Consider the following 51,612-nt stretch of genomic DNA (forward strand, 5'->3'; position numbering starts at 1 on the left):
ACGAATGGTTCCTCGACAGCCTGCCGGTACCGGCGCACCCGCGTCAGTACGAATTCAGCCGCCTGAACCTGAACTACACCATCACCAGCAAGCGCAAGCTCAAGCAACTGGTCGATGAAAAGCACGTGCATGGCTGGGACGATCCGCGCATGTCGACCCTTTCGGGTTTCCGTCGTCGTGGCTACACCCCGGCGTCGATCCGCAATTTCTGCGACATGGTCGGCACCAACCGTTCTGACGGTGTGGTCGATTACGGCATGCTTGAGTTCAGCATCCGTCAGGATCTGGACGCGAACGCGCCGCGCGCCATGTGCGTGCTGCGTCCGTTGAAAGTCGTGATCACCAACTACCCGGAAGACAAGGTCGACCACCTCGAGCTGCCGCGTCACCCGCAGAAAGAAGAGCTGGGCGTGCGCAAGCTGCCGTTCGCTCGCGAAATCTACATCGACCGTGATGACTTCATGGAAGAGCCGCCCAAAGGCTACAAGCGCCTGGAGCCGAACGGCGAAGTGCGCCTGCGCGGCAGCTACGTGATCCGTGCCGACGAAGCCATCAAGGACGCCGATGGCAACATCGTCGAACTGCGTTGCTCCTACGACCCGGAAACACTGGGCAAGAACCCGGAAGGCCGCAAGGTCAAAGGCGTCGTGCACTGGGTGCCGGCCGCTGCGAGCATCGAATGCGAAGTGCGCCTGTACGATCGCCTGTTCCGTTCGGCCAACCCTGAGAAGGCCGAAGACAGCGCGAGTTTCCTCGACAACATCAACCCTGACTCGCTGCAAGTGCTTACAGGTTGTCGTGCCGAGCCATCGCTTGGCGACGCACAGCCGGAAGACCGTTTCCAGTTCGAGCGCGAAGGTTACTTCTGCGCGGATATCAAGGACTCGAAACCCGGTGCTCCGGTATTCAACCGTACCGTGACCTTGCGTGATTCGTGGGGCCAGTGATCAAGTCTTAAGGGATACGTCGTGCTAACGATCTACAACACACTCAGCAAAACCAAAGAAGTCTTCAAGCCGCTGGATGGCAACAAGGTGCGCATGTACGTGTGCGGCATGACCGTGTACGACTACTGCCACATCGGCCACGGCCGCAGCATGGTTGCCTTCGACCTGGTGACGCGCTGGTTGCGTTTCAGCGGCTATGACTTGACGTATGTGCGCAACATCACGGACATCGACGACAAGATCATCAACCGTGCCAACGAAAACGGCGAGTCGTTCGACGCGCTGACCGAGCGCATGATCGCTGCCATGCATGAGGACGAGGCGCGCCTCAACATCCTCAAGCCGGACATGGAACCGCGCGCCACGGACCACATCCCCGGCATGCACGCGATGATCCAGACCCTGATCGACAAGGGTTACGCCTACGCCCCGGGCAATGGCGACGTGTACTACCGCGTCGCCAAGTTCATGGGCTACGGCAAGCTGTCGCGCAAGAAAATCGAAGACCTGCGCATCGGCGCGCGCATCGAAGTCGACGAAGCCAAGCAAGACCCGCTCGACTTCGTGCTGTGGAAAGGCACCAAGCCCGGCGAGCCGAGCTGGGAGTCGCCATGGGGCGCCGGGCGTCCGGGCTGGCACATCGAATGCTCGGTGATGTCCACCTGCTGCCTGGGCGAGACCTTCGACATTCATGGCGGCGGCAGCGACCTCGAGTTCCCGCACCACGAAAACGAAATCGCCCAAAGCGAAGCGGCTACCGGCAAGACCTACGCCAACGCCTGGATGCACTGCGGCATGATCCGCATCAATGGCGAGAAGATGTCCAAGTCCTTGAACAACTTCTTCACCATTCGCGACGTGCTGGAAAAGTACTCTCCTGAGGTTGTGCGTTATTTGCTGGTGTCCAGCCACTACCGCAGCGCCATCAACTATTCGGAAGACAACCTCAAGGACGCCAAAGGTGCCCTGGAGCGTTTCTACCACGCGTTGAAAGGCCTGCCAGCCGTGGCGCCTGCCGGCGGTGAAGCATTCGTGGCACGGTTTACCGAAGTCATGAACGACGACTTCGGCACGCCGGAAGCCTGCGCGGTGTTGTTTGAGATGGTGCGGGAGATCAACCGCCTGCGCGAGACTGATCTCGACGCGGCGGCAGGGCTTGCTGCGCGCCTGAAAGAGCTGGCCAGCGTGCTGGGTGTTCTGCAGATGGAAGCCGACGACTTCCTGCAAGCCGGCGCCGAAGGGCGTGTGGATGCGGCTGAAGTGGACGCGTTGATTCAGGCGCGTTTGGCTGCTCGGGCTAATAAAGACTGGGCGGAATCCGACCGTATTCGTGACCAACTGACCGCGATGGGTGTGGTGTTGGAAGACGGCAAGGGCGGGACAACGTGGCGGTTGGCCGATCAGGCCTGATCGGTAAACGCTGAATAAAAAACGCCCCGACTGGTTCGGGGCGTTTTTTTGCCGGTGTTATTTCAGCGACCTACTCAACCCAAATGTCGGAGCGGGCTTGCTCGCGAATGCGGTGGATCAGTTAAAGATGTATCTGCTGACACTCCGTCTTCGCGAGCAAGCCCGCTCCCACATTTTACCGTGCTCGCTCTGCATGCCCGCTGTTGTTGAATTTATCCCAGCGTTGGGCTGGAGTTGAGGCTGAGTATTTTTTCTACCATCAACTGGATTCCCTCCAGCATCCGGCAAATTCCGAGCACCACGCTGCGGGGATTGCCGTCTACCTCAAACGCCAAATGGCTTGCCAGCGCTTGAACTGACGCAAGATCCTCCGAAGCATTGACCAGCAGCGTCTCGACGTCTAATCCTTCGCGCACGGTAAACACACCAGGGCTTTCAGCAGACGGCTCTGGTTTCTCGGAAGGATTCAGATAATGGTTAATTGCTCGATGAGCAGCAGCGTGAAACGCGGTTGAATCTGACGGCGGGTTTGGACTGTCTTTAATCATGGCGAAGCGCCTAGAGTATTGGCGTCACCACCCATCGCTGCGAAACGATAATCGGGTGGCAGTCGTACGCAGGTTCGCAGACCGGGACTCTAGGCACCCGGCATACCCGAAGGTATCCCGCGCACAGCCGCCATAACATCAGGCATAAAAAAGCGCCCGCTATCTTGAGGTGGACGCTGTGCGTCTAGAGTTTAACCGGGCTGTGAAACCCGGTCGCTGAATTTGCAGCGACCCCGGAAGATTAGGCAGCCATCTTCCGAGGGGTAACCCTAAAAAGCTGTCGGAAACTTCCGAGTGTTGGCATGGCGGTTAACCGCATCGCTATAGGAGCGTCAGGTTGCTTCAACGACCCGATACGTACTCTGAACAAACCCATTCTGCGACACATACGTGCCGACATGGCGCAGTTCACGCTCACTGCCGATCTGGCTGAACAGGGGAACCCCTTTGCCCAACAGAACCGGAATACGGGTGATGATCAACTCGTCGATCAGGCCTGCTTCAAGAAACGCCTGGATCGTTTGGCCCCCATCGATATACAGGTGTTTCATGCCGCGCTCGGCTAACTGTTTGACGAGGGTGGTGACGTCCGCCGACATCACCTCAACCTTGCCCTGCACATGGGCGGGTAGCGCTAATGATTGGTGCGAGAGGGCGATGACAGGCGTGCCTTTATAGGGCCACTCCGGGAAGGACACGACTTTTTCCAGGGTTTTGCGGCCCATCACCAGCGCATCGACCGTGGCGATAAAACTGTCGTAGGTCAGGCCATTCAGCTGCGCGGTTTCGTACTCTGGCCGGTGCAGCCACTCGATATCACCGTCTGCCCGAGCGATGAAACCGTCGACGCTGGCCGCGATGAAGACGGAGCATTTGATATCCATTAAAAGTAAATCTCCTTGAACACATAGTCCTCTACAGTTTTGCACCAACCGCCCGTATCCCAAAGCCCGCAATACTCGCCAACTGCTCAACCGTCGCACCGCCTTTGCTGGCGATTCATAACGCTTAGGCGGCTTTTGTCGAGGAACTTTGTGGAAATACATTTTTTGACGCCCGCCGAATCATGGTTTTATAGGGCGGCGACGACCAAACTCATGAAGAAACCGGTGGATATCCAAGATGGATTGTATTTTTTGCAGCATTGTCCGAAGGACCTCTCCCGCCCACATTCTGTGGGAGGACGAACACCATATGGCGTTCTTGTCGATTTTCCCCAACACGCCGGGTTTCAGTGTGGTGATCCCCAAGCAGCATTACGGCAGCTATGCGTTTGCGCAGTCAGATGCCGTGCTGGCTGATTTAGTCGTGGCGGCGAAGAAAACCGCGCTGCAGATTGATCGGGCGTTTCCTGACGTGGCGCGCACGGGGATGATGCTGGAAGGGTACGGCGTGGATCATCTGCACGCGAAGCTGTTCCCCATGCATGGCACGGGTCAGGACAGCGCATTCAAGCCCATCAGTTCCAAAGTGGATAAATTTTTTGAGGCCTATGAGGGCTATATCTCGTCCCACGATTTCGTGCGGGCAGATGATGCCGAATTGGCGCAGTTGGCGGCGCGCATCCGCTCGTTTGCTTAAGGATTATCTGGCGCTATCCCCCCATCCAAATGTGGGGGCAGGCCTGAGAAATATAAAGAACGGTGAGAGGGCTTCGGTTGCCTGGATTTTTTAATGGGAGGATCAGAATTCTCTTATAGAGGGGGCGGGTTTTTTTTCCTAGTTTGGCTGCAACGGTTCTTAGGACGAGGACACTTTTCAGTGGCTCTGTTGCAGAGGATTGATTATGCCAATTTCCCTTATCCCGTACGCCAATTCTCAAAATGGGCGCCCATCGCCCGCGGATAATTCACCTTTCACATTCGCTTCATCCTCCGAGTCTCCCCAACCTGCACGCCAAAGCCTGGGCGGTTTTGCGCCGCCTGCACCGGAAGGCGATCAAAAACAATTGCCCGTGTTCGCGCCCATCGAAACACGTGGAGGCCTGAGATCGCCCGGGCGATTCGGGCAACCTTCCGAGGGTACCGACCCTGTCGCTGTACGGCGCGAGAAACGCGCGCTTGTGCAGACGCCTGACAAACCTGCGCGCAACACGCTGGGCCTGTTGGCGGGTGCGCACTCTCACTCCGCCGATGCAGATGAAACCCTTCAGACGCAGTTGATTGCGCAGATGGGCAGTGTGCCGGATGCGCTGGTGACCGTGCCCGTGCGGTCGCTGATGTCTCAGCCGTTCGACATCTACAAGCGCGTGCTGAATCAGCCCGAGGTTTTAGCCTGGTTGAGGGGCAAGGGTTTTTCCCTGGACTCGGTGACGATCGGCAAAAACGCTGTATCGGGCCTTGTTACCCATAATGGCGTGACCTCTCATCAGGCATACACCCTGCAAGACACCTCCGGTTGGTGGCAGGTATCGGCGCGTGTGATGCACGCGCTTGAGGCGTTAGACCCCACGCACCAGGGTGTGCCTTATGTCTCTATCAACAGCCAGCAAATTTCGCGGAATGTGGCGAGCTTGTTTTATGGCGTCAGTCCGCCACATACCGCCGAGCAAGCGAATGCGCTTGTGACAAGCCTGGAGGCAGGCTGGCCTGCGTTGTCTGCAGCGGAAACACGCAATCACCCACTCCGGTCTGAATGGTCAAAGCGTGTTATCAATGAGCTCGATGATCGAGAAAACCTCGCCGACGCGCTGGAACGCACGGCGCTGGGCGTTGCGGACAGTAGGCCATTATCGTTATCGGGTACCGAGTTTGAGGTCTCTCGAACAAACCCGTTGAAACGTGATGGTGAGGCCCGCAGGCGCCTGGCCGAGCTGGTTGCACTGCCTGAGATGCAGGGTGTTCTGGCGGATCTGGGGCAAACCTTGTCGGACCAGACGGTTCGTATCAGCGAAGGCCACCTGCAAGTGCTGCAACCGACCCTGAATCAGTGGCTGGATGTACCTGTCAGTGATCGTTGGAGCCAGCCGTTGAAAGACGCATTAGCGGCGGTTGTCGTGTTGAGCGAGCAGACGGGTAACGCGCTCTACTCAGACGATCGCCACGATCTGCGGCAGGTCGCGAGGTCGATGGGCCTGGGTGCACTCGATACCGCAGGGCAGGCTCGCGCCGCCGCCCAATGGTTGCGTACCCACTTCCCACCGACTGCGCCTGTCGGCAATTATGCGAAATTACTGCCCCAGGCATGGGCTGCGGGCACCTTGTCGGCGAGCGACAAAACTACGTTGATTTCGCTGGCGACGGATCAGAAGTATGGCGCCAATACCATAGGGCTCGCATGGGGGCGTCAGATCGTGACGCAAGTCGACCCGCAGGAAACAGCAGCCAGGGCAGACCCGATCTGGGACGAACTACTCAACACCCCGCAGGCCCAGCAGTGGGGTCGGGAACTCGCCCAGGCGTTGGGTTGGTATAAGGGGGAGGGTGATGACGATATCGATGCCGCGCAACGCAAAAGTCTGCTGACCGCCGCCATCATGCTCAGTGTCGAGCCTAATGTTCCCGCCGCCCAGGGAAGCGCCGCCGGTTATCAATTTTACACTCCGGCCAATATGGGTCGTGAAATGCGGGCTGTACGCAAAGACTTTGAAAAACACTTAATCGAGAAAAAAGGCGTGAGCGCACGTGCTGCGCCGTTGGTGGCTCATCTGTTCCTGGCACACGCCGCCCCGGAGTTTCTGGTGAAACCTGACCAGCAGGAGTCAACAAAGCTCCCTGAGCCGCTACGTCAGTCTCCAGACAAAATACGTGTAGGCAGCCCTGCGTGGATGACGGTTAGCCTGGGCAGTGCATTGGCCGAAGTGTGGGGCGGTGCTGGAGCCAGTCGCGGCATGAGCCTGAATGAGCTTGGAGCACTGACCACCCTGGAAGCCGTCCAGCCGCAACAGCAAGCCCTGGCTATAGCGCTGGGTGCAAAGCGGGTGCTCGATGTGGGAATCATGACCGGTACTGTGCCCCGGCGTAGCGACGGTAACTATACGCCCGGCGATTATCAGTTGGCTTCTGACGGCATTACTCGTCGTTCCGAGGCGGTCGAGCAATCCATAGTCACCCTGGGGACGGCACCGCCCACCCGTAGCAGCCTGGCAATCAAGGCGCTGAAACAAGCGTTCCCGGAGTTGACTGACAGTGAGATAGAAACAATCACAGTGAGAAAGCCCGCCACTCAACGCAGCCTCTCAGGTGTCGGCATTAATACGAAGTGGCCGACGTTGGTTGAGGCATATGCAACGGGGGATCTGCATCAGCATTGGTTTTCCTTCAGCCATCCTCGGATTACACAAGCGCAATTTGACGCCCGGATAAAGACACTTCCTCCTATTGCCGATCAGGTCGGGGGTGCAGTCGATCACTATCTGAGTAATGTCAAAGGGGCGATGCCCTCACTCATGAAGATGAGTCTTGCAGACTTGCCGCTTGACGTTCGGCAGGCTATGGAATGGGGCGAGGTCCAGGTCTATAGGCTGCGTCGGGAAACCGGTGAGACGCAGCCCGAAGACGCCGGCAGGGGAAGTAAAGTCGCCGAGAATCGGGGTTGGCACGGGGTGTTGCTGGTCATCAAATACGAGGGAAAAAACCGGTTGCTTGAGTTTTTCCCCACGTCCGGGACGGTTATTGATCGCACGGCCAGTTTGGCGGGGAAAAGATTGAGCCTGAATGAGGGTGTCATCGAAGAAGAGACCGTGCCCAGATGGCGAAGTGGCACGAAGACACTTCGGTATTTGCGGGGCACTCAAGCACCTTTTGATTTCGACGCATACCTCACGGGGGAGGCGCCTCGTAACAATACCTCGTCGAAGGTGATCATTTCCAAAGTAGGGGCTTCCATGGCGGCGGCTGCGTCGAAAGGGTCGGGTGATAACCGCAATGAGTGGGTGCCTGACACCTTTGGCTCCGCCAAAAGCCAGGCGATTATCGACGTTATACTTTCGGGTAATTACATAGGCAACTATAGCGGGCATCGCCAGGCATTCATTGATCATGCGAATGCAGTGCTGCCCAGCGAAGATAACGTTCGGGGCTACGTCAATCGTCTGATGAGCAAAGAAAATGGTCGCGCGCTGGTGTCGATGATTTCGTTCATCGGCCCATTGGTTGACATCTATGAGGGCAATATCAAAGACGGCTTGAAAGGCTTGGCAATTGATACGTTGCTGTTTATTGGCGCGGGAGGATTACAGGCCACCCGCAAAGCATGGAACGCGATCAGGTTTGCATCACGGCTGAACAAGCAGGCATTTCGTGTCTCTGTACTCAAGGAAGGCACTGCATTGCTGCGTGGGATATTTAATCCGAGTGAAGGCTTCTTTGGTCTGCCGAACCAGCCGAGTCGACTGGGAGATTTTCTAAGACGTGCGCGCAAGGGCGTTCCCGTCGGGATCGGGATGGGGGTGTACGTACCTGTTGATCTTTTCGCAAAGGCTCGCTTTGCCAATGATGCTGCTCCCACCGTATCCGAGATGCTCAAGAAGGCGAACGCCAAGCCGGTGACGCCCATACAGGGTACGGTTAACCAGGTAACGCTGAAGGCCATCAGGGAGCAGGAAAAATGGTATGCGATCGATCCCGATAGCGGTGTGCCGTTCGGCTCGCCACTTCAAGGCTTTACCCCTCAAACCCCCTAGTGCCGACGGGCTGATGGAGTCGCTCGGCTATTTGGCTCGGCGACTACTCACCTCGGCAGGCACATCATCGCCGGCCATGCGCTTACGGAACAGCGCCGTCCTCGCCAATAGCAGCGTGGTCACCGGCACCGTGATCGACAACAAAATCGGAATCAACCACCCGTGCAATACCGGCCCGGACTTGAGTACCGAAAAGTAGATAATCGACGCCAACGCCACACACCACGCGCCCAGCGTCGAGGCCAGCGCGGGTGGGTGCATGCGCTGGAAAAAGTCCTTCATGCGCAGCAACCCGATTGCACCGATCAACGCAAACAGGCTGCTCAGCACCAGCAATAGCGCCACGCTCACTTCAACCCATAACGGCATCATTCAATCACCTCGCCACGCAGCAGGAATTTGGCCAGGGCGAACGACCCGACAAAGCCAAACAGCGCAATCAGCAGCGCCGCTTCAAAGTAGGTGTCACTGGCATAGCGAATGCCGAGCACCAGCATCATCAGCATCGCCAGGATGTACAGATAATCCAGCGCCAGGACCCGGTCCTGCGCGGAAGGGCCTTTGAACAGGCGTAACAGCGTCAGCACCATCGCCAGGGAAAACAGGAACAGGCTGAGCAGGATCGCATTGGAGAGCAGGGCGCTCATTCGAAGATCTCCATCAGGGGCCGCTCGTAGGCGTGTTTGAAGTGCTGGATAAACTGCGCTTCGTCATCCAGGTCGAACACGTGGATCAGCAAAATACTGCGGTCCAGCGCCAGTTCCGACCAGACGGTGCCGGGCGTGACGCTGGTGATCATCGACAGCACGGCCAGGCCGTTGGCGTCGCGCAGGTCCAGCGAGATTTTCACAAACCGTGAGCGCGGTGGCCGCGAGCCGCAGACCAACACGCCCCATGCCACATGCAGATTGGAAACGATCACGTCGCGCCCCACCCGAAAAAACAGGCGGATGATCACGCCTGGGCGGCGGATGCGGATCGGCAACGGGCGCAGCGGTGCCATCAGCAGCGGCGCGAGAAAACCCAGCAGCGCGCCCAGCAACAGGTTGCCGGGGCTGATCGACAAGTTCAGCACCAGCCACAACACCCACAACGCCAGCGACAACCACGGGGCAGGCAACAGACGCTTCATGGCTGCACCTCCAACGCCGCGGTTTTGGCTTCAGGGCTCGGTATCGGACGCGTCGCCATCACCGCCATCACATAGTGTTCCGGGTTGTTCAAGCTCTCGGCGGTGGCTTGGGTGTAGCGCATCAACGGTTCGGCCTTGAAGGTCAGAATGATGCTCAGGCCGAGCAGGAAGAAGATCGGCAAGCACTCGTAGCGACGCAGCAGGGGCGATGGACGCTCTTCCGGGGTCCAGAAGCGCTGGATGCCCAGGCGGGCGAAGGCGATCAGCGAAGCCAGGCCGGACAGGATCAGGAGCGCCACCAGGCCCCAGGCGGCCGGCCGGATCGGTTCATCCACCGCGTTACCCAGGCCCATTGGGTTGACCAGCGCACTCAACAAGCTGAGCTTGCCGATAAACCCGGACAACGGCGGCATGCCGATAATCAGCAGCGCACAGGCGACAAAGCTCAAGCCGAGGAAGGCCATGGTCCAGGGAATCACCTGGCCGACCACGGCTTTCTGCTCGTCATCAAGGTTGACGCCGGGACGCGGATGCAGAGATTCCATGGCTTTGGGCAGGGCATCGATTTCTTCATCCAACGGCAAGTCATTGGCCGAGCGCGAACGCTCGATCAACTCAGCCAGCAGGAACAGCGCGCTCAAGGCCAGGGTTGAGCTGACCAGATAGAACAACGCGCCGGCGGTCAGGCTTGGCTGGGCAAAACCCACGGCCGACAGCAGGATCCCGGCCGACACCAGAATGCTCAAACTCGCCATGCGCTCCAGCCGTTGCGCGGCCAACATCGCCAGCGCCGCGCAGATAATGGTCGCCATGCCGCCGTACACCAGCCAGTCGCCCCCAAACAGCGCCGAAGCACCGGCCTGGCCGGAGAACAGCAGGGTCCACAGGCGCAGCACGGTGTACACGCCAACTTTGGTCATGATCGCAAACATCGCCGCCACCGGTGCGCTGGCCGAGGAATAGGCGGGCGCCAACCAGAAGTTCAACGGCCACATGCCGGCTTTAGCCAGGAATGCCGTCGCCAGAATCGCCGCGCCTGCGTGCAACAGGCCGCGATCCGCCTCCGGCACCAGCGGGATTTTCAGTGCCAGGTCAGCAAAGTTCAGCGTGCCGGTCACGCCGTAGATCATCGCCGCGCCAATCAGGAACAGCGACGACGCCAGCAGGTTGATCGCGATGTAATGCAGCCCCGACGACACCCGAGCGCGGCCCGAGCCGTGCAACATCAAGCCGTAGGACGCGGCCAGCAGCACCTCGAAGAACACGAACAGGTTGAACAAATCTGCCGTGAGAAAGGCGCCGTACAGGCCCATCATCTGGATCTGGAACAGCGCATGAAAACTGGTACCGGCACGGTCCCAGCGAGCCATGGCGAACAGCAGCGCACTCACGCCGATAATGCCGGTGAGCACCAGCATCAATGCCGAGAGTTGATCCACCACCAGTACGATGCCGAACGGAACCTGCCAGTTGCCCGGCAGGTACACGCCGATTGAGCCGGGGCCGCCTTGTTGCGTCCAGTACAACAGCAGAATGGCAATGCCCAGGCCGACAATGCTGGAGAACAGGTTGATTTTTGCCTTCAGCGGGCGACGTTTTTCGCCCAGCATCAGCATCAGTGCGGCCGTCAGCAGTGGCAGCAGGATCGGCGCAACGATCATTTGGTTGACCCAATTCATTCCTTGGGCTCCCGGCCGTCCACATGGTCCGTACCGGTCAGGCCCCGGGAAGCCAGCAGCACCACCAGGAACAAGGCGGTCATGGCGAAGCTGATCACGATCGCCGTCAGCACCAGGGCTTGTGGCAGGGGATCGGTGTAGTGCAGCAGGTCTTGCGGCACGCCGTCCTTGATGATCGGCTCCTTGCCGATAAACAGGCTGCCCATGCTGAAAATGAACAGGTTGACCCCGTACGACAGCAGGCACAGGCCCATCACCACCTGGAACGTCCGTGGTCGCAGGATCAACCAGACGCCGGAGGCCGCCAGGACTCCAATGGCAATTGCGATGACTTCTTCCATCAGGCGGCTCCTTCCGTTGCGGCAACGGCTTTCGCCTGGTTGCTCGGTTTATGGGCCCGCACGGATTGGTGACCGAGGGCGGTGAGCATCAACAGCGTCGAACCGACGACCATGGCGTACACGCCGATGTCGAAGAACAGTGCGCTGGCAATATGGATATCGCCCAGCACCGGCAGGCTGAAATGCCAGGTGTGGGTCGTGAGGAAGGGGTACCCGGCAAACAATGCGCCAAGCCCGGTTAATGTTGCAGAGAGCAGGCCGAAGCCCATCCAGCGCATCGGCCGCAGGCTCATCTGTGCCTCGACCCACTGGGTGCCGGCCACCATGTATTGAAGGATAAACGCCACCGACATCACCAGGCCTGCGACGAACCCGCCACCCGGCTGGTTGTGGCCGCGCATAAACAGATAGAACGACACCACCAGCGCAATCGGCAGCAGCAGGCGCACGAGCACCGCCGGCACCATCATGAAGCCCAGGGCGGTGTCGCTGGCCTGGCGCGGGTTGACCAGGTCGGTGGCCACGTCCGGCGCCAACTGGCGCTGTTGTGCGGGCAGTTGCATGCTTTCTTTCGAGGGGCGGAACCGACGCAGCAGGGCATAGACCGTCAGCGCCACGGCGCCGAGTACGGTGATTTCGCCCAAGGTGTCGAAGCCACGGAAGTCCACCAGCATCACGTTCACCACATTGCTGCCGCCGCCTTCGGGCAGGGCGCGGCTGAGGTAGAACGAGGAGATATCGTTGGGCGTCTGGCGGGTCAGCATCGCGTAGGACAACAGCGCCATGCCGCCGCCCACCACGGTGGACAGCAGGAAGTCACGCAGGCGACGGATGCGTGCCTTGCGTAGCGAACTGGGCAATGGCGACACTTCTTCGATGCGTCGTGGCAGCCAGCGCAGGCCCAGCAGGATCAGCACGGTGGTCACCACTTCGACCACCAGTTGCGTGAGCGCCAGGTCCGGCGCCGAGAACCACACGAAGGTGATGCACGTCATCATGCCGCACACGCTGACCATGGTCAGGGCTGCCAGCCGGTGGTACTTGGCTTGCCAGGCGGCGCCCAAAGCGCAAGCGATTGCCAGCAGCCATAGGGTGACGAATACGATGGAACCCGGGATCTTCGGCCGGTCGCCCCAGCTGAGGCCACTGTTGAGCATTGGGATCAGGCCGGCCACCACCGCCGCCAGCACCAGCAGGAACAGCTGAGTTTGCAGGCGCTTGGTGCTGATGCGTTTTTCGATCTTGCGCACGCCGCGCATCATCACTACCAGGCTGCGCTCGAACATGCGCTTGCCGTTGAAGTAGCTGATGACGGGAGGGTACTTGAAGCGGCCGCGCTTGAGTTGCTTGCGCAGCAACAGGTACAGCACCACGCCGCCGGACATGGCCACCAGGCTCATGATCATCGGTGCATTCCAGCCGTGCCAGATGGCCAGGCTGTACTCGGGCAGTACACCGCCGACAACCGGCAGTGCGGCGGCGGCGAGGATCGAACCGACTACCTGGGCCGGGAAAATCCCCACCAGCAGGCACGTGAATACCAGCAACTCAACCGGTGCGCGCATCCAGCGCGGCGGTTCATGAGGCGTGTGGGGCAGGTCGGTTGCGGGCGGGCCGAAGAACACGTCGACTGTGAAGCGCAGCGCATACGCCACGCTGAAGGTGCCGGCGATGGTCGCGATCATCGGCAGGGCGATTTCCACCCAGGCGGTCGATGAAACAAACACGGTTTCGGCGAAGAACATTTCTTTGGACAGGAAGCCATTGAGCAACGGCACGCCGGCCATGGATGCGCTGGCCACCATGGCCAGGGTCGCGGTAAACGGGATCAGCCGCACCAGGCCACTGAGCTTGCGGATATCCCGCGTGCCGCTTTCATGGTCGATGATGCCCGCCGCCATGAACAGCGAGGCCTTGAAGGTAGCGTGGTTGAGGATATGGAACACCGCAGCGACGGCGGCCAGCGGGCTGTTGAGGCCCAGCAGCAGGGTGATCAGCCCGAGGTGGCTGATGGTGGAATAGGCCAGCAGGCCCTTGAGGTCATTCTGAAACATGGCGCAGTAAGCGCCGAGGAGAAGGGTGATCGCGCCGGCGCCGCCGACGATCCAGAACCATTCTTCGCTGCCGGACAGCGACGGCCACAGGCGGGCCAGCAGGAACACGCCGGCCTTCACCATCGTCGCCGAGTGCAAATAGGCAGAAACCGGAGTCGGTGCCGCCATCGCGTGGGGCAGCCAGAAGTGGAAGGGGAACTGGGCGCTTTTGCTCAAGGCGCCGATCAGCACCAGGGCCAGCATCACCGGGTACAGCGAGTGCGCACGAATCTGATCGCCCGCCGCCAGCACCTGGTCCAGGTCATAGCTGCCGACGATATGCCCCAGCAGCATCACGCCGGCCAGCAGGCACAAACCGCCCGCGCCGGTGACCATCAAGGCCATATAAGCCCCGCGCCTGGCGTCGGCGCGGTGGTGCCAGTAGCCGATCAGCAGGAACGAGAACAGGCTGGTCAGTTCCCAGAAGAACACGATCTGGATCAGGTTGCCGGAAATCACCAGGCCGAGCATGGCGCCCATAAAGGCCAGGAAAAATGCGAAGAAACGCGGCACCGGGTCGTCCGGCGACATGTAGTAGCGCGCATACAGCGACACCAGCGTGCCGATACCCAGCACCAGCATCGAGAACAGCCAGGCAAACCCGTCCATGCGCAACACGAAGTTCAGCCCAAGGCTGGGCAACCACATGAATTCTTCGCGGATCACGCCACCGTGGGCGATCTGGGGGTAGAGCAGGGCGACTTGAATAGTGCCGACCAAGGCCACAAGGCCGGCCAGCAGGGATTCGGTGTTACGTGCATTATGCGGCAGCAAGGCCGCCAGACAGCTGCCGATAAAAGGCAGCAGCAGTAGAACTATCAGGGACATAGGCTTCTAATCTGCGGGAGTTTGGGATGCATCATACGTGCCGCTTTCTCGATCACCAAACGGCAAGGTGTGGCAGGATCCTACAAGGTAGGCCGAAAACCCCGGTTTAGCATTGTTTCAAGTGAACCCATTCCAGCAAGCAACACCCTACACTGTGGGAGCCGGGCTTGCCCGCGATGGCGATCTGACAGCCACCACCAGCAGTCTGACCTTACCCTTGCTGTTCCTGTTCCCTTTCATCGCGTAGTTCGAGCGCCTTCTGCCCCTTCGTCTTCAACTCACTCACAATCACGGCCGCCACAATCAACGCCGCCCCGACCATCGCAATCGGCGGGAAGCGCTCACCGGCAATTCGCCCGATCACGCCTGCCCACACCGGTTCACCGGCATAGATCAGGGTGGCGCGTGTCGGCGATACACTTTGCTGCGCCCAGTTCATCGCGACCTGGATCACTGCACTGGTCAAGCCCAGGCCCACGGCGCTGAACAGCAGCAGCCAGGAGAACCCCGGCAATGCCTCACCCATCGGCACCACCATCAAAAACGACAACAGCGATGCCGTGGCCAATTGCACGACGGTCACGCGACGCACATCCACCTGCCCGGCAAACGCGCTGATCAGAATGATTTCGGCCGCCACCGCCACTGCGCAGATCAACGTGGCAATTTCGCCAGGGCTGAAGTTCAGCGAGGCGCCGGCCGGGCCGGTGAGCAGCATCAACCCGGTAAACGCCAGCATGATGCCGATGGCCGGCATCAGCCCCGGCCGGCGCCCCAGCACCAGCCACTGCAGCAGCGGGACAAACGGCACATACAGCGCAGTAATGAACGCCGATTGGCTGCTCGGAATGGTCTGTAGCCCGATGGTTTGCATGCCGTAGCCGAACATGATCGACGTGCCAATGAAGGCGCCGGCTTTCAATTCAAACAGGGTCAGGCCGCGCAGGGTGCGCAATGAAAAGAAGCCCACCACGATGGCCGCCGCTGCAAACCGCAGGCCGACAAAAAACATCGGGCCGCTGACGGTCATGGCGTGTTGCACGAGCAAAAACGTGCCGCCCCAAATCATGGTGATGACCACCAGGATGCATTCGGCTTTGCTGAGACGGTTGAAACGTGTGGAAGCGTTCGGGGCGGTCATGGCGGCTCGGTCTTGCAAGGGAAAGGCACGGACCGCACAATGCGCCGCATGCTGGGCAGTATACTGCGCACACCTACCTATTGAGCAATATAGTGCACAAAGAAAATCCACAACGGGCCTCGGTCCTGCAACACGTCAGCCAGAACGTTCGTCGTCTGCGGCATGCTGCCGACTTGAGCCAAACCGCGCTATCGGAGAAGTCCGGGGTCAGCCGACGCATGCTGGTGGCTATCGAGGCGGGCGAGAAAAACGTCAGCCTGTCCACTCTGGACCGTGTGGCCGAAGCGTTGGACGTGGCCTTCAGCGACCTGATCCAGGCCCCGGATGCGGGTGACCATAGCCGTATCAACGAGCTGGCCTGGGCCGGCGATATTCCCGGCAGTAAAGCCGTATTGCTGGCCAAAGCCACCGCGCGCCGCGAAGTGGAATTGTGGGAGATGCGCCTGGAACCAGGTGATCGTTACAACCCCGAGCCAGACCCGGAAGGCTGGAGCGTGCAGCTGTTCGTCTTCGAAGGCTGCCTGACGCTGATTCTGGATGGCGAAGAACAGCACGTCGCCGCCGGCGAGTTCTACATGTTCGCCAGCCGTCAGGCCCACGGTTATCGCAATGACGGTGAGGTGGCCGTGCGCTTTGTGCGCAACGTGGTGATCTAACTGTTTACCAGGCAACAGTAGATGCACAGTTTGCTGGTTTGACGCGTGGTCAATCGCCGTGTTTTACCAGCAACTCACTGATTTTATTGCTGATTAAATTCAGGCACGACTCCTGCAATCACCCAGGTATCTCATCGGAGCCTGGAGTCGGCCCATGTCAGCCCATCCTCAACACCCTGCCCATATCATCCGCTCGGACGCCGAAGCCATTGAGGTCGCCACTCGGTTGGCCGCCCGCTTTGCCGTCGACGCCAGCGTGCGCGACCGCGAGCGGCGCCTGCCCGTCGACGAGCTTGACGAATTTTCTGCCAGCGGCCTGTGGGGTATCACCATTCCCAAGGCCTACGGCGGCGCCGAGGTGTCCTATGTAACCGTGGCCGAGGTGATCAAGTTGATCTCCGCCGCCGACCCGTCCCTGGGGCAAATCCCGCAAAATCACCTGGGCGTGGTGGACATCCTGCTGCAAACCGCCAGCGCGGAACAAAAGCGTCACTACTTCGGCAAGGTCCTGGCGGGCTACCGATTCGGCAACGCCTTCTCTGAGGCCAAGAGCAAAAACGCCGGCACGTTTGACACCCAGATCCGTTTCGAGGGCGACACCGCGCAAATCAACGGCGAAAAGTTTTACTGCACCGGCGCGTTGTTCGCCCATCTCGTGCCCACCGTCGGCAACAACGAAAACGGCCAGGCCTTCATCGCGTTCGTCGAACGCGATGCGCCGGGCCTCACGGTCGTCGACAGCTGGGACGGCTTCGGCCAGCGCACCACTGCCAGTGGCGGCGTGACGCTGGATGGCGTCAGTGTGCCGCTGAGTGCGGTCATCCCCGCACACCTGACCTTCGACCAACCCACCGCCAACGGCCCGATCTCGCAGATTATCCAGGCAGCCGTCGATACCGGTATCGCCCTGGGCGCTCTGGAACAGGCGAAATCGTATGCGCGCCAGGCACGCCCGTGGATCGACAGCCAGCAGGATCACGGCTGGCAAGACCCGTTCACGATTGCGGCCATTGGCGACCTGGAGTGGCGCGTGCACGGCACCGAAGCCATCCTCGCCAAAGCCGGCAAGGCGGTTGACCTGGCCCTGGCCGAGCCGAATGCAGACACCGTGGCCAACGCTTCGCTGGTGGTCGCCCAGGCCAAAGTCCTGTCGGCTGAAACCGCTTTGCTCGCCAGCAGCAAACTCTTCGAACTGGCCGGCACCCGCTCGGTCACGGGCAAGCACAACCTCGATCGCTTCTGGCGCAACGCGCGCACCCACACCCTGCACGACCCGGCTCGCTGGAAATACCACCTGATCGGCAACTTCGTGCTCAACGGCGTGAAGCCCGCGCGCCACGCCTGGAACTGAGGAGCCTGCCCCATGACCGCACTCAACGAAGCACTGAGCCACACACTGAACCACCCACTGCATCAGGCGCGCCAACTGTTGGAGAACAGTCGGCGCTTTGTCCAGGCCAGCGATGACCCCTATGTGATCAGCCGCTTCGGCGATGTGCAGATTCGCATCGACGTGGCCGCCGCGCTGCTGGAACGCGCCGAAACCCATCCCAGCCCCGTGGCCTTGATCGAAGCACAAATCGCCGCCGCCGAAGCCCTCATTGCTGCCAGCAATGCTGAATTCGAACTGACCGGCCAACGCACCGCGCTGCCGTCGACCCTCGACGACCCGCTGCGCGGCAAATACCAGGCTGTCGGCAACTATCACCTCAACGGAGTGCTTTGATGTCCCGTGAAATCCGTTTGAATGCCTTCGACATGAACTGTGTCGGCCACCAATCCCCCGGCTTGTGGGCGCATCCGCGTGACCGCTCGTGGCAGTACAAGGACCTGGAATATTGGACCGATCTGGCGAAAATCCTTGAACGCGGCAAATTCGACGGGCTGTTTATCGCCGACGTGCTGGGTATCTACGATGTGTACAACGGCAACGGTGACGCGGCGATTCGCCAGGCCGCGCAAGTGCCGGTCAACGATCCCTTGTCGCTGATTGCGCCGATGGCCCTGGTCACCGAACACCTGGGCTTTGGCCTCACCGCATCGTTGTCCTTCGAGCATCCGTACCCGTTTGCCCGCAGGCTTTCCACGCTTGATCACCTGACCAAGGGCCGCGTTGGCTGGAACATTGTCACGTCGTACCTGGAAAGCGGCGCCAAGAACCTCGGCCAGAAAGCCCAGACCGAACACGACGCGCGCTATGACTATGCCGAGGAATACCTGGAAGTTTGCTACAAACTCTGGGAAGGCAGTTGGGAAGAGGGCGCCGTGCTGCGTGACCGCGAACGGCGGATTTTCAGCGACCCGAGCAAGATCCACGAGATCCGCCACGTTGGCAAACACTTCCAGGTGCCCGGTATTCACCTGTGCGAGCCATCGCCGCAGCGCACGCCGGTGCTCTACCAGGCCGGTGCGTCCAGCCGTGGCAAGCAGTTCGCCGCCGAACAGGCCGAGTGCGTGTTCGTCGCCGCGCCATCCAAGGTGCTGCTGAAAAAGACCGTCGCCGACATCCGCCGCCGCGCCGCTGAGGCGGGGCGTGATCCTAAGAAAATCCTGATCTTCAACTTGCAGACGGTGATCGTCGGCGAGACCGACGCCAAGGCGAAAGCCAAGTTCGAGGAGTACAAATCCTACGTCAGTTACGAAGGTGCAATGGCGCTGATCTCCGGCTGGACCGGCATTGATTTCAGCCAGTTCAAACCGGATGAGCCGCTCAAGCATGTGCACACCAATGCCATTCAATCGGCCGTGGAAGCCTTCTCCACGGCGGACCCGAACAAGGTCTGGACACCCAACGAGCTGGCCGATTGGGTCGGCATTGGCGGCTTTGGCCCGCTGTTTGTCGGTGGCCCCGAGACCGTGGCTGACCTGTTGCAGGAGTGGGTCGAAGAGACCGATGTGGACGGCTTCAACCTGGCCTACGCGCTGACCCACGAAACCTTTATCGACGCCGTGGACTTGCTGGTGCCGGAGTTGCAAAAACGCGGCGTGTACAAGACCGAATACGCCCAGGGGACCTTGCGTGAAAAGCTGTTCGGCGAGGGCGCGCGGCTGGCGTCGAACCATCCGGGTGCCGGCTATCGCGACCTCAAAGCGACCACCCTCTAACTGAACAAACTCAATGCATGTGGGAGCTGGCTTGCCTGCGATGGCGGTGGGGCAGCTGGAAAATTGCCAACTGACACGCCGCCATCGCAGGCAAGCCAGCTCCCACAGTTAATCGTTGTCGATCCAAATAATTCAGCCAGCGGACCACCGCACGCTTAACCACCCAATAGGAGTATTACCCCTATGAGCGTGCACGAACTCAAACGTCCGCAGGTGCTGGAATGGCCCGCTGAACGGCTCGACCATTTACCCAGAGCCCAGGCGCAATTGCACCACTGGGCGCAGATTACCCCGCTGCACATCGCCTTGCGGCACAAGCGCCAGGGCCAGTGGTATGCGTGGCGCTGGATCGATGCCTTGCGCGATGTGGAGCGCCTGGCCGACGGCCTGCGCCAGCAGGGTTTCGGTGAGCAATCGCGGCTGGCCCTCAGCGGTGCTTTCGAGCCCAACCTGTTGCTGTTGGCGCTGGCCGCACAGTCCATCGGCGGGCAAGTATTGACCCTGGCCGATGACCTGGAGCCCGAAGCCCTGTACCAGCAGCTGTGGCGCATTCATCCCACTCATTCTTATGCGCAGGGGCGTCAGCAGGTGCGGCATTGGCAGTCCGCCAACCTGTTGGATTTTAACCAACTGCTCGGCCCGGTAGACCCGGCGCAACATCTGCATCGCTGGTGGCAATCAAGCGGTGAAACCGTGTTGTGGAGTGAGGAGGGCACTCACTGGCAAGGCGGCCTGAAGGAGGTCCTGAAGCAATGGCTGAACAGCGGCCACGGCCTGGCATTTCCGGAAAGCCTCGCCTCGGCCCGGCGCGATTGCAGCGAGGTCGCGCCGACCGGCCTGCTGCTGTCGCCCGAGCGCTTGCAGCACGTGGCTGACGCTATCGAGCGTCGCCTCGCGCCCCCCGGCACCTGGCGTCGACGCCTGTGCGATTGGGCCATTGCGCACCCGCAAAGTGGCTTGCGGCGCCTGATCAAAAACCGCGTGCGCAAACTGCTGGGCTTCCAGCGCCTGGCTTACATCTGGCAGCCACCCAGCACGCAAAAGCCCCACAACGACCCAGCATGGCTGGCTGAATTCAAACGGGATATCGCATGAGCCAGGCCATTCTCCAAGTGCGGGATATCTCGCTGTCGTTCAAAGGGGTCAAGGCGATCAATGCCTTGTCCTTCCAGGTGCAGCGCGGCGAGATCTGTGCGCTGATCGGCCCCAATGGCGCCGGCAAAAGTTCGTTGCTCAACGTGCTTAACGGCGTGTATCGCTTTGACGCTGGTGAAATCGTTTTTGAGCAACACCACTTCCACCGCATCGACCCGTTGGGCGCCGCGCGTCGCGGCATCGGCCGCACGTTCCAGAACAACGCGCTGTTCAAGAAGATGAGCGTGCTCGACAACATCCTCACCGGCCTGTCGCGGCATATGCGCACCACCTTTATTGAACAAGCCCTCGACTTGCCGCGCGCGCGTCGAGAGGCCGAAGCGTTTCGCCTGCGTGCTCAAGGCATTCTCGAATTCCTCGAACTGCAAGCCCATCGCGATGTGCTGGTGGGCAACCTGTCCTATGGCCTGCAAAAGCGCGTAGAGCTTGGCCGCGCGTTAATCGCGGGCCCCAGCCTGTTGCTGCTGGATGAGCCCATGGCCGGGATGAATGCCGAGGAAAAACAGGAAATGGCCCGCTTCGTCGCCGATGTGAACCGCGACCTGGGCACCACCGTGGTGTTGATCGAACACGACATGGGCGTGGTCATGGGCTTGTCCGACCATGTGGTGGTGCTCGACTACGGACGCAAGGTTGGCGACGGCACGCCCGCCCAAGTACAGGCCAACCCGGATGTGATCGCGGCTTATCTGGGAGTTACGCACTGATGACGTTCTTCTTCGAAACCCTGCTCGGCGGCCTGCTCGCCGGCACCCTGTATTCGCTGGTCGCCATCGGCTTCGTGCTGATCTACAAGGCCAGCGGCGTGTTCAACTTCGCCCAGGGCTCGATGCTGCTGTTTGCCGCGCTGACCTTTGTCAGCCTGCATGACCAGGGCGTGCCGTTTGCCCTGGCGTTGTTGCTGACGGTGATTGTGATGATCGTTGGCGCCTTGCTCATCGAGCGTCTGGTATTGCGGCCGCTGGTCAATCGCTCGCAGATCACCCTGTTCATGGCCACCTTGGGCCTGTCGTTCATTATCGAAGGCCTCGCCCAAGGCGTGATGGGCTCGCAGGTGCGCGCGCTGGATTTGGGCATCGACGATGTGCCGCTGTTTGTCGGGCCGCTGATGCTCAGCCAGTTCGACCTGATCGCCGCGGCAGCCGCCGTGGTGCTGGTGACCGTGCTGGCGCTGCTGTTCAACAAGACGCGCATCGGTGTGTCGCTGCGTGCGGTGGCGGATGACACCACGGCGGCGTTGTCCATCGGCATCAACCTCAACCGCATCTGGCAGATCGTCTGGGCGGTGGCCGGCATCGTCGGCCTGGTGGCGGGCTTGTTGTGGGGCGCGCGCCAGGGCGTGCAGTTTTCCCTGTCGCTGGTGGTGCTCAAGGCTCTGCCGGTATTGATCATCGGTGGCTTTACCTCGATCGGCGGGGCGATCGTCGGCGGGCTGATTGTCGGCGCTGCGGAGAACCTCGCCGAGGTGTATATCGGCCCGCTGATCGGCGGCGGCATCACGCCATGGTTCGCCTATGTATTGGCCCTGGCCTTCCTGTATATCCGTCCCGCCGGCCTGTTCGGCGAGCGCGCCATCGAGCGAGTCTGAAACCATGTCGATTCCCGTTGCTCAACAAACTGCGCCGTTGCTGTTGATTCAGCGGCGTGTGCCCTGGGGTCTTATCGGCCTGTTGGTGCTGGCCTTTATCGTGGTGCCGCTGTGGGGCAATGATTATTGGCTGAATGCGATCCTGATTCCATTTTTGGTGCTGTCACTGGCCGGGCTGGGCTTGAACCTATTGACCGGCTACACCGGGCAAACCTCGGTGGGCGCGGCCGGGTTCATGGCCGTCGGTGCGTTTGCTACCTACGGCTTTCTGCTGCGCCTGCCGGAGCTGGGCTTGCCGGTGGCGCTGCTCGGTGGCGGGATCATCAGTGCATTGGTGGGGTTGGTATTTGGGCTGCCCAGCTCGCGGATCAAGGGCTTCTACTTGATGGTCACGACGCTGACGGCGCAATTCTTCCTGGAATGGCTGTTCGTCAAATTCCCCTGGTTCTACAACTACGGTTCCTCCGGCACCATTTCCGCGCCAAAACTCGCACTGTTCGGCCATGACCTCAATACGCCACTGGGCCGCTACCTGCTGACCCTGGTCACGGTGCTGCTGCTGACCTGGACCGCCGTCAACCTGGTCCGCAGCCAGGTCGGCCGCAACTGGATGGCGATTCGCGACATGGACACCGCCGCCGCCGTGGTCGGCATCCCGGTAGTGCGCTACAAGCGCCTGGCCTTCGCCGTCAGTTCGTTCTATCTCGGCATTGCCGGCGCGCTGTGGGCTTTCGCCTACCTGGGCACCGCCAGCGCGAGCAGCTTCGACATCAACCGTTCGTTCCAGATCCTGTTCATCATCATTATCGGTGGCATGGGCAGCATCGCCGGCAACTTTGTGGGCGCGGCCTTTATCAGTCTGCTGCCGATCTTTCTCAGCCATGCCGGGCAGGCGTTGTTCGGTGGTTCGGTGGACGCGGGGCAGTTGCAGAACCTGCAGAAAATCATCTTTGGCGTGTTGATCATCGTGTTCCTGATCAAGGAACCCGAGGGGTTGATCCGCCTGCTGCACAACCTGCGTGACCGTCTGCGGCAGTGGCCGCTGCGCTTCTAACATTCCCTCAAGAGCATCCAATATGCGTGCAACCTTCAAACGTTCTCTGGTCGGCGCGGCCTTCGCACTGGCTGCCCTGGCCGGTGCGGTACCCCAGGCAGTGGCGTCGCCCGACCAGCAATTTATCCCGTTGGCTACCTATCGTGTGGGCGCCTACGCGTCCAGTGGCGTGCAGGTGTGGGCCGGGATGATCGATTACCTGCGCTATATCAATGAGGTCGAAGGCGGCATCAACGGCGTCAAATTGGTGTGGCAGGAATGCGAGACCGAATGGACGGCGGAGAAGGGCATCGAGTGCTACGAGCGCTTCAAGAATGGCCTGGATGGCGCGCCGGTTGCGGTCTATCAGCCCAATGGTGCACCGGCCGCTTATGCCCTGAGCGAGCGGGCGGAGGTGGACAAGATCCCGCTGATTACCCTTGGCTACGGACGCACCGAAGCCACCGACGGCACGGTGTTCCCGTATAACTTTCCGGTGATGCTGACCTTCTACAGCGAAGCGTCGACCCTGGTGAACTACATCGCCCAACGCGAGGGTGGCTTCGACAAACTCAAGGGCAAGAAGATCGCCACGGTGTATCACGACTCGGCCTACGGGCGTGAAACCCTCGGCCCGTTGAAACTGTTGGCTGAGAAATATGGCTTTGAAAATATCCAGATCCCGGTGGCCGACCCCGGCAACGAACAGTCGGCGCAGTGGCGTCAGGTACGCCAGGCCAACCCGGACTGGGTGTTCCTGCGCACCTGGGGTGTGTCGACCCCGGTGGCGGTGAAAACCGCTGCGCGTTTCGGCTTCCCGGTGGACCACATCATCGGCGATATCTGGGCCAGTTCCAGCGAAGACGTGTTGCCCGCAGGCGCCGCTGCCAAAGGTTACCTGGCGCTCACGCCATACCCGGCCGGTGCCGATTTCGAGATCCACAAACGCCTCAAGCAGTCCGTCCTCGACAAGGGGCACAGCGACCTCAAAGACCTGAAAAACTTCGGCAGCGTCTACTACAACTCGGGTCTGGTAAACGCCGCCGTGGCCGTGGAAGCGATTCGCACCGCCCAGGCCAGGTTCGGCAAGCGCCCATTGAATGGTGAAGAAGGTCGCTGGGGCCTGGAGCACTTGAACATCGATGACGCGCGTCTCAAAGCCATGGGCTACCTGGGCCTGATGCAGAACCTCAAACTGTCGTGCCGCGACCACGAAGGTGGCGGCTCGGCGCGGGTGCAACAGTGGGACGGTGCCAACTGGACGCTGATCAGCGACTGGATCGCCGCCGACCGTGCATTGCTGCGCCCATTGATCGATGAAAAATCCGCCGCGTTCGCCAAGGAAAAAGGCCTGACGCCGCGCACCTGCACGGGGGACGAATAAGCCATGCGTCAGCCCGCCGCTGAACCCGCGCACTCGTCGCTGCTGACGGTCAACGACATCGAAGTGATCTACGACGGCGCGATCCTGGCGGTCGCCGGGGTCTCATTGACGGTGCCCAAGGGCGCCATCGTTGCCTTGCTCGGCGCCAATGGCGCCGGCAAGAGCACCACGCTCAAGGCGATTTCAGGGCTGGTGCGTGCCGAGCGTGCCGAAGTCAGCCGCGGCATGATCGAGTATGCCGGCCGCGATCTGGCCGGCATCGACCCCAGCCAGCGCGTGCGCCAGGGCATGGTCCACGTGTTGGAAGGCCGGCATGTGTTCGGCCAATTGACCGTGGAAGACAACCTGCGCAGCGGCGGCTTTGTGCGGCGCCTGAGCCGCAAAGACATGGAACACGACCTGGAACGCCTCTACGCCTGGTTCCCCCGGCTCAAGACCAAGCGCCATACCCGCGCCGGGCTGACCTCTGGCGGTGAGCAGCAGATGGTTGCCATCGGCAGGGCATTGATGACACGCCCCACGTTGGTGCTGCTCGACGAGCCGTCCATGGGGTTGGCGCCGATGATCGTGCAGGAGATTTTCGAGATCATCGCGCAGCTCAACCGCGAGCAGCAGGTGAGCTTTCTGATCGCCGAGCAAAACATCAACGTCGCGCTTAACTATGCGTCCCAGGGCTACGTGCTGGATACTGGGCGGGTGGCCTTGAGTGGCAGCGCCACAGAGTTGCTGGCGCGGGGCGATTTGCATGATATTTATCTGGGTAAACAGTAAGGGCGAATGTGCATGACTGAATCCATCCGCAACGCTGATGTGCTGATCATCGGTGGCGGTCTGAGCGGCACGATGTTGGCGGTGCAACTGCTGCGCTTGCCCGGGCAGCGGCATATCCTGGTAATCGAACCGCGTGCCGAGCTTGGCCGTGGCGAGGCCTACAGCGCCGTCGAATTGGGCCACACCCTCAATGGTAACGCCGCGCGCATGAGTGTCGACCCGGATAACGCGGATGACCTGACGCAATGGCTCACCGGCTACCTTGACGCCGGTGGTTGGCCGCAGGCGCACCAGCAGCCTGTGCCGATCAGTGAGCTGTTCCCGCCACGCGGGATTTTTGGTGTGTACGCGCAGCAGAGGTTGGCGGAGGCTAAGGCGCTGTCAGCGTCCACGGTCGAGCACATTCGTGCCGAGGTGGTCGACCTGATCGTGGACGAAACCTCCACACGCTTGACCCTCGATAACGGCCAGCAACTGCGCGGCGCCTACGCGGTGTTGGCCACCGGTATGTTCCCGGCGGCGCGCACACCACAGACCGAGTCCAGCGGCTTGAACGCAGCGGCGGTGGACCCGTGGGACGTCCAGGCCATGACCCGGATCGACCCGCAATCGACGGTGCTGATCATTGGTTCCGGGCTGACCATGGTGGATGCCGTGGTATCCCTGGAGCAGGCCGGTCATCGTGGGCCGATCGAGATTTTCTCGCGCCACGGTTTGTTGCCCCATGTGCGCCGACAGCCGCCGAGCTGGGAGGATTTCCTCGCCGCTGACCCCAGCCTGCGCAGCCCTCGGCAATTGCTGCGCGAGGTGCGGCGCCAATGCCGCATCGCGCAGGCCCAGGGCACCGACTGGCAGGCGCCGCTGGACACGGTTCGCGCGCACATAGGTCGCCTGTGGAGCCAGGCTGGCGAGCGCGAGAAACGCCAGTTCGTGCGCCATGTACGGCCCTGGTGGGAAAGCCATCACCATCGCTCGCCGCCGTTGAGTGCGCAGTTGGTGGCGCGGTTGCAGGAGGAAGGGCGACTACGCATTCAGGCGGCGTCGTTCAAGGACCTGGTCGCTTCCGATGACGCAGTGACGATCAACGTGCGTCGTCGCGGCGAGCAGGTGGTCAGTCAGGTAACGGGTGCGGCACTGATCAATTCCAGCGGCATTGAATACGATTGGCGCCGCGTGGCCCGGCCGTTACCGCAGCAGTTGCTCAAGCGCGGGTTGATCCAGCCCGGGCCGCTCGCGCTGGGGATTGCGGCGGATGTGTCGGGCGCGGTTGTCGATGCCGAAGGCAAGGTCAGCCAGCGTCTGTTCGCCATGGGCCCGCCGTTACGCGGGATGTGGTGGGAAAGCACGGCGGTGACTGATGTGGCGATTCAGGCCAAGGCGCTGGCGGCAAGGTTGACGCAACGCTAATTGTGGGAGCTGGCTTGCCTGCGATAGCGGTGGGTCAGCTAGAAATGTGTCAACTGATACACCGCCATCGCAGGCAAGCCAGCTCCCCCATTCTTGATCTCCACTGATCTTGAGGAGGTGTTCAACTTCCTGCTTTTACGAACCCAGGCTTGAGCCCAAACACTTCAACGCCTTGGGCGGTCGACTGCCCGGTCGTCACTTTCACCCGCTCCACCGGCTTATCCATCGCCGCGCGATACTCCACTGTCATGTCATCGCGGTTAATGGCCTGGCTCGGCACCACGATCGCCTGCTCATTGTTGTAAGTCACAATGGTCAAGCGTGCGCTCATCCCCAGCCGCACCCGTTGCAACTGCTGGGCGGTGAGCTTGGGAATCGACAATGTCACCGGAAACTGCGCGCTGCCCTGGCTATCGCTGGCAATCGCCAGGCCGCTGACCACACTGACGGACCCGGTCAGCCGCTCACCGTCGAACCCATCGCCCATCACCTCTACCGCCTGGCCCTGGTGCAATTGGTTGATGTCCAACTCCGACACCCTGGCGACAATTTTCAGCCGCTCGATGTTGGCCAGGCCGAACAGCACCTGCCCCTGGCTCACCTTGCTGCCGGCCTGGACCGGCGCGTTGTTATTACCGCCACTTTGAGGTGAATTATTATTGCCGGGGGCGGGCACCACGATGCCGGAGAAAGGCGCCTTGACCTCCTTGCCATCGAGCAACGTGTGCAGCGCGTCGTACTTCACCGTGGCGTTGGTCAGTTCCATATCAGCGATTTGCCTGTATTCGCCCTGGCCCTGAGCCTGTGCCTGCTGCAAATCGCTGCGTGCAGAGGCGAGGTCCAGTTGCTGCTGTTGGGTCTGTTGCTTGAGGTCATCCAGTTCGTTGCGCGGGATGATGCCGCGCTTGAACAGGTTTTCACTCTCGGTGAGTTTGCGCTGGGTGTTACCGGCGGTCATTTCGGCGGTGCGCAGGCTGCGACGCGCGCGGCTGACGGCGGGGCTGCTGTCCCAGTCCTGCATCTCTTGCACGGTGCGCCGGGCCTTTAGCTGGGCGGACAAGGCATCGCGCAGCTGCACTTCAAGGGTGGCCGGGTCCATGCGCAGCAGCACTTGGCCGGCTTCGACCCGTTGGCCCTGTTCTATCAGGTTGGCCAGCACGTTGCCGTCGAACGGCGCGGTAAGGGTGAGGGTGGTGTCGGGTTCGATCTTGCCCACCAGACCAATCTGATGCACCAGCGAGTCAGGCTTCACGGCCAGCCATTGTTCGGCTGTGTTCGTCTGCCCGGCATCGCTGCGGTGGCTGAGCGCGGTCACGCCGGCGCCTGTCAGCAGCACGATCAACGCAGCGCCCAGCAGGCGTGTTTTATTAGTAGTCATTGAGGGCGATTTCCCAACTTTCCAGGGTCATGCCCAGTGTCAGGTCGAACTGGGTCTGGGCGTTCAAATAAGCGATCAGCGCGTTGAGCTGCGCGTTCTCGGCATTGCGCAGGTCGGCCTCGAAACTCAGCACCTGGAAGTTGGTTGAGCGCCCGGCGCTGAGTTTCTCCCGCTCGATCTCGATCTTGCGTCGTGACAATTCCACGGCACGCTGGGAGATTTCATATTGGCGCCAGCGGGTGCCAAGGTCACGCACCACGTCGTTGACGTTGCGCTCCAGTTCCTGGCGCGCATCGGTGATGCGGATCTCCTGATCCTCCACATTCACCCGTGCTCGCACCTCGGCCTGGCGCGTGCTGATGTCGCCGATCGGGATCTGCACCTGAACACCGGCGTAGCTGTTCCATGTGCGGTTATTGCTGTTGCCATTGTCGATGTTGCTGTTGCTGTAGGCATCGCGTACCTGGTTGGCCCCGGCCACCAGGTCCACTTGCCAGCGTCCGGAATCCTTGGCGATGACCAGGTTGAGGTCGGCCTGCTGGCTACCGAGCAGGGCGGCGAGGTATTCCGGCTGCTGGGTTTGCGCGAGGTTGAAGGCCTGGCGCTTGTCGATGATCATTGGCTTGGCTTCCAGGGCCTCACTGGCGCGGATCGGCGTCGACAGGTCCAGGGCCAGCAGGCGCAATAAGGCCAGGCGGCTGGTGTCCAGCTGGTTGCGGGCTTCTTCCACACCGAGTTGCTGAGTCGCGATATCGGCTTCGGTCTGCACGATTTCGAACTCGGCCATGCGCCCCGTGCTGATCAGCGCCTTGTTCACTTCCAGCAGGGTGTTGGAACGTTTCAGGGCATCCTGGACGATGCTCAACTGCTCCTGGGCGCGCAGCAATTCACGGTAAGTGGCGATGATCTGGCTGATGGTCTGCGCCACGGTGGCCTTGAGGTTCAGACGGTTGGCCTGCTCCGACAGGCGCGACAGGCGCAGCGGCGCGGTGGTGGCGTCCCAACCTGCGCCGCGCATCAGCGGCTGGATGAGCGCCAGGTCCAGGCCATCGCTGCGGTAGCGGCCAGCGCGGTCGGCGGTGTTCAGTTGTTGGGTCCAGGCCATGCTCAGCCGGGTGCCGTACTCGCCGAGCAAGGTTGCATTCGGGGCCAGGTTGGCGTTGCGCGAATTATCGATGGAGCCGCGACTTTGGCGGTAATAACTGTTGAGGGTGAGCTTGGGGTTGAACGTATCTTCGGCCACCCGCAGGTCGAACTTCTGCGCCACCCGTTGCAGGTAGGCACTGCGGATCGCCGGGTTGTTGCGCAAGCCCAGGTACACCGCATCGCCCAGGGTCATCGTGGTGACCTGCGCGTTCAGCGACACGCTTCGATCGTAACCACTGCGGGTGGTGCTGGGGGCGGACGGGTTGATGACCACGTCGGCGGCCATGCCCGGCAGGCTCACCAGCACGAGCAGGCCTAGCCATTTATTCATCACGCAAGGCCTCCACCGGCTGCAGCCGCGAGGCCGAGACCGCCGGGTAGATGCCAAAGAACAAGCCCACCAGCAGCGTGCTGCCGACCCCCAGCGGCAGGGCGGCGGCAGCCAGCGCAAACTGCCAGCCCGACAGCCAGGCGTAGAGCCAGGCGGCAGTCATGCCCAGCACCGCGCCGCATAATGCGCCGACGGCCGTCAGGGTGACGGCCTCCAGCAGGAACAGGTTGCGGATATCGCGTTGGCGCGCACCCAGGGCCATGCGAATGCCGATTTCACGGCGACGCTCCGAGACATTCATCAGCATCACGTTCATCACCCCGACACCGCCGCCTACCAGGGAGATGGCGCCCAGGGCCAGCAACAAGTAGGCGAACGTGCGGCTTTGCCGGGTCATGCCATCGATCATTTGTTGGGGCACCTGGATGTCGACATCGTGGTCGGTGAGCTGGCTTTTCAGTGCGACGGCGGCGTCGCGCGCGATGCGTTCCATATCCTGCCCGGGGGTGGCGCGGATAATCACGTTACTGATTTGCGGGGTCGGGTAGATGCGGCGCATGCCTTCGGCGGGGATGAACAGGGATTCGTTGGCTTGCACCGGCATCAGCATGGCCCGGGGTTGGTTGTGCAGGATGCCCACCACCAGGAACAGGTAATCGTTGATGCGCACGCGGTCGCCCAGCTTCAGCGGGTCGCCCGGTTTACTCAGGGCCTGGGCGATCTGGTCGCCGACCACGCCGTAGGTTTCGCCGGCGTCGAAGCCGGACAGAAAACGCCCCTCACGTACCGCCAGGCGCATGGCGTCCTTGATGTCCGGCGTGGTGCCGACAAAGTTGGCGCTGATCGTGCGGCCGTGGAACACGATGGGTCCGCCGAACACACTGAGCGCGCCGATATGGGCGATGCCCGGCACCGATTGGCGCACGGCTTCAAGGTCAAGGCTGGCGCGCATCGGTGCATTGCTGTTGCCTTTGGGCGGGAACTGGGCGACGAGGGTGTCGGTGCCCATGTCCTTGAAAATCATCGCGGCATCCACCGCCGCGTTGTGGCCGATATTGATCAACGCCACCACCGATGAACTGCCGATCACGATGCCCAGCAGCGCCAGGATTGAGCGTTTGCCCAGGGTGCGCAGGCTGACGAACGCTTCATGCAGCAGTTGGCTGAGGCTCTGTTCGACCCGCAGGCTGCTCTCTACCCGCAGGCTCATAGGCGCTCGGCCTCATGCACCACGCCATTGCGTACCAGAATCTTGCGTTCCAGGCGCTCGGCGATATGCGGGTCATGGGTGACGATGATCAGCGTCACCTGCTGCTCGCGGTTGAGGGCCAGGAGCACGTCCATGATCTCCTGGGCGGTGGTGCTGTCGAGGTTGCCGGTGGGTTCGTCGGCGAGGATCACCGACGGCTTGCCAACCAGGGCGCGAGCAATTGCCACGCGCTGGCGCTGGCCACCGGAGAGGTCGGCCGGGCGGTGATGCGCACGTTCGGCCAGGCCGACTTGCTCGAGCATGCGCAGTGCCTGCTCCACTGATTCATGGCGCGACACGCCGCGGTAACTGAGGGGCAGGGCGACGTTGTCCAGCGCACTGAGGCGCGGCAGCAGGTTGAAGCTCTGGAATACAAAACCGATCTGCTGGTTGCGGATCGCGGCCAGTTCATCGGGCGTCGCGCTGAAAATATCGTGACCGGCAAAGTGATACCGGCCGCAATTGGGCAGGTCCAGCAGGCCGAGGATGTTGAGCAGGGTGCTTTTGCCGGAACCGGAGGCACCGAGTATGCCGCAGCTGTCGCCGCTGGCGATGGACAGGCACACATCATTGAGAATGGACAGGTGTTGCCCGGCGAGCTGATAGCTTTTGCCGATGCCTTGCAGGGAGATCAAGCCTGGGTGCGCGGGGGTATCTGTCATCATGACTACGCCTGCAGTCTCGACGGTGCCGTCATGCCCCCGGTAAATCCTTGTAACAAGTTCGGGAGCTGCCTGGTACGCGTCACGGACTGGTTTTGTTTCTTGTTTTTAAAATATTGTTTGAATGTTGTTTGAATAGTAACCGCGTTCAATCCGCTTCGCCAGCGATGGATGTAGAGCGGTTTCATCCTTTGAAACGCTTTTTCTGTGGCTCGGTTCAGGCGGTCACGAGTGCCTTCGGCTATCTTCAGAAAGCCCGGTTATACAGGCTTTTATAGGGATAAGGCGTGTCACTGCTTGCTTTCGAAAGGCCGCCCCGGTATAAAAAATCAAATTATTTTTTAAAACAATATTTCCCCCGTGGAACTCCTATGGTCGCGAAGAAACTCAGCGCTCCAAACGTTACCAAGACTCGACTGCTGGATGCGACAGAGGCGCTTTTCATCAAATACGGCTATGACGCCGTTCTGCTGCGGCAGATTACCGAGCGCGCGCAGGTGAACCTGGCCGCCGTCAACTATCACTTCGGGGACAAGGATTCCCTGATGAAAACCCTGCTGATGCAGCGCCTGGAGCCGCTCAACGAGCAACGCCTGGAATTGCTCGCGCGCTGCGAAGCCGAAGCCAGCGGCCCGCTCGATTGCGACACCTTGCTTGGGGTGCTGTTTGCCCCGGCCATGGGCCTGGAGCGCAGTGACCCGGCCAGCGGGGAAGGGCGGTCGTTCATTCGTTTCCTGGGGCGGGTCTACAGCGACACGTCGCCGTTTATCCAGGAATACCTCAAAGTGCATTACCAGCCGGTGTTCCAGCGCTTCTTCGAAGCGTTCGCCCTGGCGCTGCCGGATCTGCCACGCAACGAGCTGGGCGTGCGCCTGCAATTTGCCCTCAAGGCCATTTCCGGGGTGATGGCGGGGACGGAACTGCGGCTGCTGATGAACTCCATGAGCCTGGGCCGGCCAGCCACGGATGCTGAAGTGATGGCCAAGTTGATCACTTTGGTGTCGGCCGCGATTCGTGTACCGCAGCAAAGCCCCGAAGCTGAAACCGCGTTGGCCAAGGTGCTGGATACCCAGCGGGCCATTCGTGAGCAAGCGGTCGCGCCTGCCAGCAAGGCCGTGCGTTAACGCTCAAATCCCAGGCAAAAAAAGCCCGCTGGGGCGGCGGGCTTGATGTGCAACGTTTGTAACGGATGAGGCTTCACCCTACGGCTTCGGATGTGAATAAAGCGTGAAAAATATGTAAGAAAAAGACTGGGTGGCGAGAGATCTATAATCCCCTTTTTGTCTGTCGGATTTTTCCTTTAAGCCATACCGTTCGTCGCCACTGTCATTTCTGACAGCTAGACGCCAATAGGTCCTCAGGCGCTTGATCTGCCTTGCCCCGCGCGATTTATGGCGCATTAACTGAGCAAGGTGATAAAAATGGCCAGCCAACCCGCTGATAATATTGACTACGATCTTGATCCGCCCATTTCGTATTTTCCTGCTGTCCAGTTCGATCCCAAGGTCACCGATACCCCCCCAACATACCCCGAAACCGCCGTTTGGGGCATGGGTATCCGTCATGCATTTCCCGCCAAGTTCTCCTTTAGGGCATGGCCCGCACTTGGCTTCGCTGACAATTACTCCATCTACATTCATGACCCGGACATCTTCGCCGCTTCGGACGTCGTCAAAGACATTACCTCGAACGCTTACTACCTGACGGTCAACGAGTTGCCGGAGGGCGAAGTCGAGATGTTCGGTCGGGTTGTGCGCGCCGATAGCTTGCAGGAGAGCCGCTCGATCACGCAGACCATCCTGATCAAAACCACTAACCCTGGTGGTCGAGATCGTGAGGTCGCCAAGAAGTGGCACAGTGGGTTGAATATGTCGATTGAAGGCCTGCCCAGTGGCTCGTCCCTTAACAAGGACAATACTGCAGACGGAATCTGGTGCTTGATTTCCAAGTATCTGTATATTCGCAAAAACGACACCATTACCGTCAAATATGACGGAATCTCCGTCGAGCATATTGTTAGCCCCGAAGAGGCCGCAGGGCCTGGGCCGATCCGGGTGTTTATCAGCCCGCAAGTCATCGCCCAAGGCAGTCAGAATGGCGTGATAGAGGTCGTATTTACGGTTAGAGACCTGGTAGGGAACATCCCTGAAGGTGAATGGGTGCATTCCAAGCGCTACAAACTGATCTCGGAACTGAGCGCCGCCCTCCCAATCCCAATTTTTCTGGTAGATGGCGAGGAGTTTGATGAACTGGATCTCGACCTCAATAGCCAGTCCACGTTAGAGGTGTTGGTTGCGCCGCCCCGCAAGTCGCCGAAACCCAACCCACCGAATCAGGTCACGGTCGTTTTGACGCTTTTCCCGGACAAAGGTCGAAGCCAGACTGTACGATTGAATCCTGTTACCGACAGGAATCTGGGTATCGAGACGATCACGCTCAGCTACGACCTCTTCACCGGGCTGGCAAACGGGCGGTTCCAGGTAGCGTTCGAGTCGTATACCTCCGCTGGGGTGCTGCTGGGGACATCAGGCAGTAACTCGATCAGTGTGGGGGGCCTGCCGGTATCGATGCCGGCGGTGACGGTCAGCCCGATTGAAGCGGGCCTTATCCCGCTGGATACCGACATCACCGTAACAATTCCTACCTACCAGCCCCATGGTGAAAGCCTGCTGGAAACTCTGGTGATCGAAACCAGTGACGGCAGAACGCACTATACCCAGTTGCAACCGGCAGGCGTTCAGGGCGGCACCCGGCGTGTGTCCAAAGAGACTCTGAAAGACTTTGAGGGCCAAGGTGCCTTCCAGATTTACTACATCACCGACGACGGCGAAGGTACTTCAGCGTCGGTCCACGAATCATCGAGGCTGGAAGTCCAGTTGGGTGATCGTGTGGCCGTGCTGGATGCGCCGATTGTTCAGGGCTCCCTTGGTAATAATATCGACCCTGCCGACGTGGTAGATCCTGAGATTCAGCTGTTGTTTCCCTATTCAGGCACGGTCGTGGGCGATCTGCTGTATTGGAGTGTGATCGGCAGGGGCGTGCAGGGCTCTGCCAGCGGCACCATCAAGATTAACCAGGCGTATGCAGGGCACGTCTTGCCGTCTGTGTTTTTTCCGGTTGACCGTAAAGTCGTGGACAACAATATCAACGCCAGCATCTCTGTCAGCTACACCGTGGTGCGTCCGGGCCAACCTCAGCAGGTCTTTCGCTCCCAGGTGCTTGACCTCACCGTTGGCCTGCCGGTAGAACTGGGATTACTGAAAATTCTTGAGGCTGATCAGGCTCTGGGAACGATTCAGCCGAAGAAGGTCATCAACGGTGCCACCTTGCGCATCAGCTACAAGTCGATGCAGGCCGGTGATCAAATTGCGTACAAATGGCTCGGCCAATATGACGTCAGCCAATTTGAAGACGTAGTGCCAGGCGATCCGAAGACCAACAGCGTCGATGTGCCCATCCCGGCCTATGTCATTGCCAAGGGCTTGCGTCGAGACGGCAACAACGTCAGCGTGGATTGCGAGGTTCGGCGCGGGCAATTCACCTACACGTTCGAGACCTTGTCCGTGCGGTTGCTGCCTCTTGCGGTGCTGCCGACACCGCGCATTCGCGGGTTTGAAAACACCACGGTGCTGCCGGTTAGCCTGGTGGGTGAAGAGCCTCGCATCGATATTGCCGTGTGGGATTTCATGCGTGAAGACCAACTGATGTGGCTGACGTGCACCGGCACTTTTGATGATGGGACGCCGTACACCGAGAAACTTTACACCGCCAACAAGGTCGTCGCAGGCGACCTCATCAAGGGAGTTTCTCTGCCATTCCCGCTGGATAAAGCTCGCTTGCTCAAGGACGGCTCGATCTTTGAAATGAAGTTTTGGGTGAGTTTCCCGGCAATCCCCAGTAGGCAAACGGCGACCCTGTTTGGCGTGGCCAACTATGTAATCCAGCAACTGCCGGCGGTGCTGCCTTATCCAACCCTTAACGGTGCCTCAGGTACCACGCAAGAGGTCACGGTTGACCCGGTGACCATTCAAAACGACACCGGTGTGACGGTTAAATACCCAGGGATGCTGGCGACGGATACCATCACGCTGAGTTGAATTTTTGAGGATGGCACTAACTATCAAGCAACACTTAAAGGCCAGACGAGTGGCTCGGTGGTGTTTGACCTGACCGCGGCTCAAGTGCTGCATAACAGTGTCAATAGCCGGGTGCAGTTGAGTTACTCGATGCTGCGCGGTGATGAAACTACGCCGTCTAATGTTCAAACGGTAATGGTCGACACGATTGCGGCTGCCAGTCTTCCGAAGGCAACGATTAATAATCAGGCCGATGGAAGTACTGTCGACTTGAATACGTTTGTCAATAGTCGGGTGGACGTGGGCAAGTGGCCCTTGATTAAGCAAGGGCAACGGGTGTGGGTAGATATTATTGGGAGTGGTAAAGTCCAGGCGGTGCTAACTGCTTATTTGATTGATTCTCTAGATGCGACGAATGGCTTGGTGAATAAGGCTGTGCGGCGTGCAATATTGACTTCGCTGCCGTTGGGCTCCAAGTTTCAAATTGAAGTCAGAGTGTCATATGATGGCAGTACGGACGCGTCGCGGGCCGTTGTATTCCCAGTGGTTGAATACGGTGTTAATGATTCATGGCTATACCGTTTTACAGACTTTGCTTCGAGTAATGGTGGGTGGGCATTTGGACCTGCTGCTATCGGCCCGGTGCGAGGTGGTATGGGCTTGTTCTTCGGTACGCCAGCTGGCACGCCAGCGGGCGCATTGATTACCCAAACGTTAAATTTCAACACTGCTTTCCGTTATCGCATTACTGTTCCGGTCTTTAACACTAGCCCTGCGGGAACCCTGCAGCCTATTATTTCGGTAGAAGTCGGTGGCAGGGTGGTTATTGCAAACACTACCGTTCCTGCCCGTAATTGGACGTATATAAAAGCTGAATTTACGGTGCCGGCAAACAGCGCTGCGAGTGTTGCGGTTATCAATCGTCAAGCCGGGTCAAATGGCAACGACTTTCATATACAGTTCGTAGAGTTGAAACGTTTAACCTAATCATGGCTGAGTGTTAATGAGGGGACAGCTCTACTTAACCGTAGACTGTCCCTTTTTTATCAACCACTCAAATCTTCCAATGGCTAGCCGTCCTGGCCAACCGCTGACGCATCACGTCGACATTCCCCGCCAACTGCAACGTCAACAACCGATACCCATCCAACGCACTCTGCACCGGTGCCTCCAGCACGCTGTCATCCGGCACCTGCGTGGCCGGCCGATCAAGCCGTTCGGTGAACCCGGACTTCAACGCCCGCGCCATTCCCACCAGTTGCACGCGTATCTGTCGGTGTTCGGCTTTCAGCATCACCTGCATGCGTGCCATCGCCTGCTCATCCCGAGGGTCGGGCCGGGTATTGCCAAGAATTTCCAGGGTGCTGATGCACATGCGCAAATGCCTCTGGATCGCGTCCAGCTCGGTCATGGAGATCCGAACTTCCTTGGACACCGACGGCATCAGCGAGCGCAGTTGCAGCATCGCCGCATTCAGGCGGTTGAGCAGTTTGAGGTGTTCATCATCGGTGACCGACTGGCCGCTGATGATCCGGCTGTAAATCTGGGCGCAGTCGCGTAACGCACTGGCCAGGTTGTAGCGCCACGAGTACACGGCGTACAGCGGCAGGGCGAACGAAAACGCCAGGGCCAGCACAATGCCGATCAGGATATCGACGGTGCGCCACAGGCCATCCGAGATTGGATTGTCCCCGTGGCCGGCGACGATAAACACCGTGATCGCCGACAGCAGCGCGATGTAACCGCCCTTGCCGATGGCGTGGTAGGAAAAGAACCCGCACACCACCGACATCAACAAATAGGTCAACAGCGGTTGGCCGAAATACGCCTGTTGCACCACCAGCAGCAAGCCCACGCTGGCGCCGATCAAGGTGCCGTAGGCGCGCTCCACGGCTTTTTTGCCGATATTGCCGTGGTGCTGCAAGCCGCCGATGACGATCAGCATGGTCACCGAGGCCCATTCACCGTGGGGCAGGTTGATGCCGGTGGTAAGGAGGATCGTCGCCAGCAAGCCGATGGACACGCGCACCGCGTGGATCAGCTTGGCATGGCGATAGCGACGGTACGGGTCCAGCAAGGGGCGCAACAAGCGCCGAGCGAACACGGGCAAATGCAGGTTCATCGGTATTAAAGTGGCCTTAGTAGTCAGGGCGAACGCGGTCAACTATGGAAGCCAGGCTTGTGTGGGAGCTGGCTTGCCTGCGATAGCATCACCGCGGTCAGACGTAACGACCGAGGTGCCGGCATCGCAGGCAAGCCAGCTCCCACACTGGACTGCTTTCACCAAGGAACCGAGGTGCCTTTAGAAAATATAGTCAGTGGTCAAGAAACTTGAGTCACGGTTGCGCAAAATATCGCTGACCAGCGCCTTGTTGCTCTCCTGAAACTTGGTCGCTACCAGCGTGCGGATCGAGAACACGCGCAGCGCGTCATGCACAGACAACGTGCCTTCGGCCGAGTTCTTGCGCCCATTGAACGGGAAGGTGTCCGGCCCGCGCTGGCACTGGGCGTTGATATTGATACGACCGACCTGGTTGGCAAAGGTGTCCACCAGCCGCCCGACTGCTACCGCGTTGGTGCCGAAAATACTCAGTTGCTGACCGAAGTCCGAGTCCAGTACGTAGTCGATCACCGTCTCCAGGTCACGGTAAGGCACGATCGGCACCACCGGGCCGAACTGTTCCTCGTGGTATACGCGCATTTGCGGGTTCACCGGGTACAGCACTGCCGGGTAGAAGAACGAACCGCGACTGGCGCCGCCATTGGCATTCATCACCTTGGCGCCGTGCTGCGCCGCATCGGCCACCAGTGCGTTGAGGTAGTCGACCTTGCCCACTTCCGGCAGTGGGGTCAGTGAAACGCCGTCTTCCCACGGCATGCCAGGCTTTAGCGTCGCAAGCTTGGCGTTGAATTTCTCAATGAAGCTATCGACCACATCTTCATGCACAAACAGGATTTTCAACGCGGTGCAGCGCTGGCCGTTGAACGACAAAGAGCCGATGACCGCCTCATTGACCGCATTGTCCAGGTCGACCTCTGGCAATACGATGCCGGGGTTTTTCGCATCCAGGCCCAATGCCGCGCGCAAGCGGTGCGGTTTGGGGTGCAGTTTTTTCAAATCGCTGGCGGCCTTGTTGGTGCCGATAAACGCAAAGATATCGATCTTGCCGCTGGCCATCAGCGCGCTGACGGTTTCGCGACCACTGCCGTAGATCACATTGATCACCCCGGCCGGGAAGCTGTCGCGGAACGCCTCCAGCAATGGGCGAATCAACAGCACGCCGAGCTTGGCCGGCTTGAACACCACGGTATTGCCCATGATCAACGCCGGGATCAGCGTGGTAAAGGTCTCGTTCAGCGGGTAGTTATAAGGCCCCATGCACAGTGCTACGCCCAGCGGCACGCGGCGGATTTGCCCGAGGGTGTCCTGTTCCAGTTCGAAACGGCTGGAGCGGCGGTCGAGTTCCTTGAGGGCGTTGATGGTGTCGGTGATGTAGTCGCAGGTGCGGTCGAATTCTTTCTGCGAGTCCTTGAGGTTCTTGCCGATCTCCCACATCAGCAGCTTGACCACCGCATCACGCTGTTCGCGCATGCGGCGCAAAAACGCTTCCACATGCTGGATACGTTCAGCCACACGCATCGTCGGCCATTCACCTTGGCCACGGTCATAGGCGCGCACGGCGGCGTCCAGGGCGGTGAGGGCGGTGTCGGCATCCAGCAGCGGCGTGCTGCCGATATGCACCCGCTCATCGCCCAGTTGCACCGGGCTGAGCACCTGGGCCAGCGGACCGTTCCACACCTGCAACTGGCCGTCGACCAGGTAATCACGCTGTTCAATGGGCGCCCCCAGGCGAAATTGCTCGGGAATCACGGCGGTGGAGGCGGGAAACAGCTGGGCGAGCAGGTTACTGGTGGTCATGTCGCTACCCCTGGAATAGTTGCAAAACATGACTAGAGAGTCGCCCAACAACTGGCTCTATGGCAAGGCTTGTGCGCTTTCTTGTGCGCACCGCTGTGTGTGCCGCGCTCGTCGGAGTAAACTGCGCGCCTTTATTGAAGGAGTTCACATGAGTCAGTACCAGCCGGGCATTCTTGCCGCACCGGTGCCATTGCAGGCACGCCATCTGTTTTTTGCCGTGGATTCCCTGGAGGCTGTGCCCGCTGCGTTGGACGCGCTGGTGCAGTTGACGGATTCGGCCGCAGTGGTTGGTTTCGGTGAGCCGCTGGTAACCGCTCTGGGCACTCGGGTTGAAGGGTTGCGCGCCTTTCCCGCCGTCAGCGGCCCGGGTGCGCATAACCCGTCCACTCAGCAGGCACTGTGGGTGTGGCTGCATGGCGTGGATCGCGGTGAGTTGCTGTTGCGCAGCCGCACCTTTGAAAAAGCCCTGGCCCCGGCGTTTCGCCTGGTCCAGATGACCGAGGGCTTCCGCTACAAGACCGGTTTCGATTTGACCGATTACGAGGACGGCACCGAAAACCCCCACGACGACGCAGCCGTTGAAGCCGCCATGACCGACAGCGGCGCCAGCTTCGCCGCCATCCAGCAATGGCAGCACGACCTCGATGGCTTCGCCGCCTTGCCGGCCCAGGAGCGTGACCACATCATCGGCCGCCGCCATGGCGATAACGAAGAGCTGGACGACGCCCCCGAATCCGCCCACACCAAGCGCACCGCCCAGGAGAGCTTCACCCCGGAAGCCTTCGTGGTCCGCCGCTCGATGCCGTGGGCCGAGAACGGCCAGGCGGGGCTGATGTTCCTTGCGTTTGGCCATTCCTTTGAGGCGTTTGAAGCGCAACTGCGGCGCATGAGTGGGCTGGAGGATGGGATTGTGGATGGCTTGTATCGCATCAGTACGCCGTTGACCGGTGGCTACTACTGGTGCCCGCCGCTCAAGGACGGGCATCTGGACCTGAGTGCACTCGCCGTTACAGCGCAAAGCTAAACACTGTGTGGCAACTGTCTTCACCCGCCATCCGTCACCGCCATCGCAGGCAAGCCAGCTCCCACACTTATTTGTGTCTGACCTGAATTCTGCGCCCGCCGCAGTCCAAATGTGGGAGCCGGGCTTGCCCGCGATGGCGGTTTATCAGTAACAGCCAGGCTGACTGACCCACCGCCATCGCAGGCAAGCCAGCTCCCACACTTATTTGTGTCTGACCTGAATTCTGCGTCTGCTGCAGTTCAAATGTGGGAGCTGGGCTTGCCCGCGATGGCGGTGTATCAGTAACAGCCAGGCCGACTGACCCACCGCCATCGCAGGCAAGCCAGCTCCCACACTTATTTGTGTCTGACCTGAATTCTGCGCCCGCCGCAGTTCAACTGTGGGAGCCGGGCTTGCCCGCGATGGCGGTGTATCAGTAACAGCCAGACTGACTGACCCACCACCATCACAGGCAAGCCAGCTCCCACACTCATTTGTGTCTGACTAGAACTCTGCGCCCGCCGCAGTCCAAATGTGGGAGCCGGGCTTGCCCGCGATGGCGGTGTATCAGTAACAGCGAGACTGACTGACCCACCGCCATCGCAGGCAAGCCAGCTCCCACAGTTGACCTGGGTGGCTGATTGATTGAGGTCAGATCACGTCACACACCCGTCGCTCACCGCCAGCTCCCAAAGGCTTGGGTTGTCACCACCGGCGTGAATCATCAACGGCCTGTTTTTCCCACGGCATGAGCCGGCCCGATCAGCTGTTCTGCAGGCTTATCTGAGCAAACTGCGGCATCATCCCGGCACCTCGGCAGTGTCGGCAGCCATAGACCCCAAGTACGACAGGCTCCTTCGCCACGTCGACGTGCGCACGTTGGACCCAGGTGGGGGCGACAAAGCGGTAACCCTGGCCGGGCGCCGTGGCGATGTAGACAGACTCGTCGCCGCCGAGGGCGCGGCGCAGGGTCTTGATCTGTGTGCGCAGGTTGCATTCCTCCACCACCGTTTTCGGCCAGGCGATACCGAGCAATCGGTTTTTTTCCAGCAGTTCCCCAGGCCGTGAGGCGAGGGCGATCAGCAGGGTCAGGGCGCGGCTGCCCAGCGCCACGGGTTGCCCGTGCTTGAGCAGCAGATGACGTTGGGGCAGCAGTTGGAACGGGCCGAAGTGGATCTCGAACGAGGCGTCATCGGTGAGGTGGCTGCGAGTCGAATACGTCATGTCTTTTACCTTTATGCGTGGGAATCACAGCTCGGCGTGGCTCCTTTTCACCCCGAGCTGCCGGGAAGGGTCAGGTGTTGATGGCAGGGATCGGGTCTGCCGGGTAATCGCCCTCCATGGTCGGGCCGCCGGTCAAGCCGTATTGCTGCAGCACCGGTGCCAGCTGCCCGTAAAATGCGTCTTGCGCCTTGCCGTGGGCATCGGCCAGCGCGAACGGCAAAAACGCACTGCCGATACCGCCGAGAATCGCCGTGGCGCCGCCGAGAATGCCGCTGAGGGTGCCCGCCACCGCGCCGATTTCCGTGGCGCCATACAAACCGGCACCGGCTTCCACCAGGCCCGCCACGGCTGCGCCCGTGCCGAGTACACCGGTGGCGACCGAAAAACTGCCGGTGAGGTAATCACCTTTTTTCAGCGAGTCGACACCGCCGATAATCCCGATTACGCCGCCGATGATGCCGCCCGCCGACCCGATGATCTTGCCCGCCGCGCCGATATTGGCGATCTGCTGCGGTGACAGCGGGCCCTTGCCCACCGGCACCTTGCCGGGGAAATCGCCGAGGGTGCCGCCGTCCGGGCGGTTGACCCACGTGATGCCATAGCCGGCTTCCTTGGCGTATTTGGTACCGCCTTCGAGCAACAGCCCGGCAAATTGCAAGCCGGCCGACACGCGGTTGGCATCCGCCACCGGGGTGGTGCTGCCGCTGGCCGAACGCGCCATCAGCACGCCGCTCATCAACACCGCACTGCCGATGTGCAGCAGGCCCTGTTTGAATGCCGGGCTGACATCGCCGAACTTCATGCCTTCGATGGCTTTCGGCAAGGCGTCGGCGATCTTGTTGCCCTGGCGGCCGATGTCCCATACCGAACGCAGCATCGAGACCACTTGCGCCGGGTCAATCTTGCCGCCGTCGGAGGTCACGAACATCTGCGGATCTTTTTGGTGGGCATCGTTGATCGCGGCGGTGACTTTGGCTTCGTCAAAGTTGCCGTTGCCATCGCCGAGCGTGACGTTAAGCGTATCAGTGGTGGCGCCACCGAGCAGCGCATCGCTGAGGTTTTCGTTGAAGTTGACCTGCAAGGTCGCCGCCTCATCCGCCGTCGCCTTGTCACCGAGGAACGCCTGGGCCGACGCGGTGCTTGCGGCGAAACTGCTGGCTGCGACGGTCGGGTCCATGCCGGCGGCCACGGCGTCGGTGAAGGCTTTGCCGGTCACCAGTTCGTTCTTGTAGTAGCTTTGGATCGCGTCGCTTTGCCCGGCGTTGGCGGCGACTTTGGTCAAGTCGACATGGCCATTGCCGCCCAGCGCCAGGTTGGCGATGGTCGCGTCGTTGGCAGCGTTTTGCAGGCCAATGCCCATGTCGATCTGCTTGCCGTTCTGGTCCTTGGCGTTGAGGTTATCGTTGAGGTTTTTGCCTGACTCAATGCCATCGGCAAAGTAATTTTGCATGGCGACTTTCAGGGTCGGATCGCTGCCGACGATATCGCTCAGCGCAGGGCCACGGTTGTTCTGCAGGAACGCCTGGACGTCCGGGTCCGCCGACAGGGTCTCAATGCCGCTTTGCAGCTGCGCCTTGATCTTGTCTTCGTTGGGGTTCAGGCCGTAGTGAGGCGAGGTGTACTTGTCCATCAAGCCTGCGTTGGGCACATAGTCGCTGACCAACAGGCGCGTCTGCGCATCGCTCAGTTGCACCAGCACCGCGGCTTTCTGTGCGCCCGTGTAGTTTTGCGGGTTGGCCAGGATGTCGGCGGTCAGCGTGGAGGTGTCCACACCGGCGACGGCATCGCGGGTGGCGGCGCTGTCAAGGAAGGTCAGTGTGTCGCTGTCGGTTTTCGGCGCCTGTTTTTCCAGCCAGGCACCGATATTGTCGCGGGTGCCAACGGCGTCTGATTTGCCGGTGGCCGGGTTGTCGCCGCCGGTTTCGAGGGCGTGGAACATGCCGGGTTTCGACCACATGGCGGCGGCACCCGTCAGCTCGTTGCTCAGGGCCGAATCGCTGCCCAGTGCCTCGAGGTTGTCGGGGCGAATCATGCCGTCGTTGCTGCGCTGTTGATCGCCCGGGCGCATGGCGGTGCCGGAGCTGGCCACCAGGCTTTCGTTAGCCATCACGATGGCGGCGGACTTGGCGTTGGCTTTGGCCAGGTCGCCTGGATGGCTGCCCATGAATGTGCCATAGGCTTTCGACGCGGCACCGATGTCGCTCTTGGTGTTGCTGATGAAGTGGTCGACGTCGGCGTGGGTGATGACATTGTCGGCTTTACCGCGACCGCCGCTGTCCAGTGCCGCCATCAGGTTTGGGCTGCTGGCTACGTACTTGAGTACCGCCTGGGCTTCGGGTGGCAAGGTGGTGGGCGGGTTGGCGAAGTCGATGGGCGCACCGTGCAGGCCCCACGCGTCCCAATTCTGCGAGAGCAATTGCGCGGCGGCGCGGGGGCGGTTCAGGTCCAGTTCTTCTTTGGTGGGCGTGCCGCTGGTGTTGCCGGTGAGGGTGTCCCAGTCCCTGGCGCCGGACACACCGAACGACGAGTTGTCGATCCACGAGGTGTCTGCAGCACCCGCCGCGCCGGTGGTCCCGGCGTACAACTTGGCCATTTGGTCATAGAGCGCGGGGGTAATGTCCTGGGACACGATCACCTTGTCGCCGGAGGCGGTGTTATAGCGAATCAGGCCGGGCCCGACTTCTTCGGGAGGGCCGACGTTGGCGGCCGGGTCCAGGGTCTCGTCGGGGCTGGCCAAACGGTAGCCTTCAGCCTGGCTGGCATTGATTACAAACAACTTGGCCGAGTCGCCGCTGACCTGGGCGAACAGCCCCGGGGTTTCTTTCTGGCTGACCACAACCCTGTCGCCGGAAGAGGTTTCGTAGCGGATCAGCCCGGGGCCCAGTTCCGTCGTGCTGCCGATCGCCTTGTAGTTGCCCAGGCCTGGCGCCACGGTGCTGGCGTCGGCCTCGATGTAGCCGGCCGCTTTGCTCGCGGCGAGGTTCTTTTCCAGGTTCGCATCGCTCTGCTGGGCGTTGTACTGGTCAACCAGCGTCTGGTAGAGACGCGGGTTATCGCTTTGCTTGAGGGTGACCGGCTTGTCGCTGCCCAGCGGTGTGTAGGTGATGCTGTTGTTCGCCGGTGCCTGCACATTCTGATAGGGCAGGGGAATCGACGGGCCACGGATTTTGGAAGGGTCGAAGGCAGGTTGGTTGACGGCCGTGAACAGCGCGGTTTCGAATTTTTTCTGGGGGCCGTCCGTGCCCTTGCTTTCGGCCGGATCAAGGCCACTCGGAATCGCAGTCATAGAACACCTGGAAGTTGTTTCATATATTAAAGCCCGCGCACTAAGGCTTTCGGCTATTAGTGCAACTGTACTAATTACGCGCACATCACTAGTTGTTCGCGGGCATTGAAGGTCGCTCACGCCGAGCTATCAAACGCGATGAGCAAGTCGCTTTTGTTACAAATGGAAATATCTGCGAAGTTGGGCAAAAGGCTAGTAGTGAAAAATGTGAAGTCGATACGAAAAAAATGCAGATGCCGTGATGAACCGCTCGTTTATAGGGTTGGAAAGAGCGGCTTAGTGTTCAGCCATATTCGAGTTCAGGTGCGCAATCCCCTGTAAACAGGGGGTATTGGCGGTGTTTGGGCTTTTCGTTAAAAGTTCCACGGCGAAACGGGGATGAGTTTTTCTCAACGCCAGGTTGAGCCGAACCGTTCACACCCGGTATCTGAAACGTTTCACAAGCTTTCACAGCGAAGGCGTTTTGATCGTGAGTAGTATGGCCCCCATGCAAACCAACGACGGTTCGAAAGCTCACTGTCTGACGTTTTGGGCGTTCATCCGGTTTGCATACTTTCAGCGTGCTGATGCGCAACTGAATAACTTCCCTATCACTGCAAGGAGATGAACATGGCTGATGTCCCACCAGTAAAAGCAGGCGGCGCCGACGACGCTATCGCGAAGATGGAAGCGACCTTCAACATGGCTATCGAAAAGTCGGCAAAAATCACTGAAATCAGCACCGCCAAAAAAGCGGAACTCGACGCCACCAAACAGCGTCCGCAGAACTGATTCGCCAAACGGGCGGCGCCGGCGCTGCCCGTTTACTTCTGGCCCGTATTTATCCTGATTCTTGACCCCGTTGCACATGCTCAAGGGGGCAAACCCGAAAATGACAGCCTTGATTTCCATGGGCCCGGTCGCCGGTATTGGCGTACCGACCCTGACGGTGACCAGCGGTTTGCACCAGGGCAGTTCCCTGGTGCTCGACCAGCCTGTCTACACCCTCGGCGCGGACCTCGCGGCCGACCTGGTACTCAGCGACCCCGCAATTGCCGGCCTGCACCTGCGCCTGCGTTTTGAAGGCGGCCAGGTCGCGATTGAAGCGTTGGGTGGCGACGTGATGCTCGGCGCGAACGTGCGCATTCCCCAAGGCAGCGGCCATCGCGCGCGACTGCCTTTGCACCTGCGTATCGGCACTGTAGGCGTGAGCCTGGCACTGCCTGAGGGGGCTGAAAAACCTGCGCACGCGCCCCGCACATTTGCGCCCTGGATTGTCGCAACCGCCTTGCTGTTTCTCTGTGCCGCAGCGCTGGCGTTTCGCAATGACTCGCCGCCGGCGCCCCCGGCAGCAGTCGTCGACGTTCCGCTGGTGCAAGCACCGTCTCACGAACAGGCCAAGGCCTGGCTGGAGCAGCAACTGCAAGCGGCGCATCTGGATGCGGTGAAGGTCAGCAGCAGTAATGGCCAACTGAGTGCCGTCGGCAGTTTCGAACAGTCACAAAAACCGCAATGGCTGGCGCTGCAACAAGCCTTCGACCAGCGTTATGGCCAGCAGATCGTCCTCAACCCCCGCGTCGCAGTGCGTGCCGATGCTGCGCGGCCGCGGGTGCGGTTCCAGGCCGTATGGTTCGGCACTAATCCCTATGTGATCAATGACAGCGGCAAACGCCTGTACCCCGGCGCAGCGCTCGCGGACAACTGGGTGCTGGAGCGCATCGAGAACAACCAAGTGATTCTCGCCCGTGGCGAGGAGCGCTTTACCTTCACCTTATGAGTCGATCTATGGAATGCACGCACTCCAACTGTGGGCGCTGGCTTGCCTGCGATGGCGTCGGTACAGCGCGCCTGGGTGCGGGTTGGCCGACCGACATCCCCACCCTTGACGATGCCCCATTCCTGACACAGGCCCACGCATGAAAGTCGAACCTCGCCCGTTGATTCCCAGTGATGTGCGCAGCGCGCCGGTCGAGGCCGTTCGCGCGGTCAATTCACGCCAGGCCACCGCCTTCGAAGCGGTGCTCAAGACTCGCAAAACCCAGACCCGGCGCTCCCTGCGCGGTGACCTGGAAGCACTCACCAGCGCCGCCGGTGTTGATTCGTTGCTGTTCGGCAGCGCCCGTTCCCTGGAGTTGCTGGAACACGTGATGGAACACCTGCTGCCGACGCTGGACGCGGAGCCTGCAATTAAAGCGCTGGCCCACGACCTGATCCGTGAAGAGATCGACATGCGCCGCAACCTCGAACAGCAACGCTCGGAGGTACATGCCTGATGGCCCGCGATAACGACGACGCCGTGCAACTGCTCAAGGGCATTGGCGAGCTGTACCGGCGCAATGGCCAGTCCCAACGTGCGTTGGTGATGTTGCTGATTGCGGTCAGTGTCGCGCCCCATGACGGCGTGTTGCTGCGTTCGCTGGTGCTGGCGTTTACCGACAGCGGCGACGCCACCCGCGCGCTGGGTGCGCTCGACCGCCTGGTGGCGCTGGAAGGTGAGTCTGCCAGCCTGTTGCTGCTGCGCGCTCGCGCGCTGTGGTACGGCGAGCGTAAGGACGAAGCGCGTCAGTGTTTCAAACGCTACCTGGCCGCACGCAGGGCCGGCGCATGAGTGCACTTAACCGCCTGAACACCCTGGCGCGCATGGCGGCCCAGCGCACAGACGTGATCATCGTCGCGTTCATGCTGATGGCGATTGTGATGATGATCATCCCGCTGCCCACCTACCTGGTGGACATGCTGATCGGCCTCAATATTGCCCTGAGCATCCTGATTCTCATCGTCGCGTTCTACATCGGCCACTCCGTGGAGTTCTCCGCGCTGCCGCCGTTGATCCTGCTCAGCACACTGTTTCGCTTGTCGTTGTCCATCACCACCACCCGCTTGATCCTGCTGCACGGCGACGCCGGGCATATCGTCAAGGCCTTCGGTGACTTTGTGATCGCAGGCCAGGTGGTGGTCGGTATGGTGGTGTTCCTGATCATCACCGTGGCGCAGTTCGTGGTCATCACCAAGGGCGCCGAGCGTGTGGCGGAAGTGGCCGCGCGTTTCACCCTGGACGCCATGCCCGGCAAACAGATGAGCATCGACAACGACCTGCGCAATGGCGATATCGACCAGGCCGAAGCCCGTCGCCGGCGCTCGCGCCTGGAGCGTGAAAGCCAGATGTTCGGCGCGATGGACGGCGCCATGAAGTTCGTCAAAGGCGATGCCATCGCCGGCCTGGTGATTCTTGCGGTCAACCTGCTGGGTGGCATGCTGATCGGCATGATCGAACGCGACATGCCGTTCGGCGTGGCGGTGCACACTTATTCGCTGCTGACGGTGGGTGACGGCCTGATCGCACAGATTCCGGCGCTGTTGATTTCCGTGGCGGCAGGCACCGTGGTCACCCGCGTCAACAGCGACGGTGAAGCCGGTGACCTGGGCAGTGAAATCATCAAACAGCTGGGCGCCAGCTACCGTGCACTGGGCCTGACCGCGTTGATCATGATTGGCGTCAGCCTGTTGCCGGGCTTTCCCACTTGGGTGTTTCTCGGGTTGTCTGCAGCCTTTGGCGGTGCGGCGTTCGTGATGTATCGCCGGCACACCCGCCAGCCTCAAGGCGAGTTGGAAACGTTGGTCGAGACGCCGGAACCGCTGGTCGAAGCCCAGGCCGAACTGGACGACAACCTGCTCCCCGAGACCCGCGTGCTGCTGACCCTCGGCAGTGGCGTGTCCCAGAGCGCGCCCCGCCAGTTGCTGCGCCAGCGTGTCGAAGCGCTGTGCCACGACCTGCGCACCGACCTCGGCGTGGACGTGCCGGTGCCGGGCATCTACATGGAGGACAAGGCCACGCCCGGCAGTTACCGCGTATCCCTGGAAGGTGTGCCGGTGAGCGAAGGTGAACTGCCGATTAACTGCCTGCTGTTGCAGGACGATCCGGTGCATGTGCAACTGCTGGACATCGCCACCGTGCAAGCCGATTCGCCGCTTAACGGTCGCAGCGCCCATTGGATTGAGCGCCAGCACGAAGAGACCTTGCGCAACGCCGGCATTGGTTTCCTGCTGCCCGATGAAGTGTTGCGCGGTGTGCTGGAACGCAGCCTGCGCCGGTATGCCGCCGACTTCCTCGGCATCCAGGAAACCCGTCTGTTGCTGGAGCGCACCGAAGCCACTTACGGCGAACTGGTGAAAGAAGCGTTGCGCCTGGTGCCGTTGCAGCGGGTTGCCGAAACCTTGCGGCTGTTGGTCGGTGAAGGCGTGTCGATCCGCAACCAGCGCGCCTTGCTCGAGGCCATGGTGGAGTGGGGGGCGCGCGAAACCGACGCCGGGCGCCTGGCCGAACACTTGCGTGCGGCATTGGCGCGCCAGATCAGCCATCACTACGCAGACCGCAATCGCGTGATCGGCGCGCTGGTACTGGCGCCGGGTCTGGAAGACCAGTTGCGCGCATCCCTGCGCCGCCAGGAGGCCCAGCGCGAATTGATCCCCGAAGACGTCAGCCGTGCCTTGCTCGCCCAGCTGCGCCAGGCCTGCGAGAACACGCGTGAGGTCAACAGTGCGGTGTTGCTGGTGCACCCGGAGCTGCGCCGCAGCCTGCGTCGGCTGGTGCTGCGCGGCGAATTGGAGCTGGCGGTGCTGTCGTTCCGCGAGCTGGCCACCGAATACAACCTGCAAGCGTTGGTGACCATCAGCCTTACTGATATTTCGAACCGCCGTGCGCCTGCCACGGCCTCCGTCACTTCCCTGGCGTCTGCCTCATGATGCGTTTTTGTGTGTTGTTGCTCGCTTTGATTTCGTGTGCCAGCCAGGCCCAGGAGATTGCCAATGGGGCCGGGGGCTCGATCAACCTGGCGTCCGGTGAGGGGCGGATTTTGCATTTTGCCGCGCCGGTGGATTCGGTATTGGTGGCTGAGCCGAATGTGGCCGACCTGCAGGTAGTGTCGCCCGGTACGCTCTATATCTTCGGCAAGGCGCCGGGCAATACCAGCCTGATCGCCCTCGGCAACGACGGCAAACAATTGGCCAGCCTGACCTTGTCCGTCAGCAGCGGCGCCCAGGCGGTGACCACGCCGATGCAGGAACTGCACCCCGGTAACGGCGCGCAGATTACCGGCGCCGGCAACCGCCTGATCGCCAAAGGCACCGTCGGTTCGGTGGCCGAAGCGACTGACCTTAACGCGCTGCTTAACCCTCAGGGCCAAGGCTTTCAGAGCGCGATCAACACCACCGAATACGCCGGCGCAGCCCAAGTGAACTTACGGGTGCGCTTTGCCGAAGTGTCCCGTTCCGAGTTGCTGCACTACGGCGTGAACTGGAACGCGATGTTCAATAACGGCACGTTTTCCTTTGGCCTGATCACCGGGGGGCCGTTGGCGGCGGCGACGGCAGGTGGTTTGGCGACTGCAGGCACCGGCTCGGGCAATGTGAATATCGACGGCATGCTCGACGCGCTGCAGGCCAACGGCATTTTGCAGATCCTCGCCGAACCGAACATCACCGCCATGACCGGCCAAACCGCCAGCTTCCTCGCCGGTGGCGAAGTGGCGATTCCGGTGCCGGTCAACCGGGACCTGGTGGGCATCGAGTACAAGTCATTCGGCGTGTCGCTGCTGTTCAACCCGACCTTGCTGCCCAACGGCCGCATCGCCCTGCAAGTGCGCCCGGAAGTCAGCAGTGTGGTCAGCGGCGGCACCGTGGATTTCGGCAACTTCCATGTGCCGTCCTTCAGCGTGCGCCGTGCCGATACGCGCGTGGAAGTCGGCAGCGGGCAGACCTTTGCCATTGCTGGGCTGTTCCAGCGTCAAAGCAGCCAGGACATCGAGAAACTGCCGCTGTTGGGTGACTTGCCGATCCTCGGCAACCTGTTCCGCTCCAAGCGCTTTCAGCGCAACGAAACCGAGTTGGTGATCCTGATTACCCCGTACCTGGTGGAGCCGGTGCGCAGCCGCACGCTCGCCACGCCCCTGGACGCACAACCGGCTACCGCAGCGGCCACCGGACCGCGCAGCGGCGGGGCGTTCGGTTTCTACATGAATTGATAAGGGGCCTGCCATGACTGCTTTTCGTATGTTGATGCTGTTGCCCCTGGCTCTGATGGGTTGCCAGACCCACTTGGCGCCGGTGTATTACTCACCGGAATACCGGGCGGATGGTTTGCCGAGTCAGTGCCAGCAACCGGCGGCCAAGGATGCGATCGGGCTGGATGAGGATTTCAAGCCGACCTTGCCGTTGGGCTGTGCGAACAATTTGAATTTGATGCAGATGGTCGAGCGCAAGCAGGACCTGAACCAGGGCCGCGCCACCGGACCTGCCATGGCCGCGCCGGTGGGGCGTGCGGCGCAGGTGTACATCGAAGGGTTTGATCGTGAGCAGTTGCAGCGGCGCAAGGATCAGCAGGAAGCCAAGGCCGGCGCTACCGGAGGTCAGCAATGATCGCGCGTACGCCGATGTCCTGTGGGAGCTGGCTTGCTCCCGAAAACGGTCTCATCGCCGATCACTCTCCAACTGATGCACCGCGATCCAACTGTGGGAGCTGG

General features: G+C 60.7%; 43 protein-coding genes (1 of these 43 running past the window's edge). 26 read left to right on the plus strand and 17 right to left on the minus strand.

Going from position 1 to position 51,612, the window contains the following annotated elements; all coding sequences use genetic code 11:
- A protein-coding gene (locus ACI77D_RS13065; RefSeq protein WP_064452963.1) for a glutamine--tRNA ligase/YqeY domain fusion protein crosses the window boundary here: on the plus strand, window positions 1–947 show its 3' portion. The gene continues 754 nt to the left of window position 1, outside the view; the window shows 947 of its 1,701 coding nt (coding positions 755–1,701); the start codon falls outside the window, past its left edge; its stop codon occupies window positions 945–947.
- Window positions 948–968: 21 nt separating this feature from the next.
- On the plus strand, window positions 969–2,357 hold the full coding sequence (cysS, locus tag ACI77D_RS13070; protein WP_407016713.1) for a cysteine--tRNA ligase: 1,389 nt from the start codon (window positions 969–971) through the stop codon (window positions 2,355–2,357).
- A gap of 212 nt (window positions 2,358–2,569) precedes the next feature.
- On the opposite strand, the gene ACI77D_RS13075 is transcribed toward cysS, so the two are convergent.
- Window positions 2,570–2,905 (minus strand): DUF6124 family protein, encoded by a 336-nt coding sequence (locus tag ACI77D_RS13075; RefSeq protein WP_407016714.1) that lies wholly within the window; start codon window positions 2,903–2,905, stop codon window positions 2,570–2,572.
- A gap of 332 nt (window positions 2,906–3,237) precedes the next feature.
- Window positions 3,238–3,789 (minus strand): dihydrofolate reductase family protein, encoded by a 552-nt coding sequence (locus ACI77D_RS13080; protein ID WP_407016715.1) that lies wholly within the window; start codon window positions 3,787–3,789, stop codon window positions 3,238–3,240.
- Between the two features lie 238 nt (window positions 3,790–4,027).
- Between ACI77D_RS13080 and ACI77D_RS13085 the strand changes: the two genes are divergently transcribed.
- Both ACI77D_RS13085 and ACI77D_RS13090 read left to right on the plus strand, forming a co-directional pair.
- Window positions 4,028–4,486 carry an HIT family protein gene (locus ACI77D_RS13085; RefSeq protein ID WP_064452959.1) on the plus strand — a complete coding sequence of 153 codons (459 nt, stop codon included), beginning with the start codon at window positions 4,028–4,030 and terminating at the stop codon, window positions 4,484–4,486.
- A 481-nt stretch (window positions 4,487–4,967) separates the two neighbouring features.
- The gene (locus ACI77D_RS13090) at window positions 4,968–8,528 is read left to right on the plus strand and encodes a hypothetical protein (RefSeq protein ID WP_407016716.1); all 3,561 of its coding nucleotides are present in this window, start codon (window positions 4,968–4,970) and stop codon (window positions 8,526–8,528) included.
- A 27-nt stretch (window positions 8,529–8,555) separates the two neighbouring features.
- Here the strand turns inward: ACI77D_RS13090 and ACI77D_RS13095 are convergent, their stop codons facing one another.
- From ACI77D_RS13095 to ACI77D_RS13125, 7 genes are all read right to left on the minus strand, one after another.
- Window positions 8,556–8,900, minus strand: coding sequence for a Na+/H+ antiporter subunit G (locus ACI77D_RS13095; RefSeq protein ID WP_221295109.1), 345 nt, complete (start codon window positions 8,898–8,900; stop codon window positions 8,556–8,558).
- Window positions 8,897–9,175: a K+/H+ antiporter subunit F gene (locus tag ACI77D_RS13100; protein ID WP_064452955.1), complete on the minus strand. Its 279-nt coding sequence runs from the start codon at window positions 9,173–9,175 to the stop codon at window positions 8,897–8,899. The genes ACI77D_RS13095 and ACI77D_RS13100 overlap by 4 nt, the downstream gene beginning before the upstream one ends.
- The gene (locus ACI77D_RS13105; protein ID WP_064452954.1) at window positions 9,172–9,660 is read right to left on the minus strand and encodes a Na+/H+ antiporter subunit E; all 489 of its coding nucleotides are present in this window, start codon (window positions 9,658–9,660) and stop codon (window positions 9,172–9,174) included. Before ACI77D_RS13105 ends, ACI77D_RS13100 begins: the two co-directional genes overlap by 4 nt.
- On the minus strand, window positions 9,657–11,339 hold the full coding sequence (locus ACI77D_RS13110; protein ID WP_064452953.1) for a monovalent cation/H+ antiporter subunit D: 1,683 nt from the start codon (window positions 11,337–11,339) through the stop codon (window positions 9,657–9,659). The genes ACI77D_RS13105 and ACI77D_RS13110 overlap by 4 nt, the downstream gene beginning before the upstream one ends.
- Entirely contained in the window at window positions 11,336–11,680 is a 345-nt protein-coding gene (locus ACI77D_RS13115) for a Na+/H+ antiporter subunit C (protein ID WP_007986256.1), read from the minus strand. The genes ACI77D_RS13110 and ACI77D_RS13115 overlap by 4 nt, the downstream gene beginning before the upstream one ends.
- Window positions 11,680–14,601 (minus strand): monovalent cation/H+ antiporter subunit A, encoded by a 2,922-nt coding sequence (locus ACI77D_RS13120; protein ID WP_407016717.1) that lies wholly within the window; start codon window positions 14,599–14,601, stop codon window positions 11,680–11,682. Before ACI77D_RS13120 ends, ACI77D_RS13115 begins: the two co-directional genes overlap by 1 nt.
- Window positions 14,602–14,812: 211 nt before the next feature.
- Window positions 14,813–15,742 (minus strand): DMT family transporter, encoded by a 930-nt coding sequence (locus tag ACI77D_RS13125; RefSeq protein WP_407016718.1) that lies wholly within the window; start codon window positions 15,740–15,742, stop codon window positions 14,813–14,815.
- A 92-nt stretch (window positions 15,743–15,834) separates the two neighbouring features.
- On the opposite strand from ACI77D_RS13125, the gene ACI77D_RS13130 reads away from it, so the two are divergent.
- From ACI77D_RS13130 to ACI77D_RS13180, 11 genes are all read left to right on the plus strand, one after another.
- On the plus strand, window positions 15,835–16,398 hold the full coding sequence (locus ACI77D_RS13130; RefSeq protein WP_407016719.1) for a helix-turn-helix domain-containing protein: 564 nt from the start codon (window positions 15,835–15,837) through the stop codon (window positions 16,396–16,398).
- 154 nt (window positions 16,399–16,552) lie between these two features.
- On the plus strand, window positions 16,553–17,749 hold the full coding sequence (locus ACI77D_RS13135) for an SfnB family sulfur acquisition oxidoreductase (RefSeq protein ID WP_407016720.1): 1,197 nt from the start codon (window positions 16,553–16,555) through the stop codon (window positions 17,747–17,749).
- 12 nt (window positions 17,750–17,761) lie between these two features.
- Window positions 17,762–18,124 carry an acyl-CoA dehydrogenase gene (locus tag ACI77D_RS13140; RefSeq protein WP_262665271.1) on the plus strand — a complete coding sequence of 121 codons (363 nt, stop codon included), beginning with the start codon at window positions 17,762–17,764 and terminating at the stop codon, window positions 18,122–18,124.
- Window positions 18,124–19,503 carry an LLM class flavin-dependent oxidoreductase gene (locus tag ACI77D_RS13145; RefSeq protein WP_064452947.1) on the plus strand — a complete coding sequence of 460 codons (1,380 nt, stop codon included), beginning with the start codon at window positions 18,124–18,126 and terminating at the stop codon, window positions 19,501–19,503. Before ACI77D_RS13140 ends, ACI77D_RS13145 begins: the two co-directional genes overlap by 1 nt.
- Before the next feature lie 183 nt (window positions 19,504–19,686).
- Window positions 19,687–20,598, plus strand: coding sequence for an AMP-binding protein (locus tag ACI77D_RS13150; RefSeq protein WP_407016721.1), 912 nt, complete (start codon window positions 19,687–19,689; stop codon window positions 20,596–20,598).
- The gene (locus ACI77D_RS13155; RefSeq protein ID WP_064452945.1) at window positions 20,595–21,365 is read left to right on the plus strand and encodes an ABC transporter ATP-binding protein; all 771 of its coding nucleotides are present in this window, start codon (window positions 20,595–20,597) and stop codon (window positions 21,363–21,365) included. The genes ACI77D_RS13150 and ACI77D_RS13155 overlap by 4 nt, the downstream gene beginning before the upstream one ends.
- Window positions 21,365–22,246: a branched-chain amino acid ABC transporter permease gene (locus ACI77D_RS13160; protein ID WP_064452944.1), complete on the plus strand. Its 882-nt coding sequence runs from the start codon at window positions 21,365–21,367 to the stop codon at window positions 22,244–22,246. Before ACI77D_RS13155 ends, ACI77D_RS13160 begins: the two co-directional genes overlap by 1 nt.
- A gap of 4 nt (window positions 22,247–22,250) precedes the next feature.
- Window positions 22,251–23,300, plus strand: a complete 1,050-nt coding sequence (locus ACI77D_RS13165) for a branched-chain amino acid ABC transporter permease (protein ID WP_262665266.1) — start codon at window positions 22,251–22,253, stop codon at window positions 23,298–23,300.
- A gap of 22 nt (window positions 23,301–23,322) precedes the next feature.
- A complete protein-coding gene (locus tag ACI77D_RS13170; protein ID WP_221295101.1) occupies window positions 23,323–24,663 on the plus strand; it encodes an ABC transporter substrate-binding protein in 1,341 nt (446 codons plus the stop codon).
- 3 nt (window positions 24,664–24,666) lie between these two features.
- Window positions 24,667–25,434, plus strand: a complete 768-nt coding sequence (locus ACI77D_RS13175) for an ABC transporter ATP-binding protein (RefSeq protein ID WP_407016722.1) — start codon at window positions 24,667–24,669, stop codon at window positions 25,432–25,434.
- A gap of 12 nt (window positions 25,435–25,446) precedes the next feature.
- Window positions 25,447–26,841: an FAD/NAD(P)-binding protein gene (locus ACI77D_RS13180; protein ID WP_407016723.1), complete on the plus strand. Its 1,395-nt coding sequence runs from the start codon at window positions 25,447–25,449 to the stop codon at window positions 26,839–26,841.
- Window positions 26,842–26,962: 121 nt separating this feature from the next.
- On the opposite strand, the gene ACI77D_RS13185 is transcribed toward ACI77D_RS13180, so the two are convergent.
- The 4 genes from ACI77D_RS13185 to ACI77D_RS13200 are packed head-to-tail and all read right to left on the minus strand — an operon-like array spanning window position 26,963 to window position 31,610.
- Window positions 26,963–28,219 carry an efflux RND transporter periplasmic adaptor subunit gene (locus tag ACI77D_RS13185; RefSeq protein ID WP_407016724.1) on the minus strand — a complete coding sequence of 419 codons (1,257 nt, stop codon included), beginning with the start codon at window positions 28,217–28,219 and terminating at the stop codon, window positions 26,963–26,965.
- Window positions 28,209–29,696 (minus strand): TolC family protein, encoded by a 1,488-nt coding sequence (locus ACI77D_RS13190; RefSeq protein WP_407016725.1) that lies wholly within the window; start codon window positions 29,694–29,696, stop codon window positions 28,209–28,211. Before ACI77D_RS13190 ends, ACI77D_RS13185 begins: the two co-directional genes overlap by 11 nt.
- Complete coding sequence (locus ACI77D_RS13195) at window positions 29,689–30,906, minus strand: ABC transporter permease (protein ID WP_064452937.1); 1,218 nt, start codon at window positions 30,904–30,906, stop codon at window positions 29,689–29,691. Before ACI77D_RS13195 ends, ACI77D_RS13190 begins: the two co-directional genes overlap by 8 nt.
- Window positions 30,903–31,610: an ABC transporter ATP-binding protein gene (locus tag ACI77D_RS13200; protein ID WP_064452936.1), complete on the minus strand. Its 708-nt coding sequence runs from the start codon at window positions 31,608–31,610 to the stop codon at window positions 30,903–30,905. The genes ACI77D_RS13195 and ACI77D_RS13200 overlap by 4 nt, the downstream gene beginning before the upstream one ends.
- Window positions 31,611–31,978: 368 nt before the next feature.
- Between ACI77D_RS13200 and ACI77D_RS13205 the strand changes: the two genes are divergently transcribed.
- The 3 genes from ACI77D_RS13205 (at window position 31,979) to ACI77D_RS13215 (ending at window position 36,670) form a co-directional block, all read left to right on the plus strand.
- Window positions 31,979–32,731 (plus strand): TetR/AcrR family transcriptional regulator, encoded by a 753-nt coding sequence (locus ACI77D_RS13205; protein WP_064452935.1) that lies wholly within the window; start codon window positions 31,979–31,981, stop codon window positions 32,729–32,731.
- 297 nt (window positions 32,732–33,028) lie between these two features.
- On the plus strand, window positions 33,029–35,704 hold the full coding sequence (locus tag ACI77D_RS13210; protein WP_407016726.1) for a hypothetical protein: 2,676 nt from the start codon (window positions 33,029–33,031) through the stop codon (window positions 35,702–35,704).
- 60 nt (window positions 35,705–35,764) lie between these two features.
- A complete protein-coding gene (locus ACI77D_RS13215; RefSeq protein ID WP_407016727.1) occupies window positions 35,765–36,670 on the plus strand; it encodes a hypothetical protein in 906 nt (301 codons plus the stop codon).
- 67 nt (window positions 36,671–36,737) lie between these two features.
- On the opposite strand, the gene ACI77D_RS13220 is transcribed toward ACI77D_RS13215, so the two are convergent.
- Window positions 36,738–37,799: an FUSC family protein gene (locus tag ACI77D_RS13220; protein ID WP_407016735.1), complete on the minus strand. Its 1,062-nt coding sequence runs from the start codon at window positions 37,797–37,799 to the stop codon at window positions 36,738–36,740.
- A gap of 186 nt (window positions 37,800–37,985) precedes the next feature.
- Complete coding sequence (locus ACI77D_RS13225; RefSeq protein ID WP_407016728.1) at window positions 37,986–39,602, minus strand: NADP-dependent glyceraldehyde-3-phosphate dehydrogenase; 1,617 nt, start codon at window positions 39,600–39,602, stop codon at window positions 37,986–37,988.
- A gap of 148 nt (window positions 39,603–39,750) precedes the next feature.
- Between ACI77D_RS13225 and ACI77D_RS13230 the strand changes: the two genes are divergently transcribed.
- Entirely contained in the window at window positions 39,751–40,626 is an 876-nt protein-coding gene (locus ACI77D_RS13230; RefSeq protein WP_221295093.1) for a Dyp-type peroxidase, read from the plus strand.
- Window positions 40,627–41,367: 741 nt separating this feature from the next.
- On the opposite strand, the gene ACI77D_RS13235 is transcribed toward ACI77D_RS13230, so the two are convergent.
- Both ACI77D_RS13235 and ACI77D_RS13240 read right to left on the minus strand, forming a co-directional pair.
- Window positions 41,368–41,829, minus strand: coding sequence for a transcriptional regulator (locus tag ACI77D_RS13235; protein ID WP_221295092.1), 462 nt, complete (start codon window positions 41,827–41,829; stop codon window positions 41,368–41,370).
- Window positions 41,830–41,899: 70 nt separating this feature from the next.
- Window positions 41,900–45,115, minus strand: coding sequence for a type III effector HrpK domain-containing protein (locus tag ACI77D_RS13240; protein WP_407016729.1), 3,216 nt, complete (start codon window positions 45,113–45,115; stop codon window positions 41,900–41,902).
- Window positions 45,116–45,724: 609 nt separating this feature from the next.
- Between ACI77D_RS13240 and ACI77D_RS13245 the strand changes: the two genes are divergently transcribed.
- The 7 genes from ACI77D_RS13245 (at window position 45,725) to ACI77D_RS13275 (ending at window position 51,508) form a co-directional block, all read left to right on the plus strand.
- Window positions 45,725–45,886, plus strand: a complete 162-nt coding sequence (locus ACI77D_RS13245) for a hypothetical protein (RefSeq protein ID WP_016969018.1) — start codon at window positions 45,725–45,727, stop codon at window positions 45,884–45,886.
- A gap of 100 nt (window positions 45,887–45,986) precedes the next feature.
- Window positions 45,987–46,871 carry an FHA domain-containing protein gene (locus ACI77D_RS13250; RefSeq protein WP_407016730.1) on the plus strand — a complete coding sequence of 295 codons (885 nt, stop codon included), beginning with the start codon at window positions 45,987–45,989 and terminating at the stop codon, window positions 46,869–46,871.
- Between the two features lie 139 nt (window positions 46,872–47,010).
- Window positions 47,011–47,367, plus strand: coding sequence for a hypothetical protein (locus ACI77D_RS13255; RefSeq protein ID WP_064452929.1), 357 nt, complete (start codon window positions 47,011–47,013; stop codon window positions 47,365–47,367).
- Entirely contained in the window at window positions 47,367–47,702 is a 336-nt protein-coding gene (locus tag ACI77D_RS13260; protein ID WP_370589118.1) for a tetratricopeptide repeat protein, read from the plus strand. Before ACI77D_RS13255 ends, ACI77D_RS13260 begins: the two co-directional genes overlap by 1 nt.
- Window positions 47,699–49,837 (plus strand): type III secretion system export apparatus subunit SctV, encoded by a 2,139-nt coding sequence (gene sctV / locus ACI77D_RS13265; protein WP_407016731.1) that lies wholly within the window; start codon window positions 47,699–47,701, stop codon window positions 49,835–49,837. Before ACI77D_RS13260 ends, sctV begins: the two co-directional genes overlap by 4 nt.
- Window positions 49,834–51,114 carry a type II and III secretion system protein family protein gene (locus ACI77D_RS13270; protein WP_064452926.1) on the plus strand — a complete coding sequence of 427 codons (1,281 nt, stop codon included), beginning with the start codon at window positions 49,834–49,836 and terminating at the stop codon, window positions 51,112–51,114. Before sctV ends, ACI77D_RS13270 begins: the two co-directional genes overlap by 4 nt.
- Window positions 51,115–51,127: 13 nt before the next feature.
- Window positions 51,128–51,508: a hypothetical protein gene (locus ACI77D_RS13275; RefSeq protein WP_221295089.1), complete on the plus strand. Its 381-nt coding sequence runs from the start codon at window positions 51,128–51,130 to the stop codon at window positions 51,506–51,508.
- The last annotated feature ends 104 nt before the right edge of the window (window positions 51,509–51,612 follow it).

The sequence above is a fragment of the Pseudomonas sp. O39 genome (genome assembly GCF_045447295.1).
GTDB classification, from domain to species: Bacteria; Pseudomonadota; Gammaproteobacteria; order Pseudomonadales; family Pseudomonadaceae; genus Aquipseudomonas; species Aquipseudomonas antarctica_A.

Excerpts from the sequence above, each read along its gene's own strand:
- ACI77D_RS13075 (WP_407016714.1), bottom strand. The coding sequence starts at position 2,905 with ATGATTAAAGACAGTCCAAACCCGCCGTCAGATTCAACCGCGTTTCAC.
- ACI77D_RS13080 (WP_407016715.1), bottom strand. The coding sequence starts at position 3,789 with ATGGATATCAAATGCTCCGTCTTCATCGCGGCCAGCGTCGACGGTTTC.
- ACI77D_RS13085 (WP_064452959.1), top strand. The coding sequence starts at position 4,028 with ATGGATTGTATTTTTTGCAGCATTGTCCGAAGGACCTCTCCCGCCCAC.
- ACI77D_RS13095 (WP_221295109.1), bottom strand. The coding sequence starts at position 8,900 with ATGATGCCGTTATGGGTTGAAGTGAGCGTGGCGCTATTGCTGGTGCTG.
- ACI77D_RS13100 (WP_064452955.1), bottom strand. The coding sequence starts at position 9,175 with ATGAGCGCCCTGCTCTCCAATGCGATCCTGCTCAGCCTGTTCCTGTTT.
- ACI77D_RS13105 (WP_064452954.1), bottom strand. The coding sequence starts at position 9,660 with ATGAAGCGTCTGTTGCCTGCCCCGTGGTTGTCGCTGGCGTTGTGGGTG.
- ACI77D_RS13110 (WP_064452953.1), bottom strand. The coding sequence starts at position 11,339 with ATGAATTGGGTCAACCAAATGATCGTTGCGCCGATCCTGCTGCCACTG.
- ACI77D_RS13115 (WP_007986256.1), bottom strand. The coding sequence starts at position 11,680 with ATGGAAGAAGTCATCGCAATTGCCATTGGAGTCCTGGCGGCCTCCGGC.
- ACI77D_RS13120 (WP_407016717.1), bottom strand. The coding sequence starts at position 14,601 with ATGTCCCTGATAGTTCTACTGCTGCTGCCTTTTATCGGCAGCTGTCTG.
- ACI77D_RS13125 (WP_407016718.1), bottom strand. The coding sequence starts at position 15,742 with ATGACCGCCCCGAACGCTTCCACACGTTTCAACCGTCTCAGCAAAGCC.
- ACI77D_RS13135 (WP_407016720.1), top strand. The coding sequence starts at position 16,553 with ATGTCAGCCCATCCTCAACACCCTGCCCATATCATCCGCTCGGACGCC.
- ACI77D_RS13140 (WP_262665271.1), top strand. The coding sequence starts at position 17,762 with ATGACCGCACTCAACGAAGCACTGAGCCACACACTGAACCACCCACTG.
- ACI77D_RS13145 (WP_064452947.1), top strand. The coding sequence starts at position 18,124 with ATGTCCCGTGAAATCCGTTTGAATGCCTTCGACATGAACTGTGTCGGC.
- ACI77D_RS13150 (WP_407016721.1), top strand. The coding sequence starts at position 19,687 with ATGAGCGTGCACGAACTCAAACGTCCGCAGGTGCTGGAATGGCCCGCT.
- ACI77D_RS13155 (WP_064452945.1), top strand. The coding sequence starts at position 20,595 with ATGAGCCAGGCCATTCTCCAAGTGCGGGATATCTCGCTGTCGTTCAAA.
- ACI77D_RS13160 (WP_064452944.1), top strand. The coding sequence starts at position 21,365 with ATGACGTTCTTCTTCGAAACCCTGCTCGGCGGCCTGCTCGCCGGCACC.
- ACI77D_RS13165 (WP_262665266.1), top strand. The coding sequence starts at position 22,251 with ATGTCGATTCCCGTTGCTCAACAAACTGCGCCGTTGCTGTTGATTCAG.
- ACI77D_RS13170 (WP_221295101.1), top strand. The coding sequence starts at position 23,323 with ATGCGTGCAACCTTCAAACGTTCTCTGGTCGGCGCGGCCTTCGCACTG.
- ACI77D_RS13175 (WP_407016722.1), top strand. The coding sequence starts at position 24,667 with ATGCGTCAGCCCGCCGCTGAACCCGCGCACTCGTCGCTGCTGACGGTC.
- ACI77D_RS13180 (WP_407016723.1), top strand. The coding sequence starts at position 25,447 with ATGACTGAATCCATCCGCAACGCTGATGTGCTGATCATCGGTGGCGGT.
- ACI77D_RS13185 (WP_407016724.1), bottom strand. The coding sequence starts at position 28,219 with ATGACTACTAATAAAACACGCCTGCTGGGCGCTGCGTTGATCGTGCTG.
- ACI77D_RS13190 (WP_407016725.1), bottom strand. The coding sequence starts at position 29,696 with ATGAATAAATGGCTAGGCCTGCTCGTGCTGGTGAGCCTGCCGGGCATG.
- ACI77D_RS13195 (WP_064452937.1), bottom strand. The coding sequence starts at position 30,906 with ATGAGCCTGCGGGTAGAGAGCAGCCTGCGGGTCGAACAGAGCCTCAGC.
- ACI77D_RS13200 (WP_064452936.1), bottom strand. The coding sequence starts at position 31,610 with ATGATGACAGATACCCCCGCGCACCCAGGCTTGATCTCCCTGCAAGGC.
- ACI77D_RS13205 (WP_064452935.1), top strand. The coding sequence starts at position 31,979 with ATGGTCGCGAAGAAACTCAGCGCTCCAAACGTTACCAAGACTCGACTG.
- ACI77D_RS13210 (WP_407016726.1), top strand. The coding sequence starts at position 33,029 with ATGGCCAGCCAACCCGCTGATAATATTGACTACGATCTTGATCCGCCC.
- ACI77D_RS13225 (WP_407016728.1), bottom strand. The coding sequence starts at position 39,602 with ATGACCACCAGTAACCTGCTCGCCCAGCTGTTTCCCGCCTCCACCGCC.
- ACI77D_RS13230 (WP_221295093.1), top strand. The coding sequence starts at position 39,751 with ATGAGTCAGTACCAGCCGGGCATTCTTGCCGCACCGGTGCCATTGCAG.
- ACI77D_RS13235 (WP_221295092.1), bottom strand. The coding sequence starts at position 41,829 with ATGACGTATTCGACTCGCAGCCACCTCACCGATGACGCCTCGTTCGAG.
- ACI77D_RS13240 (WP_407016729.1), bottom strand. The coding sequence starts at position 45,115 with ATGACTGCGATTCCGAGTGGCCTTGATCCGGCCGAAAGCAAGGGCACG.
- ACI77D_RS13245 (WP_016969018.1), top strand. The coding sequence starts at position 45,725 with ATGGCTGATGTCCCACCAGTAAAAGCAGGCGGCGCCGACGACGCTATC.
- ACI77D_RS13250 (WP_407016730.1), top strand. The coding sequence starts at position 45,987 with ATGACAGCCTTGATTTCCATGGGCCCGGTCGCCGGTATTGGCGTACCG.
- ACI77D_RS13255 (WP_064452929.1), top strand. The coding sequence starts at position 47,011 with ATGAAAGTCGAACCTCGCCCGTTGATTCCCAGTGATGTGCGCAGCGCG.
- ACI77D_RS13260 (WP_370589118.1), top strand. The coding sequence starts at position 47,367 with ATGGCCCGCGATAACGACGACGCCGTGCAACTGCTCAAGGGCATTGGC.
- sctV (WP_407016731.1), top strand. The coding sequence starts at position 47,699 with ATGAGTGCACTTAACCGCCTGAACACCCTGGCGCGCATGGCGGCCCAG.
- ACI77D_RS13270 (WP_064452926.1), top strand. The coding sequence starts at position 49,834 with ATGATGCGTTTTTGTGTGTTGTTGCTCGCTTTGATTTCGTGTGCCAGC.
- ACI77D_RS13275 (WP_221295089.1), top strand. The coding sequence starts at position 51,128 with ATGACTGCTTTTCGTATGTTGATGCTGTTGCCCCTGGCTCTGATGGGT.